This is a genomic window from Fulvivirga maritima, from assembly GCF_021389955.1.
Lineage (GTDB): Bacteria > Bacteroidota > Bacteroidia > Cytophagales > Cyclobacteriaceae > Fulvivirga > Fulvivirga maritima.
Window position 1 is genome coordinate 5,855,407 of sequence record NZ_CP089980.1, and the last position, 57,671, is coordinate 5,913,077.

Below are 57,671 nucleotides of genomic sequence, written 5' to 3' on the forward strand. Positions count from 1 at the left end.
GGAGCTGTTTGGCCAGCTATGGTAATATCTCCATTATTAATGCTTAGGTTAGATTGTAACGATATAATGCCTGATACTTTAAACATTACAATACGAGGGCCACTTGCCTGCACGGCAGCACGTAAACTACCCGGGCCGCTGTCATTTAGGTTAGTTACATAAATCACCTGACCACCACGGCCGCCGGTGGTATATCTACCGAAACCCTCTGCGCCAGGAAAGGCCGGCGCATCGGTTTCAGGAGCTGTCACCTGATTTACGGTTATAGTGCCGGATTTACTGGCATTGGGCGAACCACCCACTGTATTGATAGTATATTGAAAAGTGCCACTTTGAGTAGGCGCACCGCTGAAATAGACGGCCTGCGCACTGTTATCTATGGTAGCATTGATACCTTGCGGAAGTCCTGTTACAGTTACTGTAGTAGCATTTTCCCAGTTATAATAGAAGCTACTTATGGCTTCATTCACATCTACTACCTGACTGGAAGAACCTGCTCCGTGCTTTATTAGCTCTGCTCCTGCTGCATTCGCTTCTGTAAAAGAGATGTAGTTAAGGTTAAACAGATAACCACTTCCTCCTTCAAAAACCAAAAAAAGGTCATGAATACCCGATACCGAACTAACGGAAGAAGTAAAGTTACTATACGTCTGCCACCCGCCAGAACTGGTGATGGTGCAATTGCCTATTTCTGTACCTGTAGGTGAATCTATGTGAATAGAAATATTACCGGTAGCAGTGGTAGCAGCACGAGCCAGGAAGCTTTGCGCTCCATTTTTAAAATCTACATTAGAAAAAGAGATCCAATCGCCATTCTCAATATAGCCTACATTTAGTCCGCCTTCACCAGATTCTTCAGTATATACGCCCGATTGATCGGTGAAACCTTCTGCTTCTACGGTGGTATAAGGATCTATTAAAACTTCATTGAGCGGATCCCAATTATCATTACCTGCCAATACTGCTGCCCGCTCATATAATGGAGCTTCAGAACTGTTTAGCGCTCTGACACCCGCCCAATTCGCTCTATTACTCATATTGGCTCCACCTCCGGTATTCTGATACTCATACAGCTCCAAATCTGAAGATGTAGCGGCATAATCCATATTCCAGGTAGTGGGCCAGCCAGCAGGATTAATACTAGATGTCATGTTGCAATAAATCCAGGTCACCTTGGGGTAATTATGCCAGGGACGCCCTAAGGCGATAGAAGCCCCATCATCGCCAGAGCGCGGGCTGTTACTGGCATAGGTTACATCACAATCATAAAATACAAAACCATAGTCCTGACTCTGCTGGGTAGATGGAGCGGTGATCCAGCCGCCACCCCAGCTGCGTATTTCGCATTGATAAAAGAAGTCAATACCACCTCCATAAATATAGTCTGTACGACCTACTATGAGGCAATTTTGAAAATATCCGCGCTTCCCATTATTCCAGAAGTAAATAGTGTCCTGATAGCCTTTGATATCACAATTAAGAAATATCACCTTGTCTGACTGGATGGTTAGTGCCTGCGCCTGCCCTACCGGTCCGGCAGTGTTTTGCACCGTAAGGTTCTCTCCCTTGAAACCATCTCCCTGGATAGTCAGGGTAGCGGAGGTTCTAATGACATCAGCAGGCCACTGAGCCGCATCAGATTCCGGGCACTTGCCGGCTGAGCAATCGTAGATATGATAACTGATAATGGTACCTGTTCGGCTCTCACCTATCATGGTAACATTTTTCTTTGATGATCTCACAATCAGTTTCTCATCATCATAGGTTCCGTTTTTAATGTAAATGACCGTGCGGGTGGCACTGTTATCAGGCACTGCTTCTATGGCTGCCTGAATAGAGGTGTAATCTCCGGAGCCATCTAACGCCACAGTAATGTCAGCATTAGACGCCTGAGCAAAAGCCTTCCCACCAACGCACATAGCAAGGAAGGCTATTAGAAATAGCTTTTTTTTCATTATTCATGAGGTTTAGGTTATGAATCTCAAGCGATCTCTTCAGTAGACAGTAGCATTTTTTAAAAGACCACCTGAGTGTTATTAAGTGTATAAGGTACAAATAATTTACAATAGGTAGAAACCTTAAATAATAAAGTTATCACAAAAAAATACCACTGAATCTCCCTAAACCATCATATGAATTTGATTAATCTTCAAGAATAACCACTTCAGTCCTTCGGTTCTTCCTCCTACCTTCTTCATTATCAGAGCCATCAGGATTTTCATTAGGAGCCATTGGTTTGGTTTCTCCATACCCTACAGCCACTATCCGATCAGAGGAAATTCCTTTTTCTATAAGATAATCTCTAATGTTGTTTGCTCTATCCTGAGACAGTTTTAGGTTTAATTCATCATCCCCCTTACTATCAGTATGGCCACTGATTTCTATTTTCACCTTAGGGTTGTTGATTAGAAAACGTTCCAGCACGTCTAAATCTTTAAGCGCTTCCGACTGTATTTCGGCATCACCAAAGGCGAAGTAAATATTTTCCAACACTAAAACAGATCCTTTTTTAATCTCTGCTTTCTTAACCACCTGATCAGAAAGTACTAAAGGCTGTTCTGGCTGCGTAGGATCTATGTGCTCTATTTTCTCCTTTTCTTCTGCTTTGCGCATCACTATCATTAGTGTATCAGGCAGGTCATCGGTACGTAAACTTTTGAAGCTCTTATCATAACCCGTTTTTGACGCAGCTACCTCTATGCTGTAATCCTTCTTATACCTGATTTTAAAGTCGCCTTCTTTACCGGTGAGCAAGCTGGTTTCGATACTATCATAATTATCATAACTATGTAAGGCCAGAGCAATATTAACCTCAGGAAGCTTCACTGAATCTTCATTAACGACTATGGCAGGCAACTCCATTACTTGTTGTTTCTCAATAAAATAGATATCATCACAGCAGTTTTTTCCAAATACAGATTTATCCGCTTCTCTGTTAGATACCAAAGTGCCGTTAGCATTACTAACTCGCCATGAAAAGTAAGTTTCGTCAAAACCAGTGTTTATAGAAGCCCCTAAATTTTCAGGTCTGCGCCAGCTTTTCAGAGCTCCTTCGGCATAAAACACGTCATAACCACCCATACCATAATGGTAGTCTGAGCTAAAATACAGTTGCCCTGATTCCTTATCATAGAAAGGAGTCACTTCATTGCCGGAGGTATTGATGCCACTGCCACAGTTCACCGGCTCGGCCCACTCTCCGGTACGACTGATAGCTGAATACCAGATATCAAGTCCACCGCGGCCTCCGGGCCTATCTGATACAAAATAAAGTACTTCTGAAGTCATTCGCCTTCTGGTATATTCACCAAAAGAGGGCTGAGTACTGGTATAAGCAGACTTATTTATTCCTCCTTTTATTTTCACTGGCTTACTCCATTGGCCATGCTTTTTGGTAGACACATAGATGGCACACCTTACTTCATGAGCATCATTTTCCTGACAAATGCTAAATGCAAAAGACTTACCATCCATAGAAAGACTGCCATTAGCAGTATGAAAGAACTCATGGTTAAAATCATAGGCCGGTTCCGGTGCCTGCCAGCTGCCATTACTCTTTTTAGCGATATACAACTGATTAACCGGGGCAAAGTCTTCATCATCCTGCACCATTACTAAGGTATCAGAAGGTAAAGAAGTATATAATAAAGATGATTGGTCTAGCCATACGAGGCCGAAATCAGAATAAGGACTATTTACCGGCTCTGGCAGAATTTCTATTTTAAAATCTCCAACATAAGCCTCCTTTTGCATTTCCTGAGCCTCTGAACATGCTCTTATTTTGGCATTTGCTATTCTTTTCAGCTCTCTATAATTAGGCTCTGTAGGCCTTAATCGAAGGAAATCCAGGTACTGCTTTTTGGCTTCTTCATATTGCTGCACGGCCATAAGACTATTCCCATAATGTAAATATGCCAGGTAGTACGTGTTTTTCAGTTCTTTATCATTGTTTATCAGCTTCATTAAACTACCATAGGCAGTAGCAGCCTCCGAGTGATTTCTGGAGGCATATAAGGCTTCAGCCAAGTGATACCAGCTTTGCATATCCTTTCGATTAGCCTGAAGGTATTTTTCATACAAAGGAATAGCATCATAATAGTTACCTTCCTCAAAATTGCTTTCGGCCATTTTTAACATCTCACCTCCACTTTGTGCATAAGCGGAGAGTGAAACGCATAAAGTAATAAGAGATAAAACTAGTAACTTCTTCATACTAAAAAATCCTACAGGGTACAGCATAGCTTCCTTTATCACTTTTCTTTCTGCCTCTATAAATAAATGATATTTCAAAAACACCAGGATTAGAAAAATCCACTTCTTCTACCTCGGCAATCTCTTTGAGTCCTGAGATAGAAAAATCATAACTCACATGGAGCTCCACTCCCTGATATGTGCCTCCTGCATATAATACCAAGTACTCTGTCCACTGTGCAAAGACTCCTAAATCAACTCTAAAGCGCTTCTGTGGCACCAGGGTATATTCGGCCACCACGCCACTGCTCACTTCGGTTTCATTTTGTTGTAAGCTCACCAACCAACGAGGAACCAGAGCCACTTTATCGTTTACTGTGTATTTCACTTTTCCTGAAATGAGCTTTCTGTTCATATGGGCATAAGAGAGAGAATCGCTAAAAAAGCTCTCCTGTGGCTGCACTATATTGAGCCATGAAGCATAAATTGATGTTTGCCACTTTTTATTGATAAGAAAGCTATAGGCCAGACCAGCACCAGCATCATAATTAGCCATGTTATCACTAGAAAACGGTTCTCCGTTAGGTGCATCAAGGTCAGGTACAAAACCTACATACTGACTTTCAAAAGTTAGTTTATCAATATCAAAGGAAGAAATGGCATACTTAAGGTTGATGCCCAAAGACAGACGGTGCCTACCTTGAAAATCCAGTGGGTGATGATACGCCGCTGACAGTCCCAGCTCCTGACTCTGCATAAGCCCCTGCCCCAGATGATCATCCAGCACATAAAAACCTACGCCCCAGCTATCGCCCGGTAAAAAGCCATGCGTAAACTTCATGTCTCCTGCCACGCCAATGGTCTCAAACTCCGCATTGATACTATTCCACTGCTTTCTATAAATACCCGCCACACGGTAAGACTCCTGAAAATTACCAGTAGCCGCTGGCTGCATAGAAAGTGGAAAATTAAAGAACTGGGTAAACTTCACCTCTTGAATCTGAGCTTGACAAACAGAAATAAACAGGCAAAAGATGACTACCAGTAAGCCAACTAATCTCATCTTAAAAGCGTTATATTCTTCTTAAAATTAAAATATGTATCATAAGCCCCGGAAGCTTGCACATGAGCTATGTAAACTCCTGCAGGCTGTGCTCTATCATTATAAGTACCATCCCAAACCGCATTAACATCTCCTGCTGCGTCAAATACCAATTGCCCGTGGCGGTTATACACTTTAAAGGTTTGTAAAGTCTTGATGCCTTGTTGAATTAACCGGAGACCGTCATTTTTACCATCATCATTAGGCGAAAAGGCGGTAGGTATATCTAAGTAGACATTAAGATCCAGCGGAACTACTATGGTATCCTGACATTCATAAGTGTTAGTAACAATATGCGTAAGAGGATACTGTTCTATGGCATCATAAGTATGAAGGGGATCACGCTCTTCTGATGAATTGCCATCGCCAAAATCCCAATAATAAGAAACGATATCACCTTCAGAGTCATCATAAAACTGGAAGGGAATAAAGGCCTCTACAAAACCTCCCTGCACCTCTACCCCTGCAATGGGGGATGGTTTAATGTAAATCCGCTGAGTGAGTGTATCATAACAACCTAATGATGATGAGGACACCAGACTTACCGGATAAGTACCTGAATTTTTAAAAATATGACTTGGATTTTCTTCATTACTGGTAGTACCATCAGGGAAAATCCATTGGTAGCTTTCTATCTCGCCATCACCAGGGGTGGTAGCGTTAGTAAAAGGAACGGGGCTGCGTTCGCAACCTTCATCAAACTTAAAATCTATATTAGGAGGAAATAATATGTTGACGGTTTTAGTTATACTCTTTTCACACTCCGAAAAGCTATTGATAACATATAAAGTAACATCATAAGTACCGCCTTTCTCATAGGCATGAGTGATCATTGGGAAAGGCACTTGTCCTTCCAGTATATTGCCATCACCAAAATCCCACCTGTAATCGGTAATATTTTCAAATCGATCTATAAAATCATCTTCAAATAACACAGGGACTTTTGCACATACATCAGTCTCATAGGTAAAGTCTGGTTCTGACAGTTCATCTGCAAAACCGCTCATTATATCTGAATCTGTACAGCCATTGGTATCCGTGGCTCTTAGGGTTACTGAAAACTGAGCTCTATCTTCAAATTCATAAACAAGCTCATTATCTGTACTGAACTCATGTACTCCTGTTTTTTGGTTATAAACATCCCATTCTACTGATTGAATAGGCTTAGTAGATCCGTATTTAAAAGTAATGATATCTCCTTTACAGAACCGGTCTTGGGAAGCTTCAATATTCACCACTGGTGTTTCATGCACAAGCATTGGTTTAGAGAATTTAGCTTCACAATCATCTGTAGCATTACTATTTTCATTATAGTGGACAGTTAGACCTACGTTATAATTTCCAGGTGCAGTATAGGTATAGTCAAGCACCCTAAGAGTAGTATCATACCTTACTCCATCACTAAAGTCATATTCATATAAGTTCACATGAGGACCATTAGGGGCTGTTACCGTTATACTACTTCCAAAGCAAACCTCTCCTGAAGCTGGTGTGAGGTTTAAAACATTATTAATAGAAGTATTGTATACACTTTTTATGGTAGTTGACTCGCAACCATCATCGTCTCTCACCGTTAACCTCACCTGATAGTCTTGTTCAGCAGAAAAATCATGTTGTGGAGAGGCTATTGAAGAGGTATTATCGGCTCCTGATGGAGGATCGGCAAAATCCCAGCTATAATCCGTTATGGTATTTACAAAATCAATGGTTTGATCTTGAAACTGGATAATATCTCCCGACACACAATAAGGATCATACAAGAAGTTAGCTCTTAGCGGATAGACGATATTAAGACCATCTGAAGCAGTACAACCTAATGCATCTGTAACCGTAAGAAAGTAAGCTCCTGCGCTATTAATAAACCTATTAGGAGTAGTAGGCCCATCATTCCATTGATATGAAAGAGTTCCCGTCCCGGGATCTAATATTACCGACTCCAGCAATGAATCAGGAGAACTGCACTTCAAATAATAATTACTCTGGATAACATTAACAAAAGGACTTGGGTCAATGTGATAGGTTACCGTTTTAACATTTTCACATCCGCTGGAGCTTATTCCTGTTACCGTTAAAGGATAGTCTCCCTTTTGATCAAATGTATGAGAAGCTACATAAAACAATGTATCTGTATTGACCTTGGTAATGACTGTGTCGCCAAAATCATAAATAAGGGTATCTAAAAAGCTACAAGTATCACTAACCGGATTAACTTGTAAATAAAGAGATTCATAAGTACAGTGCCCACTGAGATTCATGGTAAACTGTGGAGGATCACAAATGATTATCTCCTTCATAATACTGTTAGTACAAGCTGCGGAACTATTATCAGTAACCGTAAGTGTAACCTCATAGGTATCTGCGGAAGTAAAGGTATGCTCCGGATTCTGAGCATTAGACGTACCTCCATCTCCGAAATCCCATGACCAGGCCACAATCCTTTTATTAGGATCTCTATGAATGGAACTATCTGTAAATTGAACTGGAATTCCTGTGCAACGAGGTATCGCACCAAAATTGACCAAAATTTCGTTTTCAAAACTAATACTATCAGTATATGAACAACCGATCTCATCAGTAACAGTGAGCCAATAGTCACCAATCTGCGCATCTAATGTTTCTGCATCTGATCCATCACTCCATTCATACTCATAATCTCCCCCACCACCTGTAATAACAGGATCAAGTAAAACAATATCATCACAAGCCAGCAAATCATCATTACCTAAATCAAATCTAGGAAGTGGATTAACGGTAATGGTAAAAGTTTTAGTAGTAATACCCGGTATAGGGCAGTAGTTATCGCTGGCCTGAACCACAAACTGGTACTCACCGGCATCCGTTATTTTAGTATCCCATAAAATTCTACCAACGGGATTAGGCGTATTATTATCAACCACCATAAATGCCTGGCGTTCACCGCTCAGCAATGTCACTATAATTCCTGCAGGCATGTCTTCATCAGAAATATCAAAGCTAAGATCTATGCTTTCTCCCGCACAGACGCTATAAGAATCGGCGTTGACTTCTTTAAAATCAGAGATTTCTGGCAGTACATTGTCACAATCAAGACTGGTAACCTGAATACCTCGCTTTACCCAACCTATTAACTCTCCATTTCTGTATTCTTCTACCTTAAAATCAGTAATTCCCACCTGATAGGCTGCTGAAGGTAAAATATTAAAGGTAAGGTCGCCACTGTTAGCATCTAAGGCAGGATCTCCTTGAAAAATCATAAAGTCAGTAGCACTATAATCATGTGAAGTAGCGTATACTACTTCAGTATTGTAATTTACTTTTGGAGTAGATAGAGAATACCTGAGCTCATCTCCATCAGGATCTACCGCACCATTATTAAATGTATATTCCTGATCACTGCAAGCGCTGATAACGGCCGAGCCAGAAAAAGTAACTGAATTATTACAGGCTGCGGCCTCAGTATTGATAGAAGCTTCTATAAAAAAGTCCTGGTATTCAGGCACTGTCAGGTTAGTGATCATCTCACTACGTGCCGCTCTTTGCCAGAAAAACCGCCAGTCTGTGCTGGGATCGTAAGCACTAAGGTTGACTTCTCCTCGGTAAACCACCTTTTGAACACCTATTGCAGTACCTCCATTACAAGTGGTAACAGCTGAGCTACAAGCCAATTGCACCTCTTCTTCTGAAGCCTTATAGACATTAAATGAAAGTGGATTAGAAGGCTCTATTCCTAAATCTGTAGCGTAATAATTAATCGGATAATAACGCTCCAGTATAGCTTGAGAGCCACAATCACTGTAAATGGTAAGCAAAATCTCATAACGTCCACTACCTATACATCGATAAGTTAATTCACCCCCTATAATATGAGAAGCCTTGGTAATATTACAGCATAGAGTTAGCCCAATTACTACTAGTAATTGAAATAGGTGTTTTAGGTTCACTAATGAAAAAATTTAGGCAACCGAAGCTGATCAGTAATTGATCATATCGATCCTTAAAAAATAAAACCAACAAATAATATTATTATATTGCAATAATATATTAAGCAACAAATATAGAAATAATATTATTCAGAACCAGATTTATTTTATCATAATCCTCTTCACCACTGATTTACCTCCTACCTCTAATACCAATAAGTAGATGCCGGGTTTGTTTTCCTCTAACACTATTTCATAGTTGGCTTCTGCTTGTTCTGGGTATCTAGCATCTAGCAATACCTGATTGCCACTGATATCTACCAGGGTCAGGTGTGGTGATAAAGCCTCTCTTAGCTCCAGGTGTACTCTGAACTGTCCGTCATTAGGGTTCGGTGATACGGTGAAGGCTTTGATCAGGTCTTCTGCTTCTTCTGTTACCCGGCCATTACTGTTTTGTGCTGATCTTGGACTTATGGTGAGTGACTGGCTATAAAAGTCTTTACAATTGGCCAGACCTACTTCCATATTCACACCATAGCTGCCCGGGTTGTTAAACACAATCTCTGCATAGTCTGAGTTGCTCACCAGTACTTCGGCTCCTTCTGGAAATTCCCAGGTCAGGTGATCAGGGATAGGCCAGCTGATATCTATCATCACTACCGTATCGCCTACATAGGCCTCTGAGATCATGAGAAAATCTGCTCTTAAAAGGTCATCTGATATAGTCAGCTCAAAGTCATCTTCTGCGATGCATCCTTTTGCATTAGCTATGGTTAAATGGTAGGTGCCGGGTTCTGTCAGGCTTACTGTAGGATCTGTGCTCACAACTCCTGCTGCTGATTCCCAGGTATAGGCTTCACCGGTGGTTGGAGCTGTAACCACGTACTCTCCACCAGAACAGATCACTTCATCGGGTACTTCTACTTCATAGGCTGGAGCATCAGGCAAAGTAATAGTCAGCTGCTCTTCACAGCCCTCACTATCCTGAATGGTGATATCATAATCTCCTGAGCTCAGGTCAGTGTGAGTCGTAGTGGTAGTACCATCTTCCCATACATAGCTATAGCCTCCGTTTCCGCCTTGACCGGTAATAGTAATCGCGCCATCGGTATCTCCCAGACAAGTAGGTAAGGTAACTGATGAGGTTTCTACGCTTAAAGGTTCTACTCCTTCTAAAAGCACTGATGTGGTATAAGTACAGCCCTCGCTATCTACAATCGTTAATTCATAATTCCCTTGTTGCACATCTGTCAGGCGATTGCCTGTAGTGCCATTACCCCAAGTATAGTAATAGCCGCCATTGCCGCCTCTGCCTGTCAGCTCTATCATACCATCTGTACTCTCATAACAAGTAGGAGTAGTCTCAGCTGTCACCTCATAGCTTACCGCTTCAGGGTGGGGTACATCTATTTCTTCTACCACCATACAGCCATTGCCATCGGTGATACTCACTACATTAATGCCCGGTTGAAGCTGGCTTGGAGATGCTCCTTCTTCGCCATTATCCCAAACAATGGTATAGGGTGATACGCCTTCCAGCTCTAAAGAGGCGGCGCCATCATTACTATCATAACAGCTCGTAGATACCAGATTGGAGGCTGTGATCACCGCTCCATCTTCACTGCTTACATTAGCATTATAGTTTACAGTACAGCCATTATCATCGGTAACTGTTACCGTATATATTCCGCCTGGTATATTAGGCATAGTGGCATTAGTTCCTATTACAGTACCTGTGCTATTTTTCCATTCATATTGATAAGGAATGGTTCCACCGCTTACACTGACAGTAGCTGAGCCATTGCTCTCAGCGCAGCTGGCTTCGGCAATATTGCTTATGCTTCCTTCCAGCAAAGTGGGTTCTGTAAGCGTGGTAGTTAAGGTGGCATCGCAGCCATTACCATCACGCATCATAATCTGGTAACTGCCTGCCGCTAGGTTATCAAAGGTGGTCTCTGTCTGCCAGTTACTGCCATCCATAGAGTATTCATAATCTCCTACTCCACCAGTAGTATTTACCGTGATGCTTCCTGTTGAAGTATCTTTACACAAGGCATCTTGCTGAGTAGATACACTGAATACTATTTCGGTGGGTTCGGTAATTACAATATTATTCTCCTCAATCTCACAGCCATTGGTATCCGTTATCACTACACTGTAAGTGCCAGCAGTTAGGTCTGTAAGGTCTTCGCTGTCTGCTCCGGTAGACCAGGCATAATTATAAGGTGCAGTGCCGCCTGAGATATCAAGGTCTATAGCTCCATCTACCTCTCCATAGCAGCTGATATCAGTAATAGTGGTGCTGGATAGTAGTGGGTAGGGTTCGGTTAGGATATAGATCTTTTCTTCACTACAGCCTGCACCATCAGTAACTGTTAGTGTATAGGTACCTGCAGTCAGGTTATCTATATTTTGATTGGTAGAACCTGTGGACCAGCTATAACTCAAGTTGCCATCTCCACCAGTAGCAGCAGCATGGATAAAACCATATGCTTCACCATTACAACTGATACTATAGCCATGGTAGGCTGACTGTGTGTCTGTTATATTAATAGTTGGTGGAGAAGAGATGACCACAGGATCAGTTTGTTCCTCTACACAGCCATTGGCATCCTGGATTTTGATAACGTAGCTCCCTGCTCCTAAATCTGTAAATGTGGTTTGAGTGGACCAATTAATACCATTATCTATACTATAACGCAAAGTGCCATAGCCCCCGCTGCCACTTACCGTGATCTCGCCATCTTCTGAGCCACTACAGCTGATATCACGTCCACCATAATCACTGGTTACTTCCCCGCTCACTTCCAATGCTGTGGGAGCAGTAAGCGTCACTTCTTGCATGGATGACTCACAATGGTTAGCATCTCTTACTTTTACCTGATAAGTGCCAGCCGCAAGGTTTTGAATAATATTACTTTCCTGATAGCTAACACCATTATCTACCGAGTATTCCAGCTCGCCGGTGCCGCCTGCTGCCGTTATGGTAATGCTACCATTAGCTCCATCTGAGCAACTGACTTCATACCCATTATATTCGGATAGCACCACTTCTGATATTACCACTGCCGTGGGAGCCGCCAACACCAAGGTGTTAGGCTCGGTAAGACATCCATTGCTATCCTCTATACTGACGGTATAGGTATCTGCTGCCAGGCCTGTGAAGCTATTTGCTGACTGACCTGCTCCTCCATCTAAAATATAGCTCAGCGTGCCAGTGCCTCCACGACCTGTTACCGTAATAACACCATCTTCTGTATCTACACAACTGATCTCTGAGCTTACCTCGGCTGACGTGATTTCTACGGCCGTGGGTTCGCTAAGAGTGAGGGTACTGGAGTCAGTATCTTCTTCTGTACAATCATCCTTTACGTGAAATGTATAATTGCCGTGCTCTAAATTATCAAAGGTATATTCTCTCTCACTACTACTTCCGACCAAGGTAAATTCTTCATCATTTTCCTCTTTTATATGATACCTGAATGGGGGTTTACCATTTGATATTTGAACCGTAATAGATCCATCATCATCTGGGCCGAGTACTTCACTATTACAAGACACCTCTGATGTGATAGTGGCTGAAGTGATGGTTAGAGCCGGAGGTTCGGGGATATTGAAAGACCTTGTACTACCACATGTGCTACTCGAATTTTCTATCGAAATAATATAATTCCTTCCTGATTCAAAAAATGTCGGGTCAGATATTACATAAGAAAGACTATCTGATAAAGTTCTGTTAATTTTTTTTGTTCCCTCTGGGTTCGAAATAGTAGCCTTTAGTTCCTCTCCATTGTAAGTTCTACCGTCTCTATAAGCTAAGTTTGACAAAACTATAATTCCATCTTTAGAACAAGTATAACTAGGTGGTTCTGTATCAATAGTTAGATTACTAGGTACAGCAGGATTGAAGTAAAAAGGTCCTCTGACATTTGTTTCTGAGCGCATAGAAGAGACATCACATTCACCAATAGCGTATATATAAACACTTTGTCCATGCGTAAGTCCAGGAAAATCAGATTTCTTAAAAAACTGGTTTGATGTAGTACTCGATTTAAGATAATTCCAATTAATAGCATCTTTACTCCAATACCAGTAATACATTGACCTATTATCTCCTGCTACAACATTTATAGAAGTATCATCACATAGTGAAGCTCCATTAGGAACACCAGTAATTGATAAATTATCACTTATCCATTTAAAAGCAAGTTGAGCCCTACCCCCATCTCCACTAGAAAAACTGAAATCAGAACTCCTCGTTTCCGAACACTCAGAATCTGAGACATCAAAATAATCCCAAGTTTTAGAGTTACCATAGTACTGCACATAAACTCTTCCATCTATCGGTCGACTATCAACTTCTTGAATATATGCACCTGAATTAATATCAAAAGACTGTGACACTCCGTCATAAGTTACCCTACATGTCCCAGAATAACCTCGAACAGATGGAAACCAAATACGAACTTTATATTGGCCAATTGCCTCATTTACAAACAATAAGCCAGTGACTATACAACTTAAAAAAATAATGCGCTTCAATACCTTATATTTTTACTGGAAATCTCAGAACTTAATCCATTTTTATTTACAGCCTGTATACCATACTCATAGCTATTATTCATCCTAACCCCACTATCTGTAAATTCTGTCTGGTCTCCCGAAATGACTTTGTAAAGCTGTAGCTTATCATCATTCTCTCGTCGGTATATTTTTATGTGATCTGCACTACCAAAGTTTTCCCAAGTCAGTATTATATTCTTTTCTGCTCTATTAGCAGTAGCCTTTAGGTTCTTAACTGTACCTATGACTGTATTCTGAATAAAACTACCTGTAACCGGTACGGCTGGTTTAGATTCTAAGCCTGAAGAATCCACTGCTACCATGGTGTAACTATAGGTTTTATTCGCTATCAAATTTTCATCTACTAAAGTGCTATCTGCATTTCTTTCCAACTCCCTTACTAATTGCCAACCTCTGTTAGTAGCCGATTTTCGGTAGAGATAGTATTTGGCCACGTCTTCACTAGAACTTTTAATATAATTAAGCCTTATTCCTAAAGAATCTGACACCACCTTACTAAATACAGGGGGTACTGGGGGTATAACGTCAGGTCGTTTCAGCTTAATAATATCAGACATTTCTGATTCATTATAGCGAAAGTCAACTGCTGTTACACGATAATAAATATTAGGAGTTAGGGTCTTAATATTGATACTATCACTCCACTGATTAGTGGTTACAGCTTCCTTAGTAACCTGAACAAATTCAGAATTCTTGAAATTTGACCTGTAAACTCTATATCCTAGAAAATCTTCTTCCTGGTTTGATCCCCAACTTAAGGTTACCGCTCCTACAGAATCAACCTTACCGATGATATTGCGAGGTATCGCAGGAGGTATACTGTCTTCTAACTGTACCAAAACAGGGAAAGACGCTTTTACACTTCGGCCTCTATAGGCTATTATTCTATAATAGTTGGTAGCTAATGGCTTTTTGTCTTTGTAGGTACGCTCTTGAGATCCATGTTTGCTAATCACCTGATAGGGTCCAGATTCCTTTCTACTCCTTTCTATTCTAAAACCTTCAATGTTATTACCTGAAAACTCCCACTCCAGATCTACTGTTTCATTATCTGTAGACCAGTCAATAAAATTAGGCGCTACATAGATAGGAGTCACACCACTTCCCGAAACAGAATCTGAAGCCGGACCTTTTTCTCCAAAGGCAGTAATACCTCTTACACGGTAGTAAAAGGTTTTATCATTTTCACTAAGTGAATCTAATTTATAAGTGCGCCTGGACTGTGCTTCTTCCCCTTCAAAAGTGTTTAATATGGGCTGCTTAGTAACAGGCTGATAATTTTCACCATCTTCTGACTTTTCTAAAATAAAGCTATTGTATATGCCGTCAAAGTTCTTGCGTTCCCAGCTTACCATAACCGCCTTATCACCAAATATGGCCTGTAGATCATAAATCTTAGGCAGCGGTTCATAATCTTCTAAACCTGCGTATACAAAGCCAAAATCAATCTCTTCAATCTCTGTAGGAACGGCACTTTTTACCCGATATAAGTACTTCTCATTTTTATGAGCTGTATGGTCAATAAAAGCGAGCCCTGAAAGCTCTGCTGCTTCAAAAGATTGATCTGCGGCATATAAAGCAAAAGAAAACCTTTGTTCAAACTCCCTGGCTTTATTTACCACCTGAAGAATATCAGAAGAATAGTTTTCTGATAACTCAAACGTTTCACCATAGATGGCCTGAGCAGCTACAGCGGCATAATCATTTTGATCGATGAAACTTTCCCAATCATTTGCAGGACGAGGTTTTAAAGGCACAGAAGTAAGCACCTTCTTTTCTGGTACAGAGAGTAAGCTTCCATCTCTACTCACTGTGATACGCTCTACTATGTAGCCATACTTATTAAGCCTGCTCCAGGCAACAGCACTGGTAGGTCCCCATCTTAAACTAATCTCTTGCTCTCCTACCCTTGCCAGCACTTTAATGGCCGGTTTAGAATCTTGTTCTTGAGCAAAAGAAGCCAGAGAAAGAAACATATATATTATTAAAATTCCGAATATTTTCATTCCATAGGATTAGTTATAGTAATCACTTTTTCACTTACTACTTCATTTTTACCTGGCAGTACATACTTCACTTTTATTTGATATGGCCCACTAAGTATAACTGGGAATGGTGCTTGTAACAAACTCATAACATGAGAACTAACAGCTCCTGTACCCTTATCAGCATAAAAATTAGCAGCCTGATTTTGTAAATCATGAAAATCATTTGAATAATAATGAGAAAGGTTATAAATAAAAGCAGCAGACAATGAAGGATTAATATACGCCCCAGAACTAATATCCATCTCACTAAGCTTCAAATTTGTTTGTGGTGCTTGTTTTACAAAAACTGCTTTGACAGGAGGTACTCCTATAGTTCTCTCTAATGAATCCCTCCATAACACTCTAAATCTACCCTCTAATGGATATTCTTTATAAACCAATGGATAGATATATTCATTATAATATCTATTATTACCCAATATGGCCTCTATTTGAATCATGGGCTGAGTCCCTTTAGTGCCATTAAGCTCAGCATTATCAAATAATTCAGATAAACCTATTGACCTCCCCCAACTCATGCACACCATTTCTAATGGGCCACCTCCACTGATTTCTCATATCAGCAGCATCTATCTTACTACTCAAGGTACTATAAGTACTTGTTTTGAAATGGCTTGAGAATACAGATTTTTCCTGCAGCTCGCTAATGGTACCTTCTGCCTTCTTAGTGGTTACTTTTAAATCATTCTCAAAGCCTTCATTAGAAACACTTATCGAATCTGAATAAACGTTCCTATCTACCGCTCCTGAAGCCTTAGCTGGCAAATTTACTAATTCATAACTGTAAATAGCATTAGCAGAAAGGTCTCCAGGTATTGAAAAGCTAATCTCTCGGTTAGATGGTGAATATGAATAATCAAACAAAGACTGCTTACCTCCTTTACTGGTTAATCTACCTTTTTGTTTCCAATCATCTTTATCAATTTGGAAAAGATAAGGCTGCCCTTTCTTTAGACTTATATACCCCTTATGAGTTTCATCTTTATAATAGTTTAACTGGTCAAGAACCGGATAACTATAGGCCACATTGTCCAGAGGAATATAATCAGGAGCTTCTCCTGTTATAAACTTGGTTTTACTCACTTCAGTATACTTCTTACCTCCTATAAATACGGGCACCCATCCCTTTTTGCTCTGTTCTTCGAAACTTACTTCCACAATCATCTGAAGCTCCCTCTTAGGTGGTAAAATATCAAATGAATTGAATGCTATAACATCGCCTCCAGCATTCCACTCTAAATCTCCTATAATTTCATATCCTCCCGATAAAACCGTAAATTTATCCAGTATAATTCTAAATTTCTTCTTTTCATCATCGACATCCACCATCTCAAACGTCTTATTTATAGGCATATTGAAAACTGCCTGGGGAGTACTAAACACATTTACATCTCTCTCTCCACTTACCGGGGTTACTTGAGAAATTACTTTTATACCTTCAAGTACACTTCCTCCTATCATTTCACACTCTTCACCAATTGTGGCTTCAAACTTACAGTTCCCCTTCACTAAACCGCCAAGAACTCTGTATCGCCCACCTACTATACCACGCATCCAAAACGGATTAGGTAATTTGGCCTGTAATACTACAGCAGCACCTATACTTAAAATTTCAACGCTTTTCTTCTTGCCAAAAACCTTTACCCTAATACCTATTTCTCCATCAAAATAAGCATACGCCTGGCCATTAGCGTACCACCCATTCATTCCTAATGGATCTTTTCTCCCCTTACACCTTACATTATCACCATAATTCTTAAGCATAATGTCAAAGCCTAAGCCCGCCTGAAAACGAGCATAAAACATTAAAAAGGTTAAATCTCCTGTATCTACACTGAGTGAGGCCCCAAAGCCTAAACCTTTACCCAGACCGAGGGCATTTTCATCAGCCATATAATCTAAGTCCATACCTCCCAAAATATCAGATACAATTTCTGGCGGTGGCGGACTTCCCGGGATTTTTGTTCCTACCATGAAATAAGAAGTTAGCTGAGCCCTAATAGGACCAACTCCTGCACTGATTCCAATTCTGTCTTCAGGCGTACCCAGATAAAAATACCAATCACTAGGATCATAATGCAATACAGCCCATCCTGCTCTGCCTCCGGCTCCTACTCCTTTTATAATTCCTCCAACCACGTTCACATACATTTCCATATTGGCATGCAATGAGTTGTTTTCAAAATCAAGAACTATTTTTGTATGAGCCGAAACGCTTCCTCTTTTCCCCGCGGCCTCTCCTATTCCACCATGAATCTCGGTTATGGTTTGATCATCATCGGGTATTAATTCACCCACTTTTGTACCATCATATCTTTTGGAGACTTCTACCAACTTAGCAGTCTTACTTTCAATTTTCTCTAGTAAGTCGCCACCAATAGGGGGCGTAACCAAAAATGCATTACCGGTAAAAGTGATACTTTTTACACCTCCTCCTGCAAAAAAGGCAATTTCAAAAGTAGCATCTCCGTTTAATAGTGACTCACTACCCACAGTAGCAAAGCCGATTGTAGCTTTAAGCCCCAATCCAGTCTTTTCATCTGGCACATAAACTGTACCTGAAGCAGTTTTCCCAAAATCACTTCCTATACCCTCATTATCCATTTTCATATGATAATAGGCTCCGCCTCCAAAACCGTTTAGCCCGAAAGGAGGCACTACTGGTATAGGTGTAGGAAAAGAAGCCATGGCATCTGCATACCAGAATCTCATGCCATTAACTTTACCAAAAATGGCCGTAGCCTGCACATTGATTCCAGGTTGAAAAGTGGCATCTATAACACCATTAAATCCATTTCCATATACCTGATCTTCTCTAAAAAATTGTAATCGACCATAGAATTTGAAAGCCCCTTGGTCTATATCTACAGTGATGTCATTTACCTGGAGCTTCTTATATTTCCATCTATGTCCTTCTCCCTCATCACTTAGATCTCCTAGAAGGGTTAACCCAGCCTCTCCTCCAAAAGAAGAAGTAAGATTAACAATCAGGTCAAAGTCTACTCCTAATTCGGTATCTGAAATATTGCGCATACCGATGTTGTCTATGCTAACAGGAAAGTTAGCCATAGCTTGCTGGGCCGCCTCAGAACCAAAAGAAAAACTTCCTACGGTTAAAAATGGCTTTTTACTTTGTAGATGAAGATCTTCAAAAGTAATATTAGCTAATTGAGCTGATTGAGACCCCATAGGGGCATTAATATCCATCTTACCATGTAAGTTGGCCTCTGGCAGAAATTTACCATTTTCAACACTCACCTTTAGGTACGAAGAAGGGTAAATCTCTACCTTACTAGTTTTAAAAATATCAAACTCCAGACTATCTGCTGCGGTAACATTAAATACGTAACTTCCGCCAGTATTAATTATGGCCGAGTATTCAAATATTTTATCTTCACTATTGATAGGAATGCGAATTCCACCAGTAAGTCCACCCTCTTTTAACTGGTTAGCTTCAATATCTATAAAAATGGTTTCTAAAGAGTAAGACCAACCATTCATTGATCCTTTTTTAAGAGGTATGATATCAGTAGCAGATATTTTACCTGAAAACCCTTGCTGATCAATAATTATATTATCCGCTCTAAATGATCTTCTTACATTGGCTGAGTCTCTTACTCTAAACTCCTGAGGTAATGAAATAATCATTTCCCTCATATAAAACCCTCTCCATAAATCCGGGTGCTCAGCGATCATGTCTGTATGGTAGTCCTTAGGGAAAGTTACCGCAGGCGCATTACGTAAGTCAGAATAATCAAAAACAGCAGCACTAGCTTTAAAACCAACTCCTTTTAAACCATTAACCTGAAAAGGAGGAAGAGTAACTTCAGCTATCAAATCATTCCAATTGCTTAGAGTAGTGCTAAAAGTAGCTATAACACGATCTTTTTCATTCACACTACCATCTGGCTTCTCAGGTACTATGAAATCTCTGGAGAAAGTAACTTCCGCTCCTATTCCCATCATTTTGAAACCATTGCAATCAAATTCTACAAAGGTAGTTCCATTACCTTTTAACTTAACCACAGACTTTTCACCAAAAAGGTCAAAGGGTTGATCTCCTATAAGCTCTAAACGTGCATCTCCGGTTATACCTCCATTTTTACTAAGCTTTATTTGATCGCCTCTAAAAGTTAATTTTTTACCACTGGTAGGTTCTTCAAACACCATATATGCTACCAGATAAGCCCCTTGGGGCGTCATAACTATACTATCTAATGATATTGTATAAGAAAGACCTCCTATATTCTTTTTAATACCTACTGGCATATCTACCAGTGATTTTTCATCTAGAACGTCAACAAACCTGTTATTCTTAGTGATCATTTCATCTAGTTCTAGGGCTCTCATCTCATAAGCAGAAAGCGTATCAGATAAAACAGGAGCAAAATCCTCTGCTCTTAGTATATCAGACTTGGTTTCTTCTACTTCCTCCCACTCCAGCTCTTCAAACACTCTGGTATTAGCCGCTTCTATCTTCACCTCTTTAGGTTGATCTTTAGGCTCAGTGTTTTTAACCTCCTTATCAGGATCTGTGGTTCCTGCAGAGGTTACAAAATAGGAGAGTAAAAAAAGATAAGTTATAAGGCTCTTTCTCATTAGTTATTAATCAATCTTTACAAATCTTTTCTGAGATTTTTTTAGTAACGCCACTTGTAGTAAAAGCTTCGATCTCTAATAAATATTTACCTGATTCCTCAAAGTTTTTACTCCATGTTCTTTTGTCGTTACCCTTCAAAGTGCTCACCAGTTTGTCATTAGCGTATATTCGAAACCCTTCTACATCAAGTATATCTTCATAATCCCAGGCAAGACTTAGTTCATGGTCTTTAGCTTCTACCGATTTTACTTGTATGTTTGGTAATATTCTGGAAGGAACTATTACTTCTATTGTTTCACTCTGAGCACTTCTCTTCACCGAAGGAAAGTTCACTATGCTCATCAAGGCAAACTCATATTTAGCAGCATAGGAATCATAAAAAACATAATCGTATTGAGTATCATAAATTACTCCTGCCTTCTGATATAGATAAAGGCTCTTACCATTAGGAAACTTCACCAATAGGTTATATCCAAGGTTTTCATATTGAGATTGTGCTTTGTCCCATGTCAAGTGGATAGCTCTTTCACCACTTTCTTCATCCTTTATTACCTCAGCCTTTAAGCCTGTTGGCACCGGTAAATCCTGAGCATGCGTAAGGGTGGCGGTTATTATTAATGAAAAAATTAAATAAATTACTCTCATTGTATTTTGAATTTTCTAGCCTGTGACTCTTTGCTTGTTACTCCGGTAGTAGATACCGCCTGAATGTAATATGAATATGATCCTGGGTCTAACGCTCCTGATTTCCAGGTCCTAGTATCTGATGACAATTCGGCAATTAACTGCTCGTTTTGATATAATCTAAACCCTTGAAGATCAACAATATCATCATATTTCCAGTTGAGTGTTACTACGTTTTCATCCTTGGCAATGGGCCAGATATTAATAAATGGTAGTGATTCTGAAGGCACCAAAACGGTCACCTTATCACTCAGTTCACTCTCCTTATTTTGCTCATTCATAGCACTTATAGCAAATGTATATCTAGCCGCTTTACTTGAACTAATAGCGTAATTATAGGTAGTAGCTGTAATGGTAGGAAAACTAGCTTCCTTCCAAACTTTCTCCTCATTAGCACTGCTAGAATGTATATAATATTGAAGCGACCCTGAAGCTGCACTTGGTGATTCCCAGGTTAAGACTACCTCTCTTCCTTCTTTTTTAAATTGAGCCTGTAGATTTTGAGGAACCGTAGGGTTTACCTTTTTTTGATTATAAAAAGTAACCCTTTTACTCCATAACTCACGATCATCCTGTGTAAGAGCTATTAGTCTAAAATCATAATAATTATTGTCTGGTGCTGCAATTTGCTGGTAAGCAAAACTTCTGCTTCCTACTTCCAAAAGTGGTGAAACATTCTCAGCAGGACCTTTATCTTTTATCAGCTGTACATAAAAACCTTTGATATAAGGCTGCTGATCTTCAGGAAATGACCATTTAAAATTAAGGCTTCCTGTTCCTTTATCTGGCCTATCCAGTTTAGGGGCAGGCACCGTGGCCGGAACCTCTGGAGAACTTTCATACTCCACTTCTGAGTACTCTCCATAAGTATTAAAAATAGTACTGGCTCTTGCCGCATATATATAAGATTTTTCGAGATCTACCCCCTTATCTTCATAGAAAAGCGTGCCTTCCTTGTCCTTAAGGCTAACCCAAATAGGAGTATCATTCAACTTCACATATTCATCAGCTCCTTTTTCTTTTCTATAGATGTAAAAACCATTTAAAACCTTAAACCCTTTATATTTTTCTGTATCAATCTTCCATATTAAACCTATACTCCCCGCGCTTTTGTTGGTTTTACTTACCTTACCGCTAAGTATTACATCATATTTTGGAGGATTTTTTTGTGGAGTAAAAGTGCCCATTGGCTGATTTTTCTCATTTCTATTATATATTCCAAAAACTCCATATGTATAGATGTAACCCTTCTCAACATGATCTACATATGCAAAGCCGGCCATAAGCGCCACGTCGTAATTAGAGCTGAGAGCTATGGACATCGCAGAAACACCATTTTCTGTAGCCATGTAATTGGTTAAGTTTTCATAAGAAGTTTCCTTCAATTTCTTACCAGCTATCATCTCCTGCCTCTTAGCTGTTAGTGCTGCTGCCTCAGAAGAATTGAGTCCAATATTATTCAAGGCCTTAGTGCCCATAGTGCTGGGTTTTATAGGTTCATTACCCAGCTTTTCCCAGTTAGATGTTGAAGTTAATTTTCTTTTAATAACCACGCCTTCTAAACCTTCTGGCCACCCTTTGGATGGCAACCAAAAAAGCCTCACTTCATCACTTTTGGTCTCTCCTAGCAAGTTCATATCCTGAGCATATGAACTTTGAATAAAACATAAAAACAAACAAAAAATCAGAATTAAGTTTTTCATATCTAAAAGCTTTTTTCTATTGAAATTGTACCTTCCTCAGATAGCCCAACTGCCTCGATAACGACATGAGCATCTCCTCTTATTTTACCTACCCCGTTAGTGTAGCTCATTCTTCCCTGACAAACTACTGACACTCTTCCCGTTACTTCAGGGATGATAGGAGCATCTATTATCAAATTCGCATTTCCATATAATGTGACAGCTACTTCACCTTGTAGCCCGTTAGCATCCAGACTCGCATTAACATTAGAGCTAAAGCCCAACTCCATTCCTCCGTTAATCGTGACTCCAACCACCTCATAATTAAAGGTTTTCATGTAAGAATAACTAGCCGTTCCTTGCAATGAACCTGAGATATTACTGCTCTCTCTGGTGAAGGAAGTGTTACCTATAAAATTAACTTCTCTAAAGAACTGCGCATTAACATTTCCTTCTACATGCCAGCCGTTACTAGAATAGTTAAACCCTAAATTGGCAGGAGTGACAGTAGAGAAAACATACCCTGTGGATGGAGGCACGTTTACATCTATAGATAAATCTCCATCTAAGGTATTATCTGGTAAATAGTAGTTGACATCAAAACCTGACCTGATAACAGGATTATTTCTTGGAGCTTGTATATCTCCGCTAAGGCTTAGTTGTAAATTATCTCCTCCAAACTGAACCACGGTAGTACCTTCTGCGGCAAACATGTTTGATACATCAGAAATACCCAGAGTTAGACCTAAAAGGTAGTTATTTGGCCTTGGTTCTCCCCTGAAGCTCCCTGATACATAGTTAAGATAATAGTTATACCCTACCTGACCTCCCACTTTGGTTAGTTGAAGACCTGTAGGCCCTAATGGCACTCCTGTTCTTGCTCCTACTGCCATACTTAAATAAGCATAGTTGAATGAAGGTGTTACCCCAAAATCCACAGCCCCACTCAGCTGTATCATTCTTATGTCTGCATTAAAATCACCTTTGAAGCCTTCCTCTCTAAATTGAGCACTGAAGTCTACATCAACCATTGGCTTTTTAATTTCTCCTTCAATACTTCCAACAGAGATATTTCCTTCACTATCAATTGAGAAGTTATCTACCTGAACTTTTCCTACATCATTTAATTCTACTTTAGCAGATACAGACATTACACTGCCATTATAAGTAGAGCTTAACAACTCAAAACCGAACTTCTTATATCTTACATCACCTGTAGCATTCCACTCGGTAATTCTTCCGTTATCTATTTTGAACCTTTCTACTGACAATGAAGCATCAAAACTTTCATGTTTTGCCTTCATTGTACCACTGATAGTTTCTAATGTTAATGATTGATCAAAATCAGCTTCTAAAGCAAGGTCATTGAGCAGCATTCCAAAAGCCTTAATTTCAGAATCACTGGTAACACTTGTATTAAAGTTTCCATCTACACCGTAATTAAAGTTGACGTAAAAATGGCCATCAATGCCACTTATTTCATTCACTTTAAACTTACCTTCTCCTGATAAAAGCTCAAAAGTATCCCAGCTTTCATTCAGATCTGCAGAAATACCAAACTCTAGTTTTTCTACTTGCATATCAAAATTTCCAGTACTGAAATTGGCACCTTCTAACGCAGTTAAGGTTCCTGTTAGTTTTCCTTGAGCATCTATTTGGGCATCATTTAATGCCGCTAATTCTGTATCACCTTTCTGAGCAATTATGTTAAGATTTTTCACCTGACTAACATCAAAAACTCCCTCAAAATCATCTCCTCCATCATATTTAAAGGTAATTTCTCCAGATACACCTTTCTTAACTTTTATCAGAGGAGTAAGTGTTTTGTCTTCCGTAAGCGAAACACCCAATTTCACAAAGCTATTACCTGAAATACTAGCGTTATCTGCATCTTCAGCTGTACCAGATAAATAGCTTTCTTCAGTAGATATATTGATCTGCGCACTCTTAATTGCTACATTAATCCCATATAATTCACCCAATGGTACATTTTTATCACTAACAGAGACACTAACATTTCTATATCTATCCTTAGTCTTATGCTTTTCGAAAGCGACCTTTACATTGGCCAAGGCTTTCTCCTTGATTTTATTTCCTTGTTTCATTTTTAATGAAACTGAAGCCTCCGCGCTGTAAGGCCTATAGTTACCACTATTTTCTAATTCTTCTACCTCTGAAGTCAGGGCTACTGTAACATCACCAAAAGTGAGCGTACCGGAAACATTTACATTATAATCTCCAGGTGTTATTACACCTTCTCTATTCACAGTGAAGCCACTGATAGTTGCTGCTATATTAAGGCCTTGCTGCTCTAACTCTACACTACCATCGATCTCTATTAGTCCCGTCTCAGAAGAATAAGTTGTTTTGCTAATGGAAATGCTCAAATTATTATAAATAATATTTCCACTTCCTATAAAGCTCTTCAACTCGCCTTCTTCAATAAGAAAATCATTAATAGCTATTTCTGTATCAAATTCACTATGCTTTACTTTAACCGAACCAGAAACCTTATTAAGTTCAAAGCTCTCAGAGAAATCTGCTGTAAGGTTTAATTCTGAAAAAGTAAAACCATAACCTCCCAAATTACTAGCTGCGATGGTAGTTACGTAGCTGTCATTTTGAATTGCTAAACCAAGCTGAACTGTTCCGTCCAGTCCTTTTATATCACTTACAGTAAATAAGCCATGTCCTGTTTTAACGTTTAGTGCCTCAAAAGAAGAATACTCAATATCCATCTCAAGCTCATCTACTTTCATGCTAAAGCCACTGATATTCACTTCTTCATTTTGAAGTGCGCTTAAGGTGCCTGATAATTTCCCATCTTTATCAAGTACTCCATTTTCAAGTGAAGCCAATACCTTATCAGATTTTTTGAAATCCAGGTTTATTCCTGTTACACCTTCCATATCAAAAAGACCATCAAAGCTATTATCACCGGCGTATGTGAATTTGAAATCACCACTTAATCCACTGTGTATTATAAAAGTCTCTTGTATAACTATGTCTTCATTCAGGTATGCTTTGATCCCTAATTCACCAGCAAGTTTATTTTCTTCATCAATAGTTAAATGGGCATTTTTTAATATTCCTCCTATCTTACCGACATTACCCAAGTCAATACCTTGCTCACTGGTCCAGGTTATATCAACATTTTTAAACTCACCAGTTGCGCTGTTTTGTTGAAATTTCAACGAAGCAGCCCCTAATTCAGCTTCCTTTTGATCCTTTTCACCTTCCATTTTAAGGAAAACTGTAGCTGAAGCCTCATAGCTATTCCAGCCCTCATCTGCTGAGCCCACATTATTAGCATTAGCTTCTAAAGCTACTCTTACTGGTCCGAAAATAAGGTCTCCTGCACCTTGAACCTCATAACTGCCCATAGTTATATTTCCCTCATAATCTATGGTAAAATCACTAATCTCAGCAGCTATTTTAAGACCGTTACTTTCTACTAAGGCTGCGGCAGATAAGGATAAGCTCCTGGCCTCTGCATTATACTCTGTGCTTAGTACGTTTACAGTAATTCCGTCATAATTTACTTGCCCCAATCCTTTAAATTTGGCTAGAACACCATCTTTTATTTCAAACTCCTGAATATCTAATGCTGCGCTAAATTGATTATGCTTAGCCTTAAACGCCCCTGAAATGCTATTGATATTAAATGCTTCATCAATTTCAACACTAAAATCGAGGTCCGAGAAGGTCATACCATATCCGGTTAGTGATGAAGAATTGACTGAAGAGGTATATTGCCCTCCATTCATTTCTAGCCCTAACTGAATATCTCCTTGCAGACCTGCTACATTACTCAAGGTAAATAAACCTGAACCAGATGTCATTTCAAGCTCTCCTGTTACTGAGTAGGTTACATCTGCTGTAAGTGAATTGACTAAAACTGAGGCACCTTGTATCGGATAACTAATTTGATTTTCTGCAGCGGCTATTTGGCCAGAAAAAGAACCATCTGCTGCCAGTTGTCCGTTACTAAGGGAAGCTAGCTCCTGATCTCCTTTTAATAAATCGATGTTAATATCCTGAACCCCTTGAAAATCAAAACTTCCAGAAAAATCAGTTGAATTACTAAATGCAAAAGCAAAACTTCCTGTTACTCCCTGGTTAATGCGGATATAATCCTGAATAACCTGATCTTCATTTAAAGCTGCACTAAGGGCGACTTCACCTCCTAAGTTTCCATCTGCATCAATAGTAAGCTCTGCTCCTGTTAGAGCTGCATCTATAAACCCTATTTTTCCGAGTGATAAACCTGAGGTGTTACTATATGTTACTGTAACTTCCTTAAACTCTTCCCCATCGCATTTTTTCTTAAAACTTAAAGAAGCATTCTCTATAGTTACTTCTGCCGAAAGTTCATCCTGCCCCAGAAGAGTGAGAATAAAGGAGACATCTACATCATTATAAACACAATACCCTTCTTCATCGGTTTCACTAGAGGACAACTCATCATTTAGTCTAAAACTAATAGGTCCTAATTGGAAATCAGCACCTGCTATGGCACTATTTCCAGCTCCTGAAGATGCTCCTCCTCCATTAGATGAATTAAATTCGGTAGTTCCGGAAGGCCCTACAATAGTCTGATTTCCATTGCTATCTGTATACACCACATCTTCTCCGGCGGCTACTGTTGTGGTGTCGCCTGTGGTAGTTACTACAATAACATTACCTGTAGAATCCTGATAAATCTCTGCTATCTCTCCATCTATGGATAGTGAATCATAGGTGTTTTCGCTACCTTCTGTATTTCCATCACCATCTTCTCCTTCAGAGATTGCATCCTCTCCCGCAGCACCTTCTTCTGGTGTAGGGCTAGTATACATCATCGAACTAGCCGGATCCCAATAGGTATAAACATTCCCTTTGATCACTCGGTGATCAGTATTCACCTCAATATTTTCAAAAGTGACCCTAACTTTTACATAATTTAAAAAAGGTATTTCGGCCTTTCCTCCACCCCTAAACTTCCCATCTACGCCAGAGACACTGTCTAATTTAATATCAAAATCTCCTGCATATATATAGTCCCCAGGATTCAACTGATCTATTAACTCCGTATTTTCAAGATTATAATCTCCTTCATCACCTCCACATACAAACTCACCTTCAATAGGTTCATTAGTAGTTACTTCTGCCAAAAGTGAATATTCACCTGAAAAACTACCGCAAGAAGGCGCTACCTGATATTCATAAGTAGTGCCTGGTTCCAAGGAATTAAGCTCAATATCATTTAAATAAATGTTTTCCTCCAACCATTGATCATCCGAATCTGCAACCCTGTACCTTACATTAAAAGCGGTATGATTAGGCAATGGCTCCCATGCAATTGAGGCTCTGGAGGTAGATAGAGATTCAGCATCTATAACATTTAATGTTTTGCACTCATCCCCATACACAAAAGTAAATACTTCGCTATAGCCATTATTTTTGAATAGATCTAGTTCGTCTATACCTACCAGGCTCTTGGCTTGCACCCTGAATGCATAACGACGGCCTAGCTCCAACGGAGTTTCTGCCGGCCCGTAAATAATAGTAGTGGCCTGCGTTGTAGCCTGAAAAATAGGCGGAGAAGTAAGAATAGCATCATTCGGATTACGATTATCCGGCCAAATCTCTACCATGGTTACTTCATACTCGGTAACAAATGCCGAGTTAGGAGATCCTGTGTGTCTTGGTGTCCATTGTAAAGTTACATATTGAGGATCTTGCGGACGGATTTTCTCTCCGTTAAATGGCACATTGATAATGGGAGGATCATTCATAATCAACCAAGCGGTAGCACATCCGCTATTAGAAATACGAACCCCACGGTTATATTCTAATACCTCAAAGCAAAACTGATAAAGCCCTTCGGGCAGCGCTCCTCCTCTTTCAAACTCCTGACGGGTAATCCCCTGAAAATTGAGATTTTCTGGTTTGAAATAGTCCACCAAATCAGCAGAAGTGAGTCTTTCCGGAATACCTCCCTGAAGTATTAATGGTGGCGGTAAATAGCCCGGTTTGGTTTCTATTAGTATGCCCTGTCCTTCAATTCTAAGTCTTAACCTGGTTTGCAACTCTGGCCTGGCAATATCTCCCAGCATTACATTGAGCGATAACCTCTCCGATCCCGGAGCTACATAATCTGCCAGATAAACAGAATAAGGAGGAATTATGGTTGTATTTACCTGTACGGGATAAGTCTGAGAAAAACCTACCCTGCAGCAGATTAATAACAATATCGATATGACTATTTTCTTTATCAACTTATTACTAGTTACCCGATTTTGATGTACTAAAATTATAGCTATAACCTAATGTGGCGGTAAACTCCGTGAAATCAGAAGCATTCCCCTCGGTATGAGATTTTCTATTTACCATGACCACGCTCAAGTTTAGACTATGCTTCTTTTTTATAGAATAGCTACCTGATCCTCTCACATTCGTCACCCTGTTTACAATGCTTCCGTTAGTGTATGATTGATTGAGTGAACTTGAAAGCCCCAACCTCAATTGCTTATCTAACAATGACTTTCTCACCCCCAGGGTAGGTCCCATAGTAGTGGTACTAATGCTCATAGATTCATTCTGATTGTAGTTAAATGAAGCACTAACTGTCAGGTTTTGCGGCACTAGGCTTAAACTATAAGCAGCATTGGCCATATAAAACTGATTGCCACTGTTTTGATCCACTCCTCCCTGCTGATCAGAGGCATCCTGAAAAGTGAGGTTAAGGTTCAAATTCTGCCGCTTGGTTCTTTCGTTTTGTAAGATGTAGTTAGCATTTAGGCTAGCATTTTGCGAAATCTGAGTATAGTCTAAGGTATCCAGGTTGTCATAAGGAGTAAGCTCATTGATATCTACAAATGGAGACCTGATATTAGTATAGGTTTGAAAATTAGAGTAGCTCACCGCTAAATTGAGCTTTTCACTTGCTGCATAGCCTACATTTAAAGCTCCTACCACCCTGCGCATGGTACTCACCTTAGAGTCATCCAGGTTATCATGTTGTATACCTACATTAGCACCAATATTTACCTTGCCTTTAAAAATGGAAGTGTTTCCATTTACAGTAATATTTTCGAGGTCATTATTGAAATAGTAAGCCCCCAATGTCTTATATCCCGGATCAATTTTTTCATACCCCACGCCAAAGGCATAGCCATTACCCTGATAGGTAATATTGGTATTAAAAGCCGTATAATAAGTAGATGATTGACGCGGTGTGAATAATCCGCCTGTAAAGCCAAACAACCTGTTTCTTTCTAATGACACCTCATCTGCCCTACTATCACGGGTTAAACCGCTTACAGCATATTCCGCTTTCAAAATCAACTTTTCAAAAAGCTGTTTACTACCTATAAGACTCATCACCAGGTTTTCTTCTGGTAATATGCCTTCATTTTCAGGCACGTAGCTGATAGAGTTAACATCATCTTTAGCCCCGAATAAAATGACATGTAATTGATCATTGCCATCTGCATAGCCCGCTTTGAGGCCATAGCCCATTCTTTTGAAAGAAGGTGGTGGTGTAGAAGAGTTTAACGAATCAGGTTCCACGGCATCCAGCAGTCTACCGTACATAGCACTTACTTGAAATTTTCCTGGATTAGCTTCTATACCTGCACCAAGAAATAGATGACCGGCTAAGGTATATGAAGAAAAATTCATGCTTGCATAACCAAAATGACCTGTTATCCATTTATAGGTAGGATGCAAACCATATTGATTAAAAGGCTGCTGAAAAGAAGTTTGCTGATTTGAATAGGTAAAAGTAAAAGGTACACTCCAACCATAAAGGTTAAAATTAACATTACCCGAGGCATATAAAGAATAAGGATCTCTCCGAGACTCAATGCCATTAACAGAATACCCAATTTGGTTTACAGAAACTCCCCCGGTTATAGTAAGAGGATTCTCCTTTCCTACTGATTCCAAATTTTGAGCATACAGACCTCCGCTAAAAAATAATGAGGCCGTAAAAAATAGTTTAAAAAATACTGCCTTGTTCAAATCGCTTCTAATTGAAGCTCGAATATAATATAATTAAATTTTGCCTTGCCAGCCAAAATGTCATACCGAGGCACATATAAGAATAAAATGATTAATATATTACATTTTCATACAATACATTACTTCAATATATACCATTTATTAGAATGATAATCAGCAAAACGATACAAATAAGCAATTATTGTGTTCTTAAAGTAATTTTTTATTACACAGGTAACTAAAACATTCAAAAGCAATAAACAATTATACTTTTTGATATTTTTTAGGGAAAATATTTGACTATACTTCAACTAAGATCTTCAAAAAATACAATTAAAATCTCTTTTAAACTTAGATAAATACAGTTCTTCATTTCCTCCACTAATGAAGACAAAACCCTTCAAGAATACAATCTTAGCAGAACCTAGCCAAAACAAAGCTGATCACCAATATACTGATTTTCAAATAATTAAGAATTATTGACGTGATAAATTTACAAAAAAACCAAGTCAGACGTAATTAAAGCGTAGTGGCAAATTTATATTTTGACTCATCTTTTATTAAGATTACAATAGCCACTAGCGCATATTTAAACTATTGTTCAACCTAATATATTTTTACATGAAGTTTCTTTATTTCATAAAAAGGATAACAGTATTCTTTTTAATTGTAACCTGCTGCCATACTGCCCTTCAGGCGCAATACCTACACACACAGGGCAATCAGATTGTAGACGGTAACAACAATGCCGTTTTAACCCGGATTATTCATTAGAATAATCAAAAGGAGGACTAGTAGACGATATGTTCAAGAATATTCCCTCCATCCAGGGTCTTCTTTTGGAGGGTAATGAGATTTTTAAAACCTTTTTATTAGCATGGTTTGCTGTCCAGGCTCCTAATGCAAAGCAATAGGATCTGAGGGTTGATAGGGTTGCTTTTCGATGATGGTTCAACGCAAAATGCCTGAATAAACTCATCAAATTGTAAGCCACCATGATAAAGCGAAAGGAGGCTTCTGTTGCCCAAAAATCTTGTAAACAAAAATTTTCAAGCCCAAAATCTTGTTTCAATTCCTTAATTCTGTTCTCACAATCGGCGCGGGTGTTGTACATGTTCCAAATCTGATCCAGAGGTAAATCCATATTGGTCACATAGCAACTATATCGATAGCCAGGCTGATCTTCAAAAAGTTCCTTGCCTCCTGCATGTGGCCTGATGTCAACTTGCTTTTTTACAATAATGTATCGTCTTGGCTTACCGTTTTCATGACTGAAAACCATCTCGTTCAGCTCTATTCCCTTTGCCAGTTTGACCCAATCTTTAAGCCCCCAAACTTCGCTTTTTACATTGGGGTACATGCGTACAGCCATAATGTAATTGAGGAGTTCTTCATCTAGATATGACATGATTTCTTCGTTGTAAAAACCACTATCGGCCCTTACCAGACCTACTTTTTGTCCTGCCAAGGCGTGCTTAAAGGTTTCTTCCATGAACTCCCTGCAACTACTACTGGCCGCTGTGTTGCCTGGCCTGAGCCATGCATTGGCCACCATTCTGGTTTGACTCACAAAGGCCATCAAGGGGTGATGTGAATTTCTCCCTCTTTTGTTGGGGTTATAACCTTTACTACTCCCTTGTTGATCTCCATATCGAGTGATCACAGTACTATCAAAATCAATGGTGAGTGCTCCTAAACGGAGCTGGTCAAAGAACCATTGTTGAAGCTCTGGAAATACTTCGTTGTTTAGGGATTGAGAGAATTTTCCAAAAAAACGACTGTAGGTACTTTGGCTAGGCATACCATCCCATCCAAAAATTGACTGTAAAACAGTATCATATCTCAACCAGTCACAATGGATGTATCTACTAGCCCCTGTCCAGATACTCAGCCAAAAACTCTCTACGATTTGCTTGGGGTCATACCCTCGGTTAGAACCAGGAGATGGAAGTGCCAGTTCGGCTAATTTTTCTCGTATCCCTACCTGATCGATAAATCGTTTCATTAAACTCATCCCTCCAAAGGGTGTCACTGGCTTGGAGGAATATTCAATGGGTAAAGACCCTATATTTTGAGTAACCATTCTGGTGATTTTTATACCTCATCAAAATCGATCTTTTTACACAATTATCGAAGGATTTTCTAAACTTTTAGTTTTCTAATGCATAATCAGGGTTTAATGAAAGGTATCAACCTTGGCAACTGGCTATTATGGGAAGGCTATCTCATGATGGGTGATTTTGAGTATCGTACCCATACTCAATTTTTTGATGGAGTTAAATCTGCCTTTGGTGGAGATTTAAACCAAGCCATTGAATTTGAACATCAATGGCGATTAAATTATGTTAACGAGCAGACTATTATTGATCTGAAAAACATGGGCTTTAATTCTGTTAGAATTCCTTTTCATTTCAACTTGTTTTGGGACTGGAACAGCTACAGTGCATCAGATCGAGGTTTTCAGTACATTGACAGGGTCGTGGATTTCTGTCGAGCACATGGCATGTATGTGTTGTTAGATATGCATGCTGCTCCAGGCTATCAAAATCCAGGAGACCATAGTGATAATAACGATTCAAACTCAAGCCAACCACGAGAATCGGTTCATTTTTGGGATGGAGATAACATTAATATTGCCTCTCAAGTATGGCGACATATAGCGAATCACTACAAAAATGAGCCTGTAGTTTGGGGCTATGATCTTCTTAATGAACCTGTTCCTCAACCAGGCAGGGAATATGAGCTTATGCCCTCATTAATTACTATGCGCAATGCCATTAGAGAGGTAGACAGTAATCATATTATAGTGGCAGAAGGAAGCTGGTGGGGGTCAGACATGTCCAAGCTAGACTGGCAAGATGGCTATACACAAAGCCAAACGGGTGTGTATGCTAAGTGGGACGATAATTTAGTCTATCAAACCCATCATTATGCTAATGATGCCTCTGATCTCAACGGACGGCTAGCCACTACAAATCGATTAAATGTTCCGCTGATATTAGGTGAGTACGGTGAAAATAATAACTCTGTTATCAGGGAAATGACTGATTGGTGCATTAATAATAATGTAGGCTACTTCCCTTGGTCTTTTAAGAAAATGTATCATGATCGCTGTTTATGGACTATTCACCCCTATAGCAACTATAATCAGGTGAGAGATTATATAAAGTATGGCGGAACACCTCCTGCCAATGCCTATAATAATATGATCAGCTTCTGCCAAAATAATATAGGTAATGGAACTCCGGGCTTCACTTTTCATCAGGGGTTTTATGATGCGGTGAAATTCACGGGTGGCCCTATTAATAATGAAGCACCAATTGGCCAAACCATTTGGCTGAGAGGAAGTAACGGCCAATATGTATCATCAGAAAATGGAGAGGCCGGCATAATGTGTAACCGGGCTTCTGTTGGTGACTGGGAGCAATTCACAGTAGTAAGTACCAGCGACGGTAAAATTGGTTTACAAGGCTCTAATGGCCAATTTGTATCTTCTGAAAACGGCGAATCACCTATGATGTGCAACAGGGAATCAATAAGTGGCTGGGAAGCCTTTGAGTGGATTGACATGGGAAATGGCACTGTAGCCTTTCGTGGTTTTAACGGAAATTACGTTTCCTCTGAAAATGGTGAATCTGCCATGTATTGCAATAGAGAAACCATTGGAGATTGGGAAGTATTTGCCTGGGGAATTGCAGGTAGCTCAGCACGAATGGCCAGTACCGTTAACAAAGAGCAAATAACCTCTCAAACCTTAATTTACCCTAATCCCGTAATAAACAAGGTATTCAATTTAGATATCAGATCTCTTAATATGGAATCACCTGAAAAGCATCTATTCATTATTGACAATGCAGGAAAAATGATATTTACAGAATATTTTTCAACTGAAACCACTGAAGTACACCTGCCTGCATCAGTAAAAAAAGGAATATATTATCTGGTGATAAAATCAGGAAAAGCACAGAACACCACTAAATTGATTATAGAATAACCAAAAAGAGGTTGTATCAAAAGTTAAATATTAACATTCTGATACAACCTCTTACCTTTTAAGGTATGAAATAATTATTTCTTCGCCTCTAGTGCTTCCATGTTTTGCTTGGCCAGTATAAAGTCTGGTGCAATCTTCAAAGCAGCTTCAAACTCCTTTTTAGCGGCAGATATATTACCTTGAGCCTGCGCTATTAATCCTTTCAAATTATGAATAGCCACCTTTATAGGGTATTCCTTTTGCTTTTGATTAGCATCTTCGTAAACCACGGTTAGAGAATCGGCTTGAGCCTCTCCTAACAATATATCGGCGTTGGTAGTACTTTCTTTATATCTTTTCAAATCAAATTGAAGGAAAGCAATTTTATATAAAGTTTCAAAATCATCGGACTCTAAATACAAAGACTCATAAGTATCTAAAGCCTTATCTTTCACTCCTAAATTTTCATAGCTAACGGCTAATATCTCCATAGCCCCAGTATGCTTAGGTCTCATTTGCAGAATATCCTGAGAGCTTATAGCAGCAGATGCATATTGACCTGTTTGCAAATACAAAGCTGATAGTGAATATAGTATTGAATCGTTTTGAGGATTTTCTACATATAAGTTGTAAAGTGCATTTTTAGCCATAGAGTAATCATTGTACCTCATAGCCATACCGTACACTCTAGCATAGTGACCAGAAAAAACCTGACCAGCTGAAGGTGCTTTCCTTTCTGCCGGTTGCTGATCATCTTGCGCAAACGTGGTAAGCGTTACAAATAAGGAAAAAGCAAGTATAATAGTTCTTCTCAGAGCTTTCATTTTTGTTCGGTTTTGTAGTTAAGACCAACAAATGTAATGAAATTATTCAGTTGAAAGCCCTTTCTTAGCCGCAATATCAAGCATATAGCTCCATGCTTCGTCTTTATTGTTAGCAATTTGTCCTTCAAGTATGGCTTCTTTTATCTCTTCCTTTATCTCCCCTATCACTCTTCCTGGCTTAATTTTGAATAAGGTCATTATTTCCTCACCACTGATAGGAGGTTGAAAGTTTCTGATTCTATCTTTCTCTTCCACCTCCAGCATTTTTTCTTCCACTTTCTTAAAGTTAGCCAGGTACCGCTTCACCTTGCTATCATTTTTAGAGGTCACATCAGCCCGGCACAGGGTCATTAAATCTTCAATATCATCTCCTGCTTCAAAAAGTAGCCTGCGAACTGCTGTGTCTGTAATATCATCTTTAACCAGCGCAATAGGCCTTAAATGAAGCTTTACTAACTTTTGCACGTACTGCATCTTATCATTCAAAGGCAATTTTAGCTGTCTGAAAATCTTAGGCACCATGCGAGCTCCTTTATCTTCATGACCATGGAAGGTCCAGCCCACTTTTTTATGAAACCGCTTAGTAGCAGGCTTAGCTATATCATGCAGAATAGCTGCCCACCGTAGCCACAAATCATCAGATTGCTGAGCAGTATTATCCAGTACCTGAAGCGTATGGTAGAAGTTGTCTTTATGTGACTTCCCATCTATTACATCTACCCCATGAAGATCCATCATCTGAGGAAAGATATGTTGTAAAAGGCCAGCGTGAAATAAGAGTTTAAACCCGTATGATGGAACCTTAGACAGGATGATTTTATTGAGTTCATCACTAATCCGCTCCTTAGAAACTATATTTATCCTTTCAGCATTTCTTACTATACCATCAAAAGTATCAGGAGCAATGTCAAAGGTTAATTGTGAGGCAAACCGAATGGCTCGCAGCATACGCAAAGGATCATCTGAAAAAGTGATATCAGGATCCAAAGGTGTTTTGATCATCTTTCTTTTCAGGTCTTTCTGCCCTCCAAAAGGATCAAGCATTTTACCATAAATTGGAGATGACAAGCCTATAGCCAGCGCATTAATTGTAAAATCTCTTCGGTTCTGATCATCTTCCAAAGAACCATCTTCCACGATAGGCTTACGACTGTCTCTTCTGTAAGATTCTTTTCTTGCTCCTACAAACTCATATTCCCAGTCTCCTGCCTTTACCTGAGCTGTGCCAAAATTTTTAAATACCGAAAGATGTGAATTATCTAACTTTTCAGCTACTTTCTTAGCTAACTCAATGCCGCTACCCACACACACGAAATCTATGTCTTTAGAAGGGCGTTTGAGCAATAAATCTCGCACATACCCTCCTATTACATAAGCTTCTACTCCTAGTTCATCTGCGGCTTGCTTTACTATTTGAAAAACAGGCTTTTTCTCCAGCTGATCTGTATAATCCATATCACATGAGTCATATTATTGAAACATGACTTTTTATTCCTTATTTGGTTAAGCGACAAAGTTAGTATTTAAATTAAAAAGTCGCCTCTGTGATATTACAATCTGTTTTTAAATCTCTAATTCCAGAAACCTTCTTTGCTATTAAATGAAGGACAAGGTATCAGCTTCATAGCTTTCTTTTTCTTTCTCTTATCATTAGAAAACTCATAAACCAGTGATATCTCGTGAGATCCGCCTGTAGTGGTTTCTAAGCGTGAAACGGTAAAGTCATAGCTATAACCGATCTGAAGATTCTTAAGCATAAAGCTCATCACTAATACTAATGCATCTTTCTGAACCATTTGCAAGGTCTCTCCTTCATTATCTACATCATCTTGAATCGGAATACCTCTATACCATACTCCAACGGCTATAGGGTCTATATGGTACTGCAAGCCAACATCTAATTGCTGAAACTGCGATCCTTGAAATTTATAGACGAAAGAAGGAGTAATATATGATACTCTGGCCAATTTTCTCGGGCCGGAATATAAAGGAAGCTTCATACCTCCATGTATATTCACTTTCATAGGCAACCTACTCTCATTACCCAGAACAGACATATTCGGCTCATTCATATGGTATGAAGACACACCTAACCACAAGCTACGGTTATAAAGTACCATACCGGCTGAAAAGTCAAAATAGTTTTGATTTCCTAATCTATTCACTTCAGGATCTATTGATTGACCATCATATTCAAGACCATCTCTAAGCAGAAGCTTAGAGCGATCTAGTCCGTTACTTCCATAGGCAAAGTAAAGTCCTGGTGAAAACACCCAGTTTTCACTAAGCCTCACTTTATAGGAATATAAAAGCCCCACGTAAGATGTTCTCCAACCTGCAGACCCCATTTTATCAGTAGAGGCCATAATTCCAAAACCACTCCTCAGCTCATCTACAAAAACATCATAAGAAGCCGAATAAGTGGCAAACGCTTGTGGCAAGTTAGGCCACTGCAACCTGTGGTTAAAAGTGACCCTGTGCTCCTGCGTAATACCCGTAAACCCCGGGTTTAAGTATAACGGTGCCGAATAATACTGTGAAAACTGAGGATCCTGAGCTCTCACCGGACCTGCAGCACTCACTAACACAACTAAAGCTATTATTAAAAATCGATACATAAGCTAGCTCTTAAAAATTTACCTGATTAGTGTTACGTCTCCTATTCTTGTAGTGCGTTCGCCATTTGATAAGCGCAACGTCAATTTAAATACATATACTCCTGCTGGCATCAACTGATCATTTACATCATAGCCGTCCCAGCCTACAGTTTGGTCTTGACTCTCAAATATGAGGTTACCCCACCTGTCAAAAATGAGCATTTCGAACTCTTCTACACCTCTAGTGATAGGTAAGAAGATATCATTATCCACCTCACTAATGATTCTACCATCTCCTGACGGCCCTGAAGTATTAGGAGTAAAGGCATTAGGCACTCTGGTATATCCACCATCAGTAGCGGTAATTGACCTGGTTATTTGATCTTCACAGATAGTTCCATTTCCATAATCAGCATAAGCAGTTAAAGTGATATCAAACTCTCCTTCATACTGATAATTATGCTGAGGCTCAAACTCTTGAGAGATGCTACCATCACCAAAATCCCAATAATATTGATTAGCTCCTTCTGTGTAGTTAAAGGTAATTACCGGCTGATCTGGCACAAACACTTCATCCGGTCTGTAATCAAAGTTAGCATTTGGAGCTGCGAATATTTCCAGTAAACCTGATTTTACTATTGTTTCTGATTCATTATTATAGGTATTGGTTGCAATAAGCCTTACGTTATATACACCCGCCTCACTTATTTTCAAAGTAAAGTCAGCAGATGGATCGACTTGACCCGGCGTAACTTCATCAGACCTGCTATACACTTCATGATTATCATCATCGAAAATTGACCATTCAAAGTGGTTCGCTCCTCCTGTAGTATTGTTAGTAATTATTAATTCAGATCCCGTACAAGTCATAGTAGTAGATATGTCGAAATCTGGCACCACTGGCTCTATACCTATTGGAATAACCTTAAGTGCTTCATCAAAACAAATACCAGAAGAAGCTTCATTTTCTACTCTCAACCTTACTGTTTTATTAGCAGGCTGATAATAAGTAACTTCTTCTATAGCTGTTGGATCCGCATCATCCCTTGTTTCGCCGTTACCAAAGTTCCAGCTATAAGAAAATTCGCTTGCATCTATTGGATCTAATGCCCAGAAATCAACTCCAATAGATCCTGCCATGAATATACCATCTACATCATAATCAAAGTCTGCAACTACTTCTTTATAAACCTGAACACTAAAACTTGAAGTAGTACTACATCCGGTGTTAGTATTTTCTCCAGTATAGTCTACGGTATATGTTTTAGGATTTGGTCCTGTTGAATTAATCACACTCCAGTTTGAAGGAACTACATCTGTTGAGGTAAGCAATTCAGAACCAGTGTCTGGATCTATTAGCTTCCAGGTTTGAGCCGTTGCCCCCCTTGATGAGTTAGTGAACTCTATTACTTCTCCACTACAAACAATAGGATTACGAGGTAATACCGTAGCAATTACACCAGGATCTACTACTACCGCTTGTTGTGTGTAATTAGAACACTGAGGACCTTCAGCCGTCAATGTAACATTATAAGTAAAGCTGGAACTGGTAGATCCGTTTTGGAATAGATGAGTTACCGTTCTACCCGCTTCATCAGTAGTAGCCGCAATCACTTCATCAGGAGTACCATCCTGCCAATCAAATGTGTAAGTCACCCCACTCAACTGATCAAACTCAAAAGTATAAGTAGCAGGACCACACTGTGGTGAAGACTCTAGAATTGTAAAATCAGCATTTATTTCTACCACATCTATAGTTGCTACTGCATTAGGAGAACTCGTACAACCATTTCTGTCAGTAACAGTAAGTAAGGTCCAATCACCTTCATGTAATAAAGGATCTGCCTCGTTAATATAAACTGTAGCAGTATTAGTAGCTAACTGAGTATGACTAGTTCCTTCAGGGTCTTGGTACACAAATGTATAAGGAGCCTCAAACAAATTTTGATTTACTCCATTAAAGAAATTAAAATTCACTAAAAATGGCGAGCCTTCACAAATAGAAGTTATATCAGGATTACCTGGACCATCCGAGAAAGCAATGTCTCCACCTGGAATTGTATTCACGACCACTTCTATAGGGACACCACCATTAGAATAAACAGGGCCACAACCATTAGGTGTACTCACTTGTCTTAAGAAGTAATAAGTACCTGGATCAGAAATCACCCCATGTTGATAGGTAGCACTAGTAGCCCCTGAAATGTTAGAATATGTAACCCCGTCATCAGAGTATTGCCATTGATATAAATATCCATTTCCACCTGTGGTACCTCCATATGGAGCTGACATTTCCGTAAATATAGCTGGTGATTCTCCGGCACAAATACCTCCTGGCTGAGCATATACAAAACCTCCTGTTAATTCAAATGGAGCTGGCAATATTGCTGGAGCTAAGGTTACACCTCGACAATCTGAGGTATTCTGATTATAAACTGCTATATAATATTGTCCAGCTGGTAACCCCTCAAAATGTCCATCTTGATTATAAACTCCTAAGCTGATTTGATTTTCATCTAATAATTCAAAAGTTGGTGTACCTACTACATTGGCAGAACTAGCTTGAATTTCACCATCGGAAGCACCTAAACAGCTTACTCCATAAACACCATCATAATAAGTTACTGTAGCTGCTACTTCCGGTTGAGGGTTAATTTGGAAAGTTATCGTTCCAACATTATAACAACCCGTAACATCATTTTCTACCCTAGCATATAGTTGTATCCCATCAATTGCGGTATACGAGGTCTCATCTGGCACTGCTGAGTTCATGAATACATCTCTATACCATGAGATTGTAAACCCAGAGCCAGCACTTACTTGATCATTATATTCAGTAAGATCTACAGTTTTCAATTGATTAACCGGTACATCAGAACATTCATCTATCGTAAATGAATTAGCTATTGGCCTACCTTCAATATTCACCTCAATCCTTGTTCTAGGGCCAACGCAGCCATGTAGCTTAGGATATAGATCAAAATAAATTGTAGTAGGCACGTTGGTATTATTAATCAAATCACCATATATCCTGCTAGGGTAAGGAAGATCTGTTTGATCGGTATATGCAGAACCAGAAATAGCACTAGGCCCATTGGAGTTGCTCACTACCAAGTCAAAAGTCATGCTTGCTCTATTCGCCGGACTTATTTCATTGAATACTTCAAAATCTATAAACTCTCCCGTACATATGGGGTCTCCGGGTAATGGATGAACCATATTATAAGAAAGCTGTGGTGTAGGCTCTACCTGCACGCGAGCTTCAACAGGATCTCCTGCTGTACATCCATTCACTCTAGGTGTAAACGTATAGGTAACAGTAATGTAAGAAGAACTACTGTTGGTTAACCTTCCATCAAGTTCATAATCATTATTTGGATTTATCCCTAAATTGGTTCGTCCAACACCATTATTCCATGCGGAACCTCCTGTTACTGAAGGATCAGAGCTTATTACTGTATAATCAAAAGATAAATCCCCTAAAGTTCTTGTAAGCGTAGGAGTACTTAAAGTAAGCGATATTTCATCACTAGTACATATTATAGGTGTAGCATTTAGCACAGGGTTTAACACAGGATCTGGTTGTACATCTATGCTAATCTGGTCTGTTGCTATGTCACACCCTGCCAAAGTGGCTGTAATATCATAAGTAACAGTAACTACTTCATTGCTATTATTAATCAAAGAGCCTCCTATTGAGTATGGGAAGCCTCTACCGCCAGCATTAGTCCAGGCAGAACCACTCATTGCTGCATCATTAGTACTGCTTACCGTATAAGAAAGCGTAAAATTACCCGGAATATTAGGTGTAGTAGGTGAACTAATGCCAATATTCACATTTCCTCCACTACAAACCCAGGAACTACCGTTATTCACTACTACTACTTGTGGTGTAGGATCTACCACTACGGTAGTTGTTTGAGCATTTCCTGAAGTACACCCATCTAACTTAGGAGTAATCGTATAAGTAACCGTAACCACTTCGTTACTATTATTATGCAGTTCACCTCCTATAACCGTTCCAAAAGGAAGGTCAGTACCAGAGAAGGTATAACCTGCTCCTGAAATAGCCCCTGCCGGTGAAGAGGATGTTGCTACATCAAAAGTTAAATCCTCACTTGAAGTAATTGGCGTATTTACTTCAATTTCCACTTCGTCATCATTACATAAAACAGGATTACGGTTCTCAATCTCTGCTCTTGGAACAGGCTCAACTACCACCTGTACAGGTACCGCAGTTCCATTACTACAACCACTTAATTGTGGTGTAATCAAATAAGTTACGGTTACTGGTGCATTTCCAGGATTAGTTAAGGTACCATTAATGTTAAAAGGCTGACTTCGCCCTGAAGCACCTGAAGAAGCAGAACCTTCTATTGGTCCATCAGCACTTACTGTATAATTGAATGTTAACCCATTTCCATCTGTTGGCAAGGTATTGCTATAGACATCAATATCTACAGCTCCACCAGAGCATATATCCGGAGCATTATTATCAAACTCAACCGAAGGAGTTGGCTCTACTATAACATTAACATATTGAGGATCACCATCTTCGCAACCCGCATAAAGAGGTGTAAACTCATAAACAACTGTAGCAGCTTCATCTGAAGTATTTACAAGATCTCCGGTAATATCACTTGCGGGGAAAGCACCACTACCAGAAGTCATACCTGCTCCAGAAACACCTAGATTAGAACTGCTTGCAGTATATGAATACGAATATTTTGTATCATCAGTACCTGTACTTTGTAATGCTACTGATATACTCATTTGGCCTCCATCACAAATAGCTGGTCTGTTATTGGTTAACGTTAGTCTAGGACTCGGTTCTACTTGTATAGTTACATATCTAGGTGGACCTGCTGCACAACCACTTAACATAGGAGTAATGGTGTAAGTAACAGTAATTACATTATCACTACTGTTATGCAACTCTCCTTCTATCTTATCTACTCCGAATATAAGTCCATTTCTATCTATATTCCCAGAACCACTGGTAAACGCTTCATTATTGCTTGTAACCACGTAGCTATAAGTAAGGTCATTAATTTCTGTCGGTTGAGTAGGACTCAGCACATCTACCTCAAAGTACTCATCATTACAAACAATAAGAGTGGTTTCCTGAGGATTTGCTGCTGGTACAGGCTCTACGGTTACGGTTTCGGTAACATCAAAACCTGATGGGCAACCATCTACATGCGGAGTAACTACATAAGTAACATCTAAAGCCGCATCTGTACTGTTTGTCAATGTTCCTGAAATATTTCCAGGGAAATTACCACTGCCACCGGTTAATCCAGTACCACTAATTCCTGTCGGAGCATTTACTACATAACTATAACTTAGTTTAGAAGGGTCATTAATATTAGTAGTTGAAGAAACATTAATATTCACAGATCCTCCACTACATATCGTTTCACTGTTATTATTAAGTAATGCTACCGGAGCAGGCTCCACCACTACTGCAGTAGTTACACTAGTACCAGTTGCACATCCATTTACATACGGAGTAATTGTAAAGGTTACCGTAATACTACTATTTCCGTTGTTTACTATATCTCCATCTAAGGTAGTTCCAAAAGATAAATCACTTCCTCCTACCATAGCATCACCATGGGTAACAGCACCGTTGGAACTTACTGCACTATAATTATAAGTTAAAACACTTCCAGGGCTAACTGTAGTAGGTGAAGTAACTTCAATATCAATATCTTCTCCACTACAGATATTTTGAGCATGATTATTCAACACTGCTTTTGGTGTGGGTTCTACTATTACTGATTCCGTAGAAACAGTAGATTGTCCACAACCGTCTAAATGAGCTTGTGCTTCAAAATCAACAGTAATATAATGATCTCCACTGTTAGTGAGCGTTCCATTTAAAGTAGCAGGAAAATTTCTACCCGCTGATGATCCTACAAATGCAGAACCTCCGGTTACTGATAGATCTGAAGAAATTGTATTATAATTGAAGAATAAATCACCAGGCACACTTGGCTCAGTAGGACTTGATATATCTATATCTATGGCGTCTCCATTACAAATTCTAGGGTTATTATTAACCATCGTAATTTTAGGAGAAGGCTCCACTATTACAGTCTTTTCTACTTCATCACCGGAAGTACATCCATCGAATTTAGGAGTAAAGAAAAAGGTTACTGTAATATCCTCATCACTGTTATTAATCAAAGTACCATTAAGTGTAGTATTATAAGGTCTGTCTGTTGCAGATATATAAGCTGTTCCTCCGGTGTTAGCATCATCAGAGCTTTCTGTTCTGTAATCATAAGAAAGGTCACTTGCGTCAGTCGGTGATGTAGGAGTTGTAATTTGCAAACTAATGTTATCGCCATTACAAACAGCTCCAGCTCCAGCAACATTTAATGCGGGCTCCGGCTCCACCGAAACAAAGATAAACTGACTTGGCCCAGGGCATATACCCGGAGTCGGCCCTACCGGTGTCACTTCATAAGTCACCTGTCCTACTGATGTAGATCCATTAGTTAAAACATCAGTAATATTTCCTGTTCCTGTATTTCCTACAGCTGTACCGCCTACTGGCCCTGATTTAGAAATCACTTGCCATTCAAAAGTTGCAGTTGGTAAATCAGAAGTAAATACTAATTCACTATCTACAGACATGCCACTACAAAGACCAGCACTATTACCTGAAGTCATAGTAGGCTGTTCGTAAACAGTTACATCAAACGGATCAGCTTCAGGGCTTTCACAAGCATTAGAGCTTATTTCCTGAACTGTTATCTGATAATTTCCGGGTTGGCTACCAATGTTTACAATTATTTCATTAGTATTTTGACCACTAACAATAGACCCAAATGCACCTGGAACATTCCATATATATTGAGAGCCAACATTAGGGCTACTAATACTATAAGTTATATTTTCATCTTCTTCACAAACTTCATCATCACCTAGAATTACTGGTTTATCAGGTATATCCACCACAGTAACCATAATTACATTAGGTTCACCTTCACAACCATTAGCAGTTGTTTCCACTATGCTAATTGGTAAACCTGGCGCAGGAACAGCGGTAGGGAAAGTTAATGGAAGAAAGAAGTTATCTAATGTTGTTCCACTTTCTACTACAAATTCACCAGATCCTGGTAAAGTCCACTGGTAAGTGGAGTTAGGATTTAAAGAACCACTCACCTGAAAAAACACTGGCTCCGTATCGTTAACACAAAGAGTTATAGCAGCAGGTGTACTTCCTGACACTTGAATAGGATTCTCTCTAGGTTGAGGGTGCACTATGATAGAAAGCTCAGCAATGTCAGAACATCCTGCAGCACTATTATCTACCAAAGCATAAAACGTATCTCCATCCTGAATACCATCTACACTAGAAGGGTTAGAAACGGCATATACAGGATCTATACTAGCATCTGTAAACCAAGAAACTACTCTATCAGAAGGATCAGCCGGTGAGATTATGTCTTCTTCATAAGCTGTAAGATCTACTCCATCTACTATACCATCATCAAGCACATCTTCACAAAGCTCAGCAGTAAAGTCATTAGCAGCAGGTAAACCAACCACAGCAAAAGTCATAGTGTCATCATTAGTACAACCTGTAACCGTATTCTCTACATTAACATATAATACCTGACCATCACTTACTTCATAAGCAGTAGGATCTCCAATAGCCGCGGTTAGCGCGTCATCTTCATAAAAATCTACCTGTCTTTCAGATGAAACGGAAGCTCCTACTATGTCATCTATATAAGCTGTAAGATCTACTTCAGCTGTTCCTGATCCGGAAACTCCTTCACAAACTTCAGGCTCAGGGTCCGTAACGCTTGGTGGAGGTAATCTTTCAAGATCAATAGTAGCAACACTTGGTGCACAAACACCATATTCGCTGCTCACGGTCCACGTTAATGTGGTAGTACCCACTGGCAATCCTGAAACAGTGGCTGCAGGATCATATGCACCATCAATTACAACAGTGTTATCGTTTGATATCAGCTTAATATCGTCAAAACTGATAATTTCATCATCAGCATTAGTTCTTAATCTTACTACAATAACCAATGAAGAACCTCCACCAGGAATAGTTTCAGAAATATTTACACTCCCGAAATTACCTGACTGCTCACCACCAATAAGCACTTCAGCACCTCCATCTATTTGGTAATATACCCCTACATAATCTCTTCCTGATCCGGTAGCTTCCATAGCACCAGACTGAGCCAGTGCTATTTCAAAATCCATTTCACTAACTCCTGAAATATCTATTGGGCTTGAAGTCCACACGGCTTCTTCATCGGTATCCCTGGCTTCCAGCCTTCCATTACGTACTTCAAAGTAATCATCAGCGTCTACCAACTGGCTCTGATCTGCCTGGGTACTCCATCCGAAAGTGCCATTACCTGAAGTAGCTCCGTTTGGCTCTCCAGCAAAGCCTTGAGAATAAAGCATTCCTGGGTAAGTCCATACACCAGTACCTGATGTAGGTACCGTGGCTGATAAATCATAGAAGGTTTCACAGAATGGTGCTGGAGCAGTTCCTGCATCAGCTGTAGAAGGAAGAACATCCATAATTAGTGTTACGGGTACTCTGTCTTCACTCACACAACCAGTAGTAATATCCCTTACTTCAGCATAATAAGTTCCGGCTGATCCTGGGGTAAACACATTATTTCCACTTAACAAGATACTGGTGCTAGGATTATCTCCAGCATACCAGTCTATAGTTAAACCTGTCCCTGGAGCATCCACCTGGATACTTGTACTAAAAATATCTGTCTGACAAGCTATCACATCTTCCCCTCCAGTAGCCTCATCAGGTCGTGGGTTAATAACTATGGTTTCACTTTCGTTTACATCAGTGATACATCCAGAAGAAGCTTCTTTAATTGAAAGTATTTCATAAACGTAACTACCAGTTATTCCTCCCAATTCATTAATAAAATCAGGCACTAGCCTAACTACACCACTAGCATTTGAACTAAGCGTTACTCTTATTATAGATCCACCATCAATTCTATATTGAATTTCATAGTTTTTAACCGAATTGTCAGCTACTTCAATTTCTATATAAGCAGTTGATGTACCGGCACCATCATCACAAACAGGACCGCCAATTAATCTTACTTCATCAACTGTAGGTGGTGTACCTCCTATAGTTATGGTATTTGATATATTTAATGTTTCATCACAACCAGCAGCATCAGATAACATTACCAACCTGTACTCAGTCTCTACGCTTGGTGCAGGATCAGGAATAATATATGTAGTACTGGTGTAGTTGCTTTCAGTTATATATGAAGTAGGAGTTGAAGAACCATTTTCATATATTTCTATAATAAAATCAAAGTCAGCAGGGAAATCACTACTAAAAGTAAAGACGATATCATCAGCAGGAAGGCCGGCACAAACCGCACCACCACCTGAAACAGAAGCAGTAGGGCCTCCAGAAATTGGAATCTCTAAAGTTCTTGGATCCGATTCACAAGCAGGATCGGTTATATATTGTCTCACTACAGATATTTCTCTAGTGGTAGAAGTGAAGGTTCCGGGAACGTTAAAATCTACTGTTACAGAATTTCCTTCATTAGACCCATCAATACTTATACCTGTACCACTTACAGACCAAACGTACTTAACTCCGGTACCAGGAGGATCAGGCACACTAAATACCACATCCTGATCATCTCTACAAACAGGGTCATCGGGAGAAATTATGCCTGGCTGATCCAGATCCTCTTTTATTTCGATGGTTACTTCTACAGGATCACTTTCACACTGTAATCCTGCTGCTGCATTATAAGTTACCCATACACTGTAAACACCAGGTGAATGAGTGTTTATACCTCCGGGATATAAGTTAGGGGGTAAGGTATTAGAGTTATTCCAGTAGTTAGTAATGTAATTACCACCTGTTCGCGGGTCATCGTCAAACCAGTTAATATACATACTAGGCTGAGGAACAGTTACCTCAAAATTAGGAACCGTTTCTCCTTCACAAATCACTTTATCAACAGGAATAAGTGGTAAAGGTTTATCTACCACTCTTATAGTCTTGGTTATGGTAACAGGAGCATCACTTCCATTAGGAAAACTTCCAAAATGAGAGTCTACTGTAGGATTAAAAGAACCACCTACAGGATTCAAATACCCGTCTGAAGTATTGTTATCATAAGGGTTACAAACGTTCCAACTTCTGAGCTCTACAATAAATGTCTCACCAGATTCTGCTGTTTCTGGCAATTGGATATCTAAAGTAAGCTCGTTACTGGGATCTGGAGTATTATCTCCTATAAAAACAACCGGACCGTAATAAGGCAAAGAAGTAACTTCTTGTCCTCCAATAGTTACGTTACCAGTAATACTTGAGCTGGTTCCATAAACATATTGCACCCATCTCTCTTCTCTGTTACGGGCGTCTGTACCTGTTGAAGCATCAACTAATTCAGGTTGAGTACAGTTAAATTCACTTTCATCTCTTGCTCTGATAGGGCTAGTTTCCCCTTCACAGACATGAATTTCATCTCCTACTTCATTACCAGCTGACGATTCATCATGATTTAAAATTTGCTGGCCAACATTCGGGTTATCCAACTCATCATAAACGATAACCAAGAAATCCTGATTTAAATCAGCCCCGGTACATGCTGCTCCATTAATCACTAGTTGAGCTGATGCTTCGTAGCTACATGTTGGTCCATTATCCTGATAAGTGTGCTGCATCTGCACCCTCCATTCTCCTACTACATCTATGTAAGTAAGGTTCAAAGTTTCTGTGGTTCCGTCTTCCCAGTTAACATTAACCTGAATTACATCAGAGTTTGACCAACTGGAACTGGATGCTACAACGGTTCTGGTTACTTCATCTCCACCACAGTTCAAACTGGTAGAAGTAAGTACCCCAAAATTAGCATTCTGTGCACAGTTAGCACTCTGACCAAAAGCTGTTATAGAACCAATAAATAAAAAGAATAACAGAAGTATATTAAAGCCAAAAAAATTTCTGCGTTTCAAAGGAATAAACATCAAAGTATTACGTTATTGTAAGTTTGGGCTCAAATTAGATAAACTTTATTTAAATATCATATGCTCCTCGTCATTAATTATTACGAGGTTTATTTTAATCACACATTAAAATATTGCTATAAGGCCTATAAATAGTGAGACTAAATGCATTTACCTATACATACGTTTCGGAGGTTATGCGTAACTTTTACATTAAATTTTATTTTGTATTAGTATCTAATTCACCTTATTACTATACCTTTGTATCCCATAAGTTTTATTGAAATTTTTAACCCAACTTATGGCCACAGCAAAGTACATTTTCGTTACCGGTGGGGTAACATCTTCTTTAGGAAAAGGAATCATTTCAGCTTCACTAGGAAAGTTGCTGCAAGCCCGAGGCTTCAAAGTAACTATTCAAAAATTTGATCCATACATTAATATTGATCCAGGAACGTTAAATCCATATGAACATGGAGAGTGCTACGTTACTGACGATGGTGCCGAAACTGATCTTGACCTTGGCCATTATGAAAGATTTTTAAATACTCCTACGTCACAAGCTAATAACATTACTACTGGTCGTATTTATAATAACGTCATCACCAAAGAAAGAAAAGGTGAATACCTTGGCAAGACTGTACAGGTAGTACCTCACATTACTGATGAGATTAAAAGAAATATCTATCTTTTAGGTGAAAGCGGTGATTATGATTTTGTAATCACAGAAATTGGCGGTTGTGTAGGTGATATTGAGTCCCTGCCATTTATAGAGGCAGTACGTCAGGTAAAATGGGATGTTGGTACTAATAACTTCCTGGTAATACACCTTACGCTTATCCCCTATTTAAGTGCAGCTAAAGAATTAAAAACCAAGCCTACTCAGCACTCTGTAAAGCAACTACTCGAGGCGGGTATTCAGCCTGACATTTTAGTTTGCCGCTCAGAGAGAAGAATACCAGTAGAGATAAGAAAGAAACTGGCTCTGTTTTGCAACGTACATATTAATTCTGTTATCGAATCTCAAGATGCAGAAACTATTTATGATGTGCCATTGCATATGCGCAAAGAAAAATTGGCTGAGCGTGTGCTCACCAAATTAAAAATGCCTAATAAAACTGAGCCTAACCTCGATATGTGGAAGGAATTTTTAGGTAAACTAAAAAACCCAACTGATGAGGTAAAAATAGGTTTGGTAGGTAAATATGTAGAGTTACCTGATGCCTACAAATCTATAGTAGAAGCTTTTGTTCATGCTGGAGCTCAAAACGAATGCCGTATAGATTTACAATATATTTCTTCTGAAACCATTACTTCTGAAAATGGTGATGAAGTACTTTCTAAATTAGATGGCGTACTGGTAGCTCCTGGTTTTGGAGAGCGTGGTATGGAAGGTAAAATAGAAACTGTAAAGTATCTGAGAGAGAATAATATCCCTTTCTTCGGCATATGCTTAGGTATGCAGTGCGCTGTAATTGAGTTTGCCAGAAACGTGCTTAAACTAGAAGGAGCATCTTCTACTGAGCTTAATGAAAGCACCAAACACCCTGTTATCGACTTAATGGAAGAACAAAAGAAAGTTGTAGATATGGGCGGTACTATGAGATTAGGTGCTTATCCTTGCGATCTCAGAAAAGGCAGTAAGGCAAGTATGGTATATGGAAAAACAAAAATCTCTGAGCGTCATCGTCATAGATATGAGTTTAACAATAAATACCTAGAGCAAATAGAGAAAGCCGGATTACAAGCTACAGGCATTAATCCAGACACAGGATTGGTAGAGGTAGTAGAGTTAAAAGACCACCAATGGTTCGTTGGAGTACAGTATCATCCTGAATTAAAGAGTACAGTACTTAATCCTCACCCATTATTTGTTAAGTTTGTAGCTGCTGCGTTAGAGCATAAAAAAGCAAAAAGTTCAAAAAATTAATTCTAAAGTAAAAAATGGATAGAAATCAAGCAACAGGTTTGATATTAATTGCCTTATTGCTAATGGGCTATTTTTATTTTTTCGCCCCGGATCCAAAGCCGAGCAATGAGCAATTTCCGAGTGACTCGTTAGTAGTGAAAGGACCTGCTGAAAGTGAAATAGAAAGCGACACCGTTTCAACTATAGAAGAAAGTGATTCTTTAACCAACCTCAAACACCAGCAGCAATACGGAATATTTGCTGCAGGAGCTACCGGGGCTGATAAAATATTTACCCTTGAAAACGAAAATATCAAGGTAGACTTATCAAGCAAAGGAGGTAAAATATCAAAAGTAGAACTCAAAAATTTTGAGACCTATTACCATGAGCCTCTCATTTTATTGGATGAAGAAAGCAACAACTTCTCTCTATTGTACAATGACAATGGTAGAAATATTGACTTAAATACTTTATACTATACCCCTTCTACCAGCTCTAATGGAGATACTACTATAGTAACTTATAGTTTAAACCTGGGAGGAGGAAAATCAATACAACATATTTACTCCTTAGGCCCTGATTCATATCAGGTGAAATATCACATGGAGTTAAAAGGCCTTTCTCAGCAAAATGGTCAGCTTACTTACGTTTGGGATGATGACCTAAAAACACAAGAGAAAGACTTAAAACTTAGTAGAACTAACACTAACATCAACTATTATTTAGGTAGTGAAGATTTTGACGAGTTAAATGCCCGAAGCAGTGGCACACAAACTGAAGAGATTCAAGAACCAGTAAAATGGATTGCTATTAAACAAAGGTTCTTTGTATCAGCTATTATCGCTAAAAATCACTTCAGTACGGCTAAGCTACAAACCTCTTTTACGGAGCAAGATACATCTAAAGTGAAAAATGCCAATGTTACTACCACCATACCAATCGCTGATTTGGAAAAGGGCAAAGGTGACTTTTCATATTACTTTGGACCAAATGATTTTCATATTCTAAAAAATGTTACTCCTGACTTTGAGAGTAACCTTTATTTAGGATGGCCTCCTATGAAATGGATTAACAGATTTGTAATTATACCTCTGTTTGATCTATTAAGTAGCTTTATCAGTAATTATGGTATCATCATCATCATCATGGTGTTGCTTATTAAGCTGGTATTATCTCCACTTTCATACAAGTCATACCTTTCTATGGCTAAAATGAAAGTACTTAAGCCTGAGCTTGATGAGATAAAAGAAAAGCACGGAGATGACATGACTAAAGCTCAGCAAGAGCAAATGAAGCTTTATTCTAAAGTAGGTGTAAGCCCTCTTAGTGGCTGTATCCCTATGCTGCTTCAAATGCCTATCTTGTTTGCTATGTTCACCTTCTTCCCTCAATCTATTGAGCTAAGAGGAAAGAGCTTCTTATGGGCTGAAGATTTGTCTACTTATGACAGTATCTTCCACCTTCCATTTGAAATACCATTTTATGGTGATCATGTAAGTTTATTTGTGCTTTTAATGACTATGTCTACTATACTTTACACATGGTCTAACCAGCAAGTAAGCTCAGTACAAGGGCCTATGAAATCAGTTTCTTATTTCATGCCTATCATCTTCTTATTTGTGCTAAACTCTTATCCGGCAGCATTAAGTTTTTATTATTTTGTATCTAACTTGGTAACATTTGCTCAACAGGCTATCATTAGAAAGTTTGTAGATGAAGATAAGATCAGAGTAATCATGGATGAAAACAAAAAACGCAATGCCAATAAGAAAAAATCTAAGTTTAAGCTCAGGTTGGAAGAGGCTATGAAAGCCAGCCAACAGCAGCAACAGAAACCAAAAAAGAAAAAAATAAAAATTTTCAAAAATACATTAAGGCTCTTATAATCAAGAGCCTTTTTTTATTTCTTTTTCAGACGGATGGCGTTGGACTTACATAATTCAATTAAACTTATATCTTTGTACTCCTGATTACGTCTAAGTCAGAAGCTGAATGTAAAAGTTAATTACTATATAGTTTACATCATTATATATAGCAATTAACCTCATTCCGTTTAGGATTCGTCAGCCATACTTATTTATCGAGCTGACCTGGCTAAACGATCATAGATTGGTTAAATTTTTTAATTTAGAAGCTATTAATGAGTAAAGTAATTGCCATTGCAAACCAAAAAGGTGGAGTAGGAAAAACCACCTCTGCTATAAATCTTGCTGCTAGTTTAGCTGCATTAGAGTACAAAACCCTTGTAATTGATGCAGATCCTCAGGCCAACTCTACCTCTGGGGTAGGCTTAAACCCTAAGGATGTAGAAGTAAGTATTTACGAGTGCATGGTTGACAATATCGATGTAAAAGAAGCTATCAGCGAAACTGAGCTTAAATATCTGGATATATTACCGTCACACATAGACCTTGTAGGTGCTGAAGTGGAAATGGTAAGCATAGACAGAAGAGAAGAACGCATGAAAGATGCACTTAAAGAAGTGAAAGAAGAATATGATTTCATTGTCATAGACTGCTCTCCTTCCCTGGGTCTTATCACTATTAATGCGCTCACTGCTTCAGATTCTGTCATCATACCTGTACAGTGCGAGTATTTCGCCCTGGAAGGACTTGGTAAACTCCTGAACACAATCAAAATTATACAGACCAGGCTTAACCCTGATTTAGAAATTGAAGGCATCCTGCTTACCATGTATGATGTAAGATTGAGATTATCTAACCAAGTAGTAGATGAAGTGAAAACTCATTTCAAGAAAATTGTGTTTGATACCATAATACCAAGAAACATCAAACTTAGTGAATCTCCCAGCTTCGGTGTGCCTGCCATAGCGCATGATGCAGAAAGTAAAGGAGCTATCAGCTACCTCAATCTTGCTAAGGAGATCCTGAGTAAAAATGGCGCGATCTAATAAATAAGGAACCGGGTATGGCAAAAAAACCAATGAAAAAAAGAAACGGATTAGGTAGAGGGTTAGGAGCATTATTAGAAGATTCTCCGGCCAGAGAGGGTAAAGAAACATCTTTTGACAGCCCCTCAAATGTAGGGTCGATCAATGAGATCAATATTGATTTTATAGAAACCAACCCATTTCAGCCAAGAACCCACTTTGACCAGACAGCCCTGGAAGAGCTATCTGAATCAATAAAAGTTCAAGGCATTATTCAACCCATAACGGTAAGAAAACTATCTACTGATAAGTACCAACTTATAAGTGGAGAAAGACGTTTCCAGGCCTCTAAACTAGCTGGCTTGGGAAAAATACCGGCTTACGTAAGAACAGCTGACGACCAGCAAATGCTGGAAATGGCTCTGATAGAAAATATTCAGAGAGAAAACCTCAATGCAATAGAAATTGCTTTGAGTTACCAAAGGCTGCTTACAGAATGTGAATTAAAGCAAGAGCAACTAGGAGACAGAGTAGGTAAAAACAGAACCACTGTAAATAACTACCTGCGCTTACTTAAGCTTCCGCCAGATATTCAGGCTGCACTAAGAGATAAAAGAATCTCTATGGGGCATGCCAGAGCGCTTATCACCATCGAAAACGTAGATTTACAGCTAGATATCTTCAAAAAGATAATTAATGAAGATCTTTCTGTAAGAAAAGTGGAAGAGCTTGTAAGGCAATCATTATCAGGCAAAACAAAAAATAAGGAAACTAAGGAAGAGCCTGAAAATGGCAAGGAAATTGTTCAACTTCAATCAAAATTAACTTCACATTTTGGCACCAGAGTAAAGGTGAAATCAGACGGTAACAAAGGAGAAATAAAAATACCTTTTGTATCCGTAGATGATCTGAACCGCATTCTGGATATTTTAGAAGTATAAATGAAGAATTTCTTTCTAAGTACAGTGTTAATTGCTTTTTTTGGTGTAACCTGCCAGGCACAAATAACACCTCCTTCCGCCTCACAAGATACTACACGTAGTGATGAACAGCAGGAGATTTTAATAGGTAACAACAACGCTCATATTGAGGAAATAGACACCTATGCCGATAGATTTGTACCCAGAAAAGCCTCTTTATACGCTGCTGTGCTTCCCGGTGCCGGGCAAATTTACAATAAGAAATACTGGAAGCTCCCCTTCGTGTACGGGGGTTTTATTGCTCTTGGTTATGCCGTACATTATTATGATGGTTTATACCAGGATCAAAGAGAAGAGCTTTTCAGAGTACTCAATGATAGTAACTATAACTCCATTTACGGCAGTGAAACCACTATCAGAAGTAATATAGATAACGCCAGAAGAGAACGTGACTTTTACCTCATTATGACTGGTGTGCTATATTTACTACAAATTGCAGATGCACATATTGATGCTCACCTCAAAGAGTTCGATTTAAACCCACAACTAAAAGTATCTTTGGAGCCCTCATTTGAAAATTCACAATATTTTGGTTACAATGCAGGGCTATCATTAAAACTAAAATTTTGACATGAAAATCCTTTTATTAGGTTATGGTAAAATGGGCAAAGCTATTGAAGCAATAGCTGTTAAAAAAGGCCACGAAATAGTAGGAAAAATTAACGATGACAACATAGCCGACCTAGAAGACTACAACGGCTCCAATACTGATGTTGCCATTGAGTTTAGTCAACCTAGTGCTGCCTATGATAACTTGGAGTATTGCCTTGAAAATGACATACCTGTAATCTGTGGAACCACTGGCTGGTTAGACAGTAAGCCTGAGATTGAAAGGCTTTGCGAAAGCAATAAAGGAACCTTCTTTTACGCCTCTAACTACAGCATAGGCGTAAATATATTCTTTAAGGTAAATGAATACTTAGCGGAGCTCATGGAAGAATATAACGAGTATAACGTTTCTATAGAGGAGATCCACCATACAGAGAAAAAAGATATCCCTAGCGGTACAGCTATCTCTATTGCTGAAGGTATAATAGCCAATAACGATAAGGTTAAAGCCTGGACACTAGATCAGTCAGAAAATGACAATGAAGTAAAAATAGACTCTATCAGAAAAGATAAAGTTCCTGGTACACATACCGTAACCTATAAGTCTGCCATAGACAATATCGAAATAAAGCATACAGCGCACTCTAGAGAAGGTTTCGCTTTGGGAGCTGTGTTAGTTGCAGAGTGGGTAAAAGATAAAAAAGGAGTCCTTACTATGGATGACTTTCTTGATATCTAAAATAAATTAATACTACACTGTAAGCTTTTAGCCCCAAACTATACTATTACATATAGTAATAAAAACACTCTAAAAGAATGAACTGGAAATTCTGGCAAAAAAAAAGAAGAAAAAAAGAAAAAGACTAAAGCCAGGGAATGGCTTGATGCCATAGTATTTGCCGTAATAGCAGCTACTTTGATCAGGTGGATATTTATGGAAGCCTTTACCATACCTACTCCTTCTATGGAAAAATCACTATTAGTGGGTGATTTCCTTTTTGTGAGTAAGTTTCACTATGGTACACGTACGCCGGCCACTCCCCTACAAATGCCTTTGACTCATCAAAAAATATGGGGTACTGACATCCCTTCATATCTTGATTGGATCCAACTACCTCAATACCGACTACCGGGAATTTCTCATGTAAAAAGAGGCGATGTAGTAGTATTTAACGTACCTCCTATCTCGCTCAATGATGGTATTGACTACCCTGTAGACCTTAAAACCAATTACATTAAAAGATGTGTAGGAACACCTGGTGATGTATTAAAAATAGAAGACAAGCAGGTAATAATAAACGGCACTCCTATGGATAACCCTGAAGAGATGCAGTATGACTACCTGGTATATTCTAAAAATGGTATTAGTAACCGAATTATAGATCAGTATAATCTTGATGTAGTAGGGTATGAAAACAATGAAGGTACCTTATACAAGATGTTCCTTACCTCTGACCAGGTAGAGGAGCTAAAGAAGCTGAGTTTTATAACTGATGTTAAAGAATATCCTCACTATGGTCAAGGCGATTGGGATCCACAAATATTCCCTAAAGACAAAGAGCTTTTCCCTTGGAATGGAGACTGGTATGGTCCTTTAACTATACCTGCTGAAGGGGCTACTATTGATATCAATGAGAAAAACCTACTGATCTATGGAGATGTAATCACCCTTTATGATCATACGGAAAATGCGGAAATAAAAGGCGGAAAACTTTATATTGATGGCAAAGAAGTAACTAAGTACACTTTCAATCAGGACTACTACTTTATGATGGGAGATAACCGTCATAATTCATTAGACTCTAGATATTGGGGATTTGTACCCGCTGATCATATTGTAGGTAAAGGTTTCTTTATCTGGCTTTCTCTAAATGCTAACAAAAGCGGATTTAGTAAAGTAAGATGGGAAAGATTCTTTAACCTGATCAGATAAAAGCACATTAAAACCATGAAAAAGGCCTGATGATTTCACTATCATCAGGCCTTTTTTATCTATAAGCTACCAATTGATGGTCGGCTTCCCCTGCTTTTGCAGGTATTCATTAGTCTTAATAAAATGATCATTACCAAAAAAGCCCCTGTCAGCAGCAAATGGTGACGGATGAGCAGATTTAAGCACATAATGCTTATCGGCATCTATTATACTTCCTTTCTTTTGTGCATAAGCACCCCACA

General features: G+C 39.1%; 26 protein-coding genes (2 of these 26 only partly in view). 8 read left to right on the forward strand and 18 right to left on the reverse strand.

What is annotated here, in order from left to right; translation table 11 throughout:
* The 13 genes from LVD15_RS24555 to LVD15_RS24615 form a co-directional block, all read right to left on the reverse strand.
* A protein-coding gene (locus LVD15_RS24555) for a pectinesterase family protein (RefSeq protein ID WP_233777832.1) crosses the window boundary here: on the reverse strand, positions 1 to 1,955 show its start. Its footprint begins 2,131 nt before the window's first position; 1,955 of the gene's 4,086 nt are visible here — the first part of the coding sequence; its start codon is at positions 1,953 to 1,955; the stop codon falls past the left edge of the window.
* 187 nt (positions 1,956 to 2,142) lie between these two features.
* Complete coding sequence (locus LVD15_RS24560) at positions 2,143 to 4,290, reverse strand: OmpA family protein (RefSeq protein ID WP_233777833.1); 2,148 nt, start codon at positions 4,288 to 4,290, stop codon at positions 2,143 to 2,145.
* A complete protein-coding gene (locus LVD15_RS24565) occupies positions 4,214 to 5,254 on the reverse strand; it encodes a PorP/SprF family type IX secretion system membrane protein (RefSeq protein ID WP_233777834.1) in 1,041 nt (346 codons plus the stop codon). Before LVD15_RS24565 ends, LVD15_RS24560 begins: the two co-directional genes overlap by 77 nt.
* Positions 5,251 to 9,213: a PKD domain-containing protein gene (locus LVD15_RS24570; protein WP_233777835.1), complete on the reverse strand. Its 3,963-nt coding sequence runs from the start codon at positions 9,211 to 9,213 to the stop codon at positions 5,251 to 5,253. The genes LVD15_RS24565 and LVD15_RS24570 overlap by 4 nt, the downstream gene beginning before the upstream one ends.
* 141 nt (positions 9,214 to 9,354) lie before the next feature.
* Entirely contained in the window at positions 9,355 to 13,596 is a 4,242-nt protein-coding gene (locus tag LVD15_RS24575; protein ID WP_233777836.1) for a T9SS type A sorting domain-containing protein, read from the reverse strand.
* Positions 13,597 to 13,730: 134 nt separating this feature from the next.
* Complete coding sequence (locus LVD15_RS24580) at positions 13,731 to 15,782, reverse strand: hypothetical protein (protein ID WP_233777837.1); 2,052 nt, start codon at positions 15,780 to 15,782, stop codon at positions 13,731 to 13,733.
* Positions 15,779 to 16,342, reverse strand: coding sequence for a hypothetical protein (locus LVD15_RS24585; protein WP_233777838.1), 564 nt, complete (start codon positions 16,340 to 16,342; stop codon positions 15,779 to 15,781). The genes LVD15_RS24580 and LVD15_RS24585 overlap by 4 nt, the downstream gene beginning before the upstream one ends.
* On the reverse strand, positions 16,311 to 20,423 hold the full coding sequence (locus tag LVD15_RS24590) for a hypothetical protein (RefSeq protein WP_233777839.1): 4,113 nt from the start codon (positions 20,421 to 20,423) through the stop codon (positions 16,311 to 16,313). Before LVD15_RS24590 ends, LVD15_RS24585 begins: the two co-directional genes overlap by 32 nt.
* Before the next feature lie 10 nt (positions 20,424 to 20,433).
* Positions 20,434 to 21,069, reverse strand: coding sequence for a hypothetical protein (locus LVD15_RS24595; RefSeq protein WP_233777840.1), 636 nt, complete (start codon positions 21,067 to 21,069; stop codon positions 20,434 to 20,436).
* Positions 21,066 to 22,811, reverse strand: coding sequence for a fibronectin type III domain-containing protein (locus LVD15_RS24600; protein ID WP_233777841.1), 1,746 nt, complete (start codon positions 22,809 to 22,811; stop codon positions 21,066 to 21,068). The genes LVD15_RS24595 and LVD15_RS24600 overlap by 4 nt, the downstream gene beginning before the upstream one ends.
* A 2-nt stretch (positions 22,812 to 22,813) precedes the next feature.
* Positions 22,814 to 29,023, reverse strand: a complete 6,210-nt coding sequence (locus LVD15_RS24605) for a fibronectin type III domain-containing protein (RefSeq protein ID WP_233777842.1) — start codon at positions 29,021 to 29,023, stop codon at positions 22,814 to 22,816.
* 34 nt (positions 29,024 to 29,057) lie between these two features.
* The gene (locus LVD15_RS24610; RefSeq protein ID WP_233777843.1) at positions 29,058 to 30,797 is read right to left on the reverse strand and encodes a porin family protein; all 1,740 of its coding nucleotides are present in this window, start codon (positions 30,795 to 30,797) and stop codon (positions 29,058 to 29,060) included.
* A 742-nt stretch (positions 30,798 to 31,539) separates the two neighbouring features.
* The gene (locus LVD15_RS24615; RefSeq protein ID WP_233776077.1) at positions 31,540 to 32,859 is read right to left on the reverse strand and encodes an IS1380 family transposase; all 1,320 of its coding nucleotides are present in this window, start codon (positions 32,857 to 32,859) and stop codon (positions 31,540 to 31,542) included.
* A gap of 96 nt (positions 32,860 to 32,955) precedes the next feature.
* On the opposite strand from LVD15_RS24615, the gene LVD15_RS24620 reads away from it, so the two are divergent.
* Positions 32,956 to 34,770, forward strand: a complete 1,815-nt coding sequence (locus tag LVD15_RS24620) for a cellulase family glycosylhydrolase (RefSeq protein WP_233777844.1) — start codon at positions 32,956 to 32,958, stop codon at positions 34,768 to 34,770.
* A 74-nt stretch (positions 34,771 to 34,844) separates the two neighbouring features.
* On the opposite strand, the gene LVD15_RS24625 is transcribed toward LVD15_RS24620, so the two are convergent.
* The 4 genes from LVD15_RS24625 to LVD15_RS24640 form a co-directional block, all read right to left on the reverse strand.
* Positions 34,845 to 35,573, reverse strand: a complete 729-nt coding sequence (locus LVD15_RS24625; protein WP_233777845.1) for a tetratricopeptide repeat protein — start codon at positions 35,571 to 35,573, stop codon at positions 34,845 to 34,847.
* 42 nt (positions 35,574 to 35,615) lie between these two features.
* Positions 35,616 to 37,028: a CCA tRNA nucleotidyltransferase gene (locus LVD15_RS24630; RefSeq protein WP_233777846.1), complete on the reverse strand. Its 1,413-nt coding sequence runs from the start codon at positions 37,026 to 37,028 to the stop codon at positions 35,616 to 35,618.
* Between the two features lie 116 nt (positions 37,029 to 37,144).
* Positions 37,145 to 38,191, reverse strand: a complete 1,047-nt coding sequence (locus LVD15_RS24635; RefSeq protein WP_233777847.1) for a PorP/SprF family type IX secretion system membrane protein — start codon at positions 38,189 to 38,191, stop codon at positions 37,145 to 37,147.
* Between the two features lie 18 nt (positions 38,192 to 38,209).
* Positions 38,210 to 49,177 carry a PKD-like domain-containing protein gene (locus tag LVD15_RS24640; RefSeq protein WP_233777848.1) on the reverse strand — a complete coding sequence of 3,656 codons (10,968 nt, stop codon included), beginning with the start codon at positions 49,175 to 49,177 and terminating at the stop codon, positions 38,210 to 38,212.
* Between the two features lie 292 nt (positions 49,178 to 49,469).
* On the opposite strand from LVD15_RS24640, the gene pyrG reads away from it, so the two are divergent.
* The 7 genes from pyrG to lepB all read left to right on the forward strand — a co-directional run bounded on the left by pyrG (position 49,470) and on the right by lepB (position 57,429).
* On the forward strand, positions 49,470 to 51,098 hold the full coding sequence (gene pyrG, locus LVD15_RS24645) for a CTP synthase (RefSeq protein ID WP_233777849.1): 1,629 nt from the start codon (positions 49,470 to 49,472) through the stop codon (positions 51,096 to 51,098).
* 14 nt (positions 51,099 to 51,112) lie between these two features.
* Complete coding sequence (gene yidC, locus LVD15_RS24650) at positions 51,113 to 52,963, forward strand: membrane protein insertase YidC (protein ID WP_233777850.1); 1,851 nt, start codon at positions 51,113 to 51,115, stop codon at positions 52,961 to 52,963.
* A gap of 254 nt (positions 52,964 to 53,217) precedes the next feature.
* Positions 53,218 to 53,988 (forward strand): ParA family protein, encoded by a 771-nt coding sequence (locus LVD15_RS24655; RefSeq protein ID WP_233777851.1) that lies wholly within the window; start codon positions 53,218 to 53,220, stop codon positions 53,986 to 53,988.
* 17 nt (positions 53,989 to 54,005) lie between these two features.
* The gene (locus LVD15_RS24660; protein ID WP_233777852.1) at positions 54,006 to 54,908 is read left to right on the forward strand and encodes a ParB/RepB/Spo0J family partition protein; all 903 of its coding nucleotides are present in this window, start codon (positions 54,006 to 54,008) and stop codon (positions 54,906 to 54,908) included.
* A complete protein-coding gene (locus tag LVD15_RS24665; protein ID WP_233777853.1) occupies positions 54,909 to 55,517 on the forward strand; it encodes a DUF5683 domain-containing protein in 609 nt (202 codons plus the stop codon). It begins immediately after the preceding gene.
* Position 55,518: 1 nt separating this feature from the next.
* Positions 55,519 to 56,235, forward strand: coding sequence for a 4-hydroxy-tetrahydrodipicolinate reductase (gene dapB / locus LVD15_RS24670; protein ID WP_233777854.1), 717 nt, complete (start codon positions 55,519 to 55,521; stop codon positions 56,233 to 56,235).
* Positions 56,236 to 56,385: 150 nt separating this feature from the next.
* Positions 56,386 to 57,429 carry a signal peptidase I gene (gene lepB / locus LVD15_RS24675; protein WP_233781007.1) on the forward strand — a complete coding sequence of 348 codons (1,044 nt, stop codon included), beginning with the start codon at positions 56,386 to 56,388 and terminating at the stop codon, positions 57,427 to 57,429.
* Between the two features lie 66 nt (positions 57,430 to 57,495).
* Here the strand turns inward: lepB and ung are convergent, their stop codons facing one another.
* Positions 57,496 to 57,671: the 3' portion of a uracil-DNA glycosylase gene (gene ung, locus LVD15_RS24680; RefSeq protein WP_233777855.1), read on the reverse strand. The gene runs 487 nt beyond the window's last position; only the last 176 of its 663 coding nucleotides appear in the window; its start codon lies off the right edge, out of view — the gene reads right to left on this strand; the stop codon is at positions 57,496 to 57,498.

Coding starts and splice junctions, on each gene's coding strand:
- LVD15_RS24565 (WP_233777834.1), bottom strand. CDS start 5,254: ATGAGATTAGTTGGCTTACTGGTAGTCATCTTTTGCCTGTTTATTTCT.
- LVD15_RS24580 (WP_233777837.1), bottom strand. CDS start 15,782: ATGAAAATATTCGGAATTTTAATAATATATATGTTTCTTTCTCTGGCT.
- LVD15_RS24585 (WP_233777838.1), bottom strand. CDS start 16,342: ATGAGTTGGGGGAGGTCAATAGGTTTATCTGAATTATTTGATAATGCT.
- LVD15_RS24590 (WP_233777839.1), bottom strand. CDS start 20,423: ATGAGAAAGAGCCTTATAACTTATCTTTTTTTACTCTCCTATTTTGTA.
- LVD15_RS24595 (WP_233777840.1), bottom strand. CDS start 21,069: ATGAGAGTAATTTATTTAATTTTTTCATTAATAATAACCGCCACCCTT.
- LVD15_RS24600 (WP_233777841.1), bottom strand. CDS start 22,811: ATGAAAAACTTAATTCTGATTTTTTGTTTGTTTTTATGTTTTATTCAA.
- LVD15_RS24615 (WP_233776077.1), bottom strand. CDS start 32,859: ATGGTTACTCAAAATATAGGGTCTTTACCCATTGAATATTCCTCCAAG.
- LVD15_RS24620 (WP_233777844.1), top strand. CDS start 32,956: ATGAAAGGTATCAACCTTGGCAACTGGCTATTATGGGAAGGCTATCTC.
- LVD15_RS24625 (WP_233777845.1), bottom strand. CDS start 35,573: ATGAAAGCTCTGAGAAGAACTATTATACTTGCTTTTTCCTTATTTGTA.
- LVD15_RS24630 (WP_233777846.1), bottom strand. CDS start 37,028: ATGGATTATACAGATCAGCTGGAGAAAAAGCCTGTTTTTCAAATAGTA.
- LVD15_RS24635 (WP_233777847.1), bottom strand. CDS start 38,191: ATGTATCGATTTTTAATAATAGCTTTAGTTGTGTTAGTGAGTGCTGCA.
- pyrG (WP_233777849.1), top strand. CDS start 49,470: ATGGCCACAGCAAAGTACATTTTCGTTACCGGTGGGGTAACATCTTCT.
- yidC (WP_233777850.1), top strand. CDS start 51,113: ATGGATAGAAATCAAGCAACAGGTTTGATATTAATTGCCTTATTGCTA.
- LVD15_RS24655 (WP_233777851.1), top strand. CDS start 53,218: ATGAGTAAAGTAATTGCCATTGCAAACCAAAAAGGTGGAGTAGGAAAA.
- LVD15_RS24660 (WP_233777852.1), top strand. CDS start 54,006: ATGGCAAAAAAACCAATGAAAAAAAGAAACGGATTAGGTAGAGGGTTA.
- LVD15_RS24665 (WP_233777853.1), top strand. CDS start 54,909: ATGAAGAATTTCTTTCTAAGTACAGTGTTAATTGCTTTTTTTGGTGTA.
- dapB (WP_233777854.1), top strand. CDS start 55,519: ATGAAAATCCTTTTATTAGGTTATGGTAAAATGGGCAAAGCTATTGAA.